Origin of the sequence: Marinomonas sp. MED121 (assembly GCF_000153025.1) — a bacterium.
GTDB lineage: Bacteria > Pseudomonadota > Gammaproteobacteria > Pseudomonadales > Marinomonadaceae > Marinomonas.
Genome location: NZ_CH672434.1, coordinates 119,003 through 174,816, shown reverse-complemented (window position 1 = coordinate 174,816; position 55,814 = coordinate 119,003). Strand labels below are relative to the sequence as shown.

General features: G+C 39.4%; 70 protein-coding genes and 1 riboswitch (1 of these 71 cut by a window edge). Of the genes, 19 read left to right on the top strand and 51 right to left on the bottom strand.

What is annotated here, in order from left to right; translation table 11 throughout:
* Positions 1-356, top strand: partial view of a S66 peptidase family protein gene (locus MED121_RS21910; RefSeq protein WP_009835872.1) — the 3' portion only. Its footprint begins 334 nt before the window's first position; only the last 356 of its 690 coding nucleotides appear in the window; its start codon lies off the left edge, out of view; the stop codon is at positions 354-356.
* A complete protein-coding gene (locus MED121_RS24565) occupies positions 357-692 on the top strand; it encodes a microcin immunity protein MccF (RefSeq protein ID WP_009835871.1) in 336 nt (111 codons plus the stop codon).
* A 60-nt stretch (positions 693-752) separates the two neighbouring features.
* On the opposite strand, the gene MED121_RS21905 is transcribed toward MED121_RS24565, so the two are convergent.
* Both MED121_RS21905 and MED121_RS21900 read right to left on the bottom strand, forming a co-directional pair.
* Positions 753-1,967: a CaiB/BaiF CoA-transferase family protein gene (locus MED121_RS21905; RefSeq protein ID WP_009835870.1), complete on the bottom strand. Its 1,215-nt coding sequence runs from the start codon at positions 1,965-1,967 to the stop codon at positions 753-755.
* On the bottom strand, positions 1,967-3,148 hold the full coding sequence (locus MED121_RS21900; RefSeq protein ID WP_009835869.1) for an acyl-CoA dehydrogenase: 1,182 nt from the start codon (positions 3,146-3,148) through the stop codon (positions 1,967-1,969). The genes MED121_RS21905 and MED121_RS21900 overlap by 1 nt, the downstream gene beginning before the upstream one ends.
* A 135-nt stretch (positions 3,149-3,283) precedes the next feature.
* Here MED121_RS21900 and MED121_RS21895 point away from each other — a divergent pair, with 135 nt between their 5' ends.
* Positions 3,284-4,165 carry a LysR family transcriptional regulator gene (locus tag MED121_RS21895; RefSeq protein WP_009835868.1) on the top strand — a complete coding sequence of 294 codons (882 nt, stop codon included), beginning with the start codon at positions 3,284-3,286 and terminating at the stop codon, positions 4,163-4,165.
* A gap of 60 nt (positions 4,166-4,225) precedes the next feature.
* Here the strand turns inward: MED121_RS21895 and yeiP are convergent, their stop codons facing one another.
* From yeiP to MED121_RS21880, 3 genes are all read right to left on the bottom strand, one after another.
* Positions 4,226-4,801 (bottom strand): elongation factor P-like protein YeiP, encoded by a 576-nt coding sequence (yeiP, locus tag MED121_RS21890; protein WP_009835867.1) that lies wholly within the window; start codon positions 4,799-4,801, stop codon positions 4,226-4,228.
* Positions 4,802-5,555: 754 nt separating this feature from the next.
* On the bottom strand, positions 5,556-6,116 hold the full coding sequence (locus MED121_RS21885) for a TIGR00730 family Rossman fold protein (protein ID WP_009835866.1): 561 nt from the start codon (positions 6,114-6,116) through the stop codon (positions 5,556-5,558).
* A gap of 52 nt (positions 6,117-6,168) precedes the next feature.
* A complete protein-coding gene (locus tag MED121_RS21880; RefSeq protein WP_036181529.1) occupies positions 6,169-6,537 on the bottom strand; it encodes an MmcQ/YjbR family DNA-binding protein in 369 nt (122 codons plus the stop codon).
* Between the two features lie 124 nt (positions 6,538-6,661).
* Positions 6,662-6,761, top strand: a riboswitch (purine riboswitch).
* 80 nt (positions 6,762-6,841) lie between these two features.
* Between MED121_RS21880 and MED121_RS21875 the strand changes: the two genes are divergently transcribed.
* Entirely contained in the window at positions 6,842-7,852 is a 1,011-nt protein-coding gene (locus MED121_RS21875) for an adenosine deaminase (protein WP_009835864.1), read from the top strand.
* 36 nt (positions 7,853-7,888) lie between these two features.
* Here MED121_RS21875 and MED121_RS21870 read toward each other — a convergent pair whose 3' ends face one another.
* The 4 genes from MED121_RS21870 to MED121_RS21855 all read right to left on the bottom strand — a co-directional run bounded on the left by MED121_RS21870 (position 7,889) and on the right by MED121_RS21855 (position 10,731).
* Positions 7,889-8,920 carry an alpha/beta hydrolase gene (locus tag MED121_RS21870; RefSeq protein ID WP_009835863.1) on the bottom strand — a complete coding sequence of 344 codons (1,032 nt, stop codon included), beginning with the start codon at positions 8,918-8,920 and terminating at the stop codon, positions 7,889-7,891.
* A 108-nt stretch (positions 8,921-9,028) separates the two neighbouring features.
* Complete coding sequence (locus tag MED121_RS21865) at positions 9,029-9,529, bottom strand: GNAT family N-acetyltransferase (RefSeq protein WP_009835861.1); 501 nt, start codon at positions 9,527-9,529, stop codon at positions 9,029-9,031.
* 103 nt (positions 9,530-9,632) lie between these two features.
* Positions 9,633-10,226 carry a class I SAM-dependent methyltransferase gene (locus tag MED121_RS21860; protein WP_009835860.1) on the bottom strand — a complete coding sequence of 198 codons (594 nt, stop codon included), beginning with the start codon at positions 10,224-10,226 and terminating at the stop codon, positions 9,633-9,635.
* Positions 10,227-10,260: 34 nt separating this feature from the next.
* Positions 10,261-10,731 (bottom strand): GNAT family N-acetyltransferase, encoded by a 471-nt coding sequence (locus MED121_RS21855; RefSeq protein ID WP_165474637.1) that lies wholly within the window; start codon positions 10,729-10,731, stop codon positions 10,261-10,263.
* A gap of 370 nt (positions 10,732-11,101) precedes the next feature.
* On the opposite strand from MED121_RS21855, the gene MED121_RS21850 reads away from it, so the two are divergent.
* A complete protein-coding gene (locus MED121_RS21850) occupies positions 11,102-11,932 on the top strand; it encodes a mechanosensitive ion channel domain-containing protein (protein ID WP_009835858.1) in 831 nt (276 codons plus the stop codon).
* A 94-nt stretch (positions 11,933-12,026) separates the two neighbouring features.
* Here MED121_RS21850 and MED121_RS21845 read toward each other — a convergent pair whose 3' ends face one another.
* The 11 genes from MED121_RS21845 to MED121_RS21795 all read right to left on the bottom strand — a co-directional run bounded on the left by MED121_RS21845 (position 12,027) and on the right by MED121_RS21795 (position 18,271).
* A complete protein-coding gene (locus tag MED121_RS21845; RefSeq protein WP_009835857.1) occupies positions 12,027-12,242 on the bottom strand; it encodes a TIGR02450 family Trp-rich protein in 216 nt (71 codons plus the stop codon).
* A gap of 58 nt (positions 12,243-12,300) precedes the next feature.
* A complete protein-coding gene (locus MED121_RS21840) occupies positions 12,301-12,519 on the bottom strand; it encodes a DUF6500 family protein (protein ID WP_009835856.1) in 219 nt (72 codons plus the stop codon).
* Positions 12,520-12,556: 37 nt separating this feature from the next.
* The gene (locus MED121_RS21835; protein ID WP_009835855.1) at positions 12,557-13,822 is read right to left on the bottom strand and encodes a crosslink repair DNA glycosylase YcaQ family protein; all 1,266 of its coding nucleotides are present in this window, start codon (positions 13,820-13,822) and stop codon (positions 12,557-12,559) included.
* Between the two features lie 74 nt (positions 13,823-13,896).
* Entirely contained in the window at positions 13,897-14,406 is a 510-nt protein-coding gene (locus MED121_RS21830; RefSeq protein WP_009835854.1) for an N-acetyltransferase, read from the bottom strand.
* 57 nt (positions 14,407-14,463) lie between these two features.
* The gene (locus tag MED121_RS21825; protein ID WP_009835853.1) at positions 14,464-15,189 is read right to left on the bottom strand and encodes a hypothetical protein; all 726 of its coding nucleotides are present in this window, start codon (positions 15,187-15,189) and stop codon (positions 14,464-14,466) included.
* Positions 15,190-15,324: 135 nt separating this feature from the next.
* Positions 15,325-16,041 (bottom strand): hypothetical protein, encoded by a 717-nt coding sequence (locus MED121_RS21820; RefSeq protein ID WP_009835852.1) that lies wholly within the window; start codon positions 16,039-16,041, stop codon positions 15,325-15,327.
* 169 nt (positions 16,042-16,210) lie between these two features.
* Entirely contained in the window at positions 16,211-16,393 is a 183-nt protein-coding gene (locus tag MED121_RS21815; RefSeq protein WP_036181526.1) for a glyoxalase/bleomycin resistance/dioxygenase family protein, read from the bottom strand.
* Positions 16,394-16,609, bottom strand: coding sequence for a VOC family protein (locus tag MED121_RS21810; protein ID WP_009835850.1), 216 nt, complete (start codon positions 16,607-16,609; stop codon positions 16,394-16,396).
* On the bottom strand, positions 16,606-17,121 hold the full coding sequence (locus MED121_RS21805; protein ID WP_009835849.1) for a GNAT family N-acetyltransferase: 516 nt from the start codon (positions 17,119-17,121) through the stop codon (positions 16,606-16,608). Before MED121_RS21805 ends, MED121_RS21810 begins: the two co-directional genes overlap by 4 nt.
* Before the next feature lie 52 nt (positions 17,122-17,173).
* Entirely contained in the window at positions 17,174-17,620 is a 447-nt protein-coding gene (locus MED121_RS21800; protein WP_009835848.1) for an isoprenylcysteine carboxylmethyltransferase family protein, read from the bottom strand.
* Positions 17,621-17,680: 60 nt separating this feature from the next.
* Positions 17,681-18,271, bottom strand: a complete 591-nt coding sequence (locus MED121_RS21795) for a Crp/Fnr family transcriptional regulator (protein ID WP_009835847.1) — start codon at positions 18,269-18,271, stop codon at positions 17,681-17,683.
* A 170-nt stretch (positions 18,272-18,441) separates the two neighbouring features.
* On the opposite strand from MED121_RS21795, the gene MED121_RS21790 reads away from it, so the two are divergent.
* The 3 genes from MED121_RS21790 to MED121_RS21780 all read left to right on the top strand — a co-directional run bounded on the left by MED121_RS21790 (position 18,442) and on the right by MED121_RS21780 (position 19,671).
* Positions 18,442-19,092 carry a TetR family transcriptional regulator gene (locus tag MED121_RS21790; RefSeq protein ID WP_009835846.1) on the top strand — a complete coding sequence of 217 codons (651 nt, stop codon included), beginning with the start codon at positions 18,442-18,444 and terminating at the stop codon, positions 19,090-19,092.
* A gap of 72 nt (positions 19,093-19,164) precedes the next feature.
* Positions 19,165-19,461 (top strand): SRPBCC family protein, encoded by a 297-nt coding sequence (locus MED121_RS21785; RefSeq protein ID WP_009835845.1) that lies wholly within the window; start codon positions 19,165-19,167, stop codon positions 19,459-19,461.
* A gap of 21 nt (positions 19,462-19,482) precedes the next feature.
* Positions 19,483-19,671, top strand: a complete 189-nt coding sequence (locus MED121_RS21780) for a hypothetical protein (RefSeq protein ID WP_009835844.1) — start codon at positions 19,483-19,485, stop codon at positions 19,669-19,671.
* 102 nt (positions 19,672-19,773) lie between these two features.
* On the opposite strand, the gene MED121_RS21775 is transcribed toward MED121_RS21780, so the two are convergent.
* Both MED121_RS21775 and MED121_RS21770 read right to left on the bottom strand, forming a co-directional pair.
* The gene (locus MED121_RS21775) at positions 19,774-20,358 is read right to left on the bottom strand and encodes an HD domain-containing protein (protein WP_009835843.1); all 585 of its coding nucleotides are present in this window, start codon (positions 20,356-20,358) and stop codon (positions 19,774-19,776) included.
* Between the two features lie 120 nt (positions 20,359-20,478).
* Entirely contained in the window at positions 20,479-21,252 is a 774-nt protein-coding gene (locus tag MED121_RS21770; protein ID WP_009835842.1) for an IclR family transcriptional regulator C-terminal domain-containing protein, read from the bottom strand.
* A 251-nt stretch (positions 21,253-21,503) separates the two neighbouring features.
* Here MED121_RS21770 and MED121_RS21765 point away from each other — a divergent pair, with 251 nt between their 5' ends.
* The 5 genes from MED121_RS21765 to MED121_RS24660 all read left to right on the top strand — a co-directional run bounded on the left by MED121_RS21765 (position 21,504) and on the right by MED121_RS24660 (position 28,863).
* Positions 21,504-23,084 carry a gamma-glutamyltransferase gene (locus tag MED121_RS21765; protein ID WP_009835841.1) on the top strand — a complete coding sequence of 527 codons (1,581 nt, stop codon included), beginning with the start codon at positions 21,504-21,506 and terminating at the stop codon, positions 23,082-23,084.
* 161 nt (positions 23,085-23,245) lie between these two features.
* Positions 23,246-24,793, top strand: coding sequence for an ABC transporter substrate-binding protein (locus tag MED121_RS21760; protein WP_009835840.1), 1,548 nt, complete (start codon positions 23,246-23,248; stop codon positions 24,791-24,793).
* A gap of 105 nt (positions 24,794-24,898) precedes the next feature.
* On the top strand, positions 24,899-25,816 hold the full coding sequence (locus tag MED121_RS21755) for an ABC transporter permease (RefSeq protein WP_116371688.1): 918 nt from the start codon (positions 24,899-24,901) through the stop codon (positions 25,814-25,816).
* A 3-nt stretch (positions 25,817-25,819) separates the two neighbouring features.
* A complete protein-coding gene (locus MED121_RS21750) occupies positions 25,820-26,779 on the top strand; it encodes an ABC transporter permease (protein WP_009835837.1) in 960 nt (319 codons plus the stop codon).
* 68 nt (positions 26,780-26,847) lie between these two features.
* A complete protein-coding gene (locus MED121_RS24660; RefSeq protein WP_116371687.1) occupies positions 26,848-28,863 on the top strand; it encodes an ABC transporter ATP-binding protein in 2,016 nt (671 codons plus the stop codon).
* A 578-nt stretch (positions 28,864-29,441) separates the two neighbouring features.
* On the opposite strand, the gene MED121_RS21740 is transcribed toward MED121_RS24660, so the two are convergent.
* From MED121_RS21740 to MED121_RS21715, 6 genes are all read right to left on the bottom strand, one after another.
* Complete coding sequence (locus MED121_RS21740) at positions 29,442-30,257, bottom strand: fatty acid desaturase (RefSeq protein ID WP_009835835.1); 816 nt, start codon at positions 30,255-30,257, stop codon at positions 29,442-29,444.
* Positions 30,258-30,693: 436 nt separating this feature from the next.
* Entirely contained in the window at positions 30,694-31,098 is a 405-nt protein-coding gene (locus MED121_RS21735; protein ID WP_009835834.1) for a GNAT family N-acetyltransferase, read from the bottom strand.
* Between the two features lie 66 nt (positions 31,099-31,164).
* Entirely contained in the window at positions 31,165-31,935 is a 771-nt protein-coding gene (locus tag MED121_RS21730; protein WP_009835833.1) for a hypothetical protein, read from the bottom strand.
* 130 nt (positions 31,936-32,065) lie between these two features.
* Complete coding sequence (locus tag MED121_RS21725) at positions 32,066-33,358, bottom strand: DUF2252 family protein (protein WP_009835832.1); 1,293 nt, start codon at positions 33,356-33,358, stop codon at positions 32,066-32,068.
* A gap of 143 nt (positions 33,359-33,501) precedes the next feature.
* The gene (locus MED121_RS21720; protein ID WP_036181523.1) at positions 33,502-34,065 is read right to left on the bottom strand and encodes a flavodoxin family protein; all 564 of its coding nucleotides are present in this window, start codon (positions 34,063-34,065) and stop codon (positions 33,502-33,504) included.
* A 66-nt stretch (positions 34,066-34,131) separates the two neighbouring features.
* Entirely contained in the window at positions 34,132-35,019 is an 888-nt protein-coding gene (locus MED121_RS21715) for a LysR family transcriptional regulator (protein WP_009835830.1), read from the bottom strand.
* 140 nt (positions 35,020-35,159) lie between these two features.
* On the opposite strand from MED121_RS21715, the gene MED121_RS21710 reads away from it, so the two are divergent.
* Positions 35,160-36,386 (top strand): MFS transporter, encoded by a 1,227-nt coding sequence (locus tag MED121_RS21710; protein WP_036181520.1) that lies wholly within the window; start codon positions 35,160-35,162, stop codon positions 36,384-36,386.
* A 35-nt stretch (positions 36,387-36,421) separates the two neighbouring features.
* Here the strand turns inward: MED121_RS21710 and MED121_RS21705 are convergent, their stop codons facing one another.
* A complete protein-coding gene (locus MED121_RS21705) occupies positions 36,422-37,600 on the bottom strand; it encodes an FAD-dependent monooxygenase (protein ID WP_009835828.1) in 1,179 nt (392 codons plus the stop codon).
* A 130-nt stretch (positions 37,601-37,730) separates the two neighbouring features.
* Here MED121_RS21705 and MED121_RS21700 point away from each other — a divergent pair, with 130 nt between their 5' ends.
* Entirely contained in the window at positions 37,731-38,615 is an 885-nt protein-coding gene (locus tag MED121_RS21700; RefSeq protein ID WP_009835827.1) for a LysR family transcriptional regulator, read from the top strand.
* Here MED121_RS21700 and MED121_RS24495 read toward each other — a convergent pair whose 3' ends face one another.
* Positions 38,616-38,786, bottom strand: a complete 171-nt coding sequence (locus tag MED121_RS24495; protein WP_165474636.1) for a hypothetical protein — start codon at positions 38,784-38,786, stop codon at positions 38,616-38,618.
* 201 nt (positions 38,787-38,987) lie between these two features.
* Between MED121_RS24495 and MED121_RS21695 the strand changes: the two genes are divergently transcribed.
* Entirely contained in the window at positions 38,988-39,917 is a 930-nt protein-coding gene (locus tag MED121_RS21695) for a pseudouridine synthase (protein WP_036181517.1), read from the top strand.
* Positions 39,918-39,939: 22 nt separating this feature from the next.
* On the opposite strand, the gene MED121_RS21690 is transcribed toward MED121_RS21695, so the two are convergent.
* From MED121_RS21690 to MED121_RS21680, 3 genes are all read right to left on the bottom strand, one after another.
* Entirely contained in the window at positions 39,940-40,455 is a 516-nt protein-coding gene (locus MED121_RS21690) for an adenylate kinase (protein WP_036181516.1), read from the bottom strand.
* Positions 40,456-40,686: 231 nt separating this feature from the next.
* Positions 40,687-41,169 (bottom strand): tetratricopeptide repeat protein, encoded by a 483-nt coding sequence (locus MED121_RS21685; protein ID WP_009835823.1) that lies wholly within the window; start codon positions 41,167-41,169, stop codon positions 40,687-40,689.
* A 176-nt stretch (positions 41,170-41,345) separates the two neighbouring features.
* Entirely contained in the window at positions 41,346-41,927 is a 582-nt protein-coding gene (locus MED121_RS21680; RefSeq protein WP_009835822.1) for an Ada metal-binding domain-containing protein, read from the bottom strand.
* 124 nt (positions 41,928-42,051) lie between these two features.
* Here MED121_RS21680 and MED121_RS21675 point away from each other — a divergent pair, with 124 nt between their 5' ends.
* On the top strand, positions 42,052-42,957 hold the full coding sequence (locus tag MED121_RS21675; protein WP_009835821.1) for a DMT family transporter: 906 nt from the start codon (positions 42,052-42,054) through the stop codon (positions 42,955-42,957).
* An 80-nt stretch (positions 42,958-43,037) separates the two neighbouring features.
* On the opposite strand, the gene MED121_RS21670 is transcribed toward MED121_RS21675, so the two are convergent.
* From MED121_RS21670 to MED121_RS21655, 4 genes are all read right to left on the bottom strand, one after another.
* Positions 43,038-43,460 (bottom strand): hypothetical protein, encoded by a 423-nt coding sequence (locus MED121_RS21670; protein ID WP_009835820.1) that lies wholly within the window; start codon positions 43,458-43,460, stop codon positions 43,038-43,040.
* 38 nt (positions 43,461-43,498) lie between these two features.
* Complete coding sequence (locus tag MED121_RS21665; protein ID WP_009835819.1) at positions 43,499-43,915, bottom strand: cytidine deaminase; 417 nt, start codon at positions 43,913-43,915, stop codon at positions 43,499-43,501.
* Between the two features lie 85 nt (positions 43,916-44,000).
* The gene (gene yiaA, locus MED121_RS21660; protein ID WP_036181508.1) at positions 44,001-44,474 is read right to left on the bottom strand and encodes an inner membrane protein YiaA; all 474 of its coding nucleotides are present in this window, start codon (positions 44,472-44,474) and stop codon (positions 44,001-44,003) included.
* 142 nt (positions 44,475-44,616) lie between these two features.
* Positions 44,617-45,012, bottom strand: a complete 396-nt coding sequence (locus MED121_RS21655; RefSeq protein WP_242603242.1) for a VOC family protein — start codon at positions 45,010-45,012, stop codon at positions 44,617-44,619.
* A gap of 227 nt (positions 45,013-45,239) precedes the next feature.
* On the opposite strand from MED121_RS21655, the gene MED121_RS21650 reads away from it, so the two are divergent.
* On the top strand, positions 45,240-45,494 hold the full coding sequence (locus MED121_RS21650) for a type B 50S ribosomal protein L31 (protein ID WP_009835816.1): 255 nt from the start codon (positions 45,240-45,242) through the stop codon (positions 45,492-45,494).
* Positions 45,491-45,634 (top strand): type B 50S ribosomal protein L36, encoded by a 144-nt coding sequence (ykgO, locus tag MED121_RS24160; RefSeq protein ID WP_009835815.1) that lies wholly within the window; start codon positions 45,491-45,493, stop codon positions 45,632-45,634. Before MED121_RS21650 ends, ykgO begins: the two co-directional genes overlap by 4 nt.
* Positions 45,635-45,743: 109 nt before the next feature.
* Here the strand turns inward: ykgO and MED121_RS21645 are convergent, their stop codons facing one another.
* The 14 genes from MED121_RS21645 to MED121_RS23945 all read right to left on the bottom strand — a co-directional run.
* A complete protein-coding gene (locus tag MED121_RS21645) occupies positions 45,744-46,217 on the bottom strand; it encodes a GNAT family N-acetyltransferase (protein ID WP_009835814.1) in 474 nt (157 codons plus the stop codon).
* 109 nt (positions 46,218-46,326) lie between these two features.
* Positions 46,327-46,788, bottom strand: coding sequence for a hypothetical protein (locus tag MED121_RS21640; RefSeq protein ID WP_009835813.1), 462 nt, complete (start codon positions 46,786-46,788; stop codon positions 46,327-46,329).
* Between the two features lie 43 nt (positions 46,789-46,831).
* A complete protein-coding gene (locus MED121_RS21635) occupies positions 46,832-47,203 on the bottom strand; it encodes a VOC family protein (protein WP_009835812.1) in 372 nt (123 codons plus the stop codon).
* A gap of 53 nt (positions 47,204-47,256) precedes the next feature.
* Positions 47,257-47,475, bottom strand: a complete 219-nt coding sequence (locus MED121_RS21630; RefSeq protein ID WP_009835811.1) for a hypothetical protein — start codon at positions 47,473-47,475, stop codon at positions 47,257-47,259.
* A gap of 175 nt (positions 47,476-47,650) precedes the next feature.
* Complete coding sequence (locus MED121_RS21625) at positions 47,651-49,489, bottom strand: protein adenylyltransferase SelO family protein (protein WP_009835810.1); 1,839 nt, start codon at positions 49,487-49,489, stop codon at positions 47,651-47,653.
* Between the two features lie 178 nt (positions 49,490-49,667).
* Positions 49,668-50,084, bottom strand: a complete 417-nt coding sequence (locus MED121_RS21620) for a GNAT family N-acetyltransferase (RefSeq protein WP_009835809.1) — start codon at positions 50,082-50,084, stop codon at positions 49,668-49,670.
* Positions 50,085-50,197: 113 nt separating this feature from the next.
* The gene (locus tag MED121_RS21615) at positions 50,198-50,626 is read right to left on the bottom strand and encodes a GNAT family N-acetyltransferase (RefSeq protein ID WP_036181503.1); all 429 of its coding nucleotides are present in this window, start codon (positions 50,624-50,626) and stop codon (positions 50,198-50,200) included.
* Positions 50,627-50,763: 137 nt separating this feature from the next.
* Complete coding sequence (locus MED121_RS21610; protein WP_036181501.1) at positions 50,764-51,267, bottom strand: hypothetical protein; 504 nt, start codon at positions 51,265-51,267, stop codon at positions 50,764-50,766.
* A gap of 532 nt (positions 51,268-51,799) precedes the next feature.
* Positions 51,800-52,066 (bottom strand): GNAT family N-acetyltransferase, encoded by a 267-nt coding sequence (locus MED121_RS21605; protein ID WP_009835806.1) that lies wholly within the window; start codon positions 52,064-52,066, stop codon positions 51,800-51,802.
* Positions 52,067-52,442: 376 nt separating this feature from the next.
* Positions 52,443-52,793, bottom strand: coding sequence for a hypothetical protein (locus MED121_RS21600; protein ID WP_009835805.1), 351 nt, complete (start codon positions 52,791-52,793; stop codon positions 52,443-52,445).
* Between the two features lie 170 nt (positions 52,794-52,963).
* Positions 52,964-53,347: a hypothetical protein gene (locus MED121_RS21595; protein ID WP_009835804.1), complete on the bottom strand. Its 384-nt coding sequence runs from the start codon at positions 53,345-53,347 to the stop codon at positions 52,964-52,966.
* Between the two features lie 165 nt (positions 53,348-53,512).
* The gene (locus tag MED121_RS21590) at positions 53,513-53,857 is read right to left on the bottom strand and encodes a hypothetical protein (protein WP_009835803.1); all 345 of its coding nucleotides are present in this window, start codon (positions 53,855-53,857) and stop codon (positions 53,513-53,515) included.
* A 348-nt stretch (positions 53,858-54,205) separates the two neighbouring features.
* Complete coding sequence (locus MED121_RS21585) at positions 54,206-54,874, bottom strand: hypothetical protein (RefSeq protein ID WP_207382855.1); 669 nt, start codon at positions 54,872-54,874, stop codon at positions 54,206-54,208.
* A 363-nt stretch (positions 54,875-55,237) separates the two neighbouring features.
* The coding region (locus MED121_RS23945) for a class I SAM-dependent methyltransferase (protein ID WP_009835800.1) at positions 55,238-55,814 on the bottom strand (577 nt) is incomplete at its 5' end.

Sequence of the window (55,814 nt, the reverse complement as noted above, 5' to 3'; positions counted from 1 at the left end):
ACCCTAAAATAATAATGGGGTATTCTGACGTTACGGCACTCTTATTAGGCATTTATGAAAAAACCGGTTTGGTGACGTTTTATGGGCCCGCTTTGGTCGCATCCTTTGGTGAGTTCCCACCCTTAGTCGATGAAACCTTTAATTCATTTGATGAAATATTATGTCAGCCACCGAAATTACCTTATCACTATAAGATGCCGACTAGATGGACAGATAGCTTTATTGACTGGGAGTCTCAAACCAAAGCAAAGGCGCTCAATTTAAATAATTGGTACTTTCTTGGTAAAGGCAAATATAGAGGTAGGCTAATTGGCGGTAACCTTAATACGTTATCGGGCATTTGGGGCAGCCCTTAAATGCCAGAGATAAAGCAAGGGGATATTCTTCTCATTGAAGATGCATTATTGTCTAGCCCACAAATAGAAAGGTCATTTAACCATTTAAAACTGTGTGGCGTATTCGATAAGGTGAAAGCAATTATTTTAGGCAAACATGAACTTTTTGATGATAAGGGCAGCAAAAAACAACCTATTGATCACCTTTTAGAAGTCTTAGGAGATAAGCCTTTACCGATTCTTTATGACTTTGATGCTTGTCATACTCACCCTATGTTAATCATGCCAATAGGCACTCAGGTCGAAATAGACTTCGATACTAAAAGCATAAATATCGTTAGCCCTTGGTTAAGCTAGTTTTGGGCTATGACTAGCTTTTAAACTCACACCTTAAAGGCTAGCCAGATGTTTTTTGAATTAACTCACTGCGCCAGATTCAAACAGAGCTTGAACCTCATCCTGCTCTAAACCCAAAGTGTGTTGCAAAATTTTCTTACTATCTTGCCCTAAATCTGGCGGTGCACTTTTATAACTAAGGGGCGTTGATGACAGATTAATAGGCGATACGATACTGGCAAACTTTTCCCCTTTTTTATCAGGAAGTTCTCTGACCATTTTTCGATGTTTTAACTGAGGGTGATCAAAGACCTTATCAAGGGTATTCACCGCACCACAGGGCACAGCAACCTGCTCTAAGGATTCAATCCAGAAAGACATTGTTTCTTCAGCTAATCTGGCAGCAATAATAGGAATGAGTTTATCCCTGTGCATTACCCTTTGTTCATTGGTTTTAAACCTATCATTGTCGAGTAGAGAACCTAGCTTAGCTTGAGTGCAAAACTTGGCAAATTGTTCATCATTGCCTATGGCTAAAATCACATTACCATCCTGTGTTGCAAAGGTTTGATAAGGAACAATATTAGGGTGACCATTACCCTGTCGTTTAGGGTTTTCGCCACTAGCAAGATAGTTCATGCCTTGATTCGCTAATGTCGCCATTTGTACATCTAACAAAGCAATATCTAAATGCTGGCCCAATTGGGTAGTATGACGCGCCATTAGCGCTGCGAGTATTCCATTTGAAGCGTAGAGGCCCGTCATCACATCCACTAGAGCAACGCCAACTTTCATTGGTTCACCATTTGGTTCACCTGTCAGACTCATTAAACCACCCTCTCCTTGTATCATGGCATCGTAACCTGCTTTATGAGCACTGGGGCCACTTTGGCCAAACCCAGTGATAGAGCAATAAACCAGTCTAGGATTGAGCTGATGAACAGTCTCATAATCTAACCCATATTGAGCCAGCCCACCGACTTTAAAATTTTCAATCAGAACATCAGAACAGGCAATCAAAGACTTAATAACGTCTTGACCTTGTTTAGTACGGATATCAATGGCGATCGACTCTTTATTACGATTTGCACAATGAAAGTACGCCGCTTGTGGCGGCTGATCAGCACTTGCCTCTTTAATAAAGGGAGGTCCCCAAAAGCGAGTATCATCACCCTTTTTAGGTCGCTCAACTTTAATAACATGCGCCCCCATATCAGCTAGCAATTGTGACGCCCAAGGGCCTGCCAATACTCGGCTCAAATCCAAAACTCGAATATGTTCTAATGGCGTTTTCATTAGCAAAATGCCTGTAAGCCTGTGATCGCACGCCCTAGAATTAATGCATGCACATCATGTGTCCCTTCATAGGTATTGACCGCCTCTAAGTTCATCACATGACGGATGACACCAAACTCATCACTGATACCGTTGCCGCCATGCATATCACGGGACACACGTGCTATATCTAGTGCTTTACCGCAATTATTTCGCTTCATGAGGGAAATGAGCTCTACGGGGCATTGCTCCTGATCCATCAAACGCCCCATCTGTAAACACCCTTGTAGCCCCAAACTAATATCAGTTTGCATATCTGCGAGCTTTTTCTGTATTAATTGGTTGGCTGCAAGTGGCCTGTTAAATTGTTTACGATCAAGGGTATAAGTGCGCGCTGCGTCAAAGCAAAATTCAGCCGCGCCCATCGCTCCCCAAGCAATACCAAACCTTGCCTTATTCAAACATCCAAAGGGTCCTGCTAAACCTTTAATATCAGGAAAGATATTTTCTTGCGGTACAAACACATCATCCATCACAATTTCACCGGTAATTGAAGCTCGTAGAGAAAATTTACCCTCTATCTTTGGCGCAGATAAACCAGACATACCTTTATCAAGAATAAAGCCACGAATCACGCCCTCAAGTTTGGCCCAAACGACAAAGACATCTGCAATGGGTGAGTTAGTAATCCACATTTTATTACCTGTTAGACGATAACCACCTTCCACTTGAATAGCTCTTGTACTCATAGAAGCAGGATCACTACCAGAGTCTGGCTCAGTTAGACCAAAGCAACCCACCCATTCTCCGCTTGCTAGCTTAGGTAAGTACTTTTGTCGCTGCACTTCGCTACCATAGCTATAAATAGGATGCATGACTAAAGAAGATTGCACGCTCATCGCACTACGGTAGCCGCTATCAACTCGTTCAACTTCTCTTGCGATCAAACCATAACTAACATAGTTAATGCCGCTGCCTCCATACTCTTCTGGTAATGTTGCGCCTAATAAACCTAACTCACCTAGCTCATTCATGATTTCACGATCAAAGCGTTCGTTCCGATTTGCCTCTAGCACTCTTGGCAAGAGTTTTTCTTGGCAATAATCATGAGCACTATCTCGAATCATTCTCTCTTCTTCTGTCAGTTGTGCCTCTAGCATCATGGGGTCTTGCCAGTTAAAAGGTGTCAGTGATTTGCTCATAATTAATTCCTGAATTAGACATGTTATCTTTATTTAGTTTGAGTCTACCGACTTACAAAAAATAAATATAATATATAGTTTATATATATTTAATAAATTTATTATATTGAAATTTAATCTACTTAGGCCCTATTCATGAACTTAAAGCGTCTTGATTACTTCTGCCAGCTGGCTCAATTGGGTAACTTCACTCGCACAGCCAAAAAAATAGGCATAGCCCAGCCCGCGTTAAGCATTGCTATGCAAAAACTAGAGCAAGAAGTCGGCTTAAAACTCATAAATCGAGCTGAAAAAAATGCCCTTCTTACGGCGGATGGCAAGGTGTTTTATCAATATGCAAGCGCCCTATTAGACCAATCTCAACAGATGAGTTTGGCGCTAGAAGAACTTAAAGGTGGCATGAAAGGCGAGGTATCGCTTGGCGTATCCGCCATGATGGGTTCTTACTTCTTTCCTGAGCTACTGACGCTATTTAAAAAGAGATATCCAGATATAAAGATACGCCTTATTGATCAAGGTACAGCAGCGCTTGAAACCATGCTAATCAATGGCGAGCTCGATTTAGCACTGGTTAGATGTGACCACGAAAATGATCAATTACGTTATACAGCAAGAATGGAAGAAGAAGTCGTTGCCGCAATGGCAATCAGTCACCCTCTTGCTCAAAACACTCATACGCATTTAGCTGAGTTTTGTCGTTACCCTCTTGTCTTATTCCACGAAGGTTACTTTCTTCGAGAGTCTGTCAGCCACTTCTCTAAGCAAAATCAAATTAAGTTAGATATTCGTATGGAGACGAACTTAATCGAATTACAAAAAAACTTAGTTAAAAATGATGTCGGCATCACAACTTGCTTAGCAAGAACGCTAGTTAATGAACATGAGATAAAAGCAATGCCTTTCATCCCAAAAATGAGTTTTAAGCTCGGATTAGCTTGGAAAAAAAGCCATTACCTTTCTAAAGCAAGTCAGGTATTTATTCAGTTTTTTGAGGATAGGATACGAGATGGGGGATAATAACGCTAAGATAAAGAGCAGTTTTATTACAAACTGCTCTTTAATATGTGAATAATAAAATTATTTGGCGTCTACACGACCAACAAATTTACGCTCTTCCACATTAATTTTTATTCTATCGCCTGTCGAAATATGCTCAGGCACTTGAACAATAAGGCCTGTGGTTAATTCAGCAGGTTTTGTTCTCGCTGTTGCTGAGCCACCTTTTATAGATGGGTCAGTCTGCTCAATCGTTAGCTCAACATTAATAGGTAACTCAAGGCCAACAGGCGAATCATTTACCATAATGACTTGAATGCCAGCTGTCTCTTCTGTGATAAACAATAATTCATCTTCGATTGCATCTTTATCTAAGCTGTATGAAGAGTAATCTTCGTTATCCATGAAGACATACTCATTACCATCAGAGTATGAGAAAGCAGAAGCTCGTCTTACTAAATCGGCTAAATTGATCATATCTGAATCTTTAAAAGACTCATCGATTTTGTGGTTGTTAACCACATTGTACATACGCATACGATAAATGCTTCCGCCGGCACGTCCCTGAGGTACAGAGCGTTCAATATCTCTTACAATATAAACTTCACCGTTATATTCAACTGCTGTATTTTTTTTGATCTCACTGGCTTTTGGCATAATTTTTAGCTCTAGAATCAGTTAGTTAGAAAATTTTAAATAAGTCAGATTATTCTAAAGGAAGGTGAGTTGAGAAGCTAGAGAGCTGGTGTGCCCCTCAATAGACACTTCAAAATTAATGCGAATAAAAAGACAATTCAAAGCATTGAGCAGAAAACACAAAAAAATACATATAAAAATCACAAAACCGAACACTGATTCACGTCAATATTGAAATTATCTTGTGAAAACTTCACAAAAACTCAACATTTCAAAGATAAAACCAAGTAAACCTCATGATATCCTCATCATAATCTCAATAAAAAAACCTTAGAGTTACATTAAGATACACAAAGTCAGTCTGATAACAAATTTTATTATTCTTAGGTGGTTACTATGTAATAAATTGCTAAAAAAACCTTTAATAATAAAAGTTTTTTTGTTTTTATATTAGAATTACCTATATTAATTAAATAAATTTAAATTTCTCGTTTTATATAAAACACTTCAAGAGATAAAATCATGTACAAAAATTATGCTGTTTTTTCTAAAAACTTCCCAATAATTCACTATTTTGTGCTTATGGTCGTTTTTAGCATTATGTTTTACAGCATTTATCAGTTTGTAGAGCACGATAAGAATATTTATTGCTTAGGAATAGTCTTTGGTTTAGCTTGCAGCGTGCTTTTTTCAAGATCCTCAAAGTACAGAAGTCAATATTTACTTTAAAGGCTTATTAGGTAAAATTTGACTTAGAGCAAAACCATATAAATCGTTAATGCCACTTTTTTTGTGGTGCTTGATAAGTCTTAATCGAATTAACCAATGTTTCGGCATCAGAACAGTGTATTAGCATGTCAGCATAATGAGGCTTAACAAAGCCTGAAGCACTCATCTTATTAATCATTTCTTTCAAAAGATCATAAAAACCATTTACGTTATAAAAAGCACACGGTTTAGTGTGATGGCCTAATTGAGCCCAGGTCCAAGCCTCAAAAATTTCTTCTAAGGTACCAGCACCACCGGGAAGCGCAACAAACGCATCGGCCATATCTGCCATCATGGCTTTTCTTTCATGCATATCAGCAACCACTCTTAGCTCAGTTAGCCCTTTATGAGCGATTTCACGTTGTTTCAGATGCTCTGGTATGACGCCGTAGACTCTACCACCATGAGCTAACACTGAGTCTGCAATAGCACCCATTAAGCCAACCTTCCCTCCCCCATAAACCAAATCTATATCTTGTTCTACAAAGTAGCGTCCTAGCGCTTGTGCCGCTTTAACATATTCAGGATTATTACCATTACTTGAGCCACAAAAAACTGCTATTTTCATTATTAATCCTTTAGCTACCACTAATTAAATAAAACATAAGCTATTAAAGATACTATTCCAGATTCTGATTCAGACCTAACTCTTTTTGTTTTGCTTTAGTTAACTTCAAAGACACTAAGCGGTAAGACTCTGATAAGTAATAACTTAAGTCATCATCATTATCTGTTGTGCTATTGATGATTTGAATCCACTTCATACCACGGTTTGCAAAATAAGGCGCGGGCTGATAATCAGGGTGCTGACCTAGAAAATCAAAATTAACATCAGACGTTTTAAAAGTAATGGCCATTTTATTCTCTTTATTCCAACCAACGGCGAATACTTTTCCTCCGACTTTCCACACATCAGCATTTCCCCATTGCACAACATGGCTTGTTCCTGAAAGCTTTTGGCAAAAATGATTAAACATCTCGTTTGTCATCATGAGTCCTTGTCATTTATTATCTTTATCAGAATACCAATAAAAGTAGAAACATCTATAGCAATACGAATTAAACCTGAGGATATTGACTGTTCAACTGAATCAAGGGATAGTTAAAAGGCTTAAGTTACCGCTTAAGCCCTCTCGTATAACCCCACTAATATGGTTTGGGGGTCTCTACCAGGAACCGATAATTTCTGATTACGAAGAGTATTGCGTTATGCGCTTTTCTCTTTGTAACCATAAAGTCTCAATTTACTAAGAAGATAAGTGCTTAATAAATTAATTTATTAAGGATTCTGTCATGAAAAATTTCATTGAAAATCTACCTAAGGTTGAACTTCATCTGCACATAGAAGGCACATTAGAGCCTGACCTCATGTTTCAACTTGCAACACGTAACAAAGTTAGCCTCCCATTTAAGAGTATTGAAGAGGTTAAAGACGCCTACCAATTTCATAATCTACAGTCTTTTTTAGATATTTATTATCAAGGAGCGAATGTACTCATCCAAGAAGAAGATTTTTTTGACCTCACTTGGGCATACCTACTGCGCTGTAAAGAAGATAATGTTATTCATACTGAAATTTTCTTTGATCCTCAAACACACACTCAAAGAGGAGTTCATTTTGATGTCGTGGTTAATGGCATACATAGAGCATTAGAAAAAGGTAAAACTCATCTTGGTATCAGCAGTAAACTCATAATGTGTTTTATACGCCATCTTGATGAAGCCTCTGCCTTTGAAACACTCAGCTCGGCACTCATTCATAAAGACAAAATCATTGGTGTCGGTCTGGATTCATCTGAACTAGGCAACCCACCAGAGAAGTTTGAAAGAGTATTTAATCAAGCGATTGCAGAAGGTTTCCTGACAGTTGCCCATGCAGGTGAAGAAGGTCCATCAAATTGGATCACAAACGCGTTGGATTTACTTAAGATCACCCGCATAGATCATGGCGTTCGCTGTACCGATGATGAGGAATTGGTGAAAACCTTAGCCAAAGCACGAATCCCTCTTACCGTCTGCCCTTTATCAAATACAAAACTCAAAGTGTTTGAAAAAATGCAAGACCACAACATCATAGAGCTTATGCGTAAAGGTTTATGTGTCACCATTAACTCTGATGATCCAGCCTACTTCGGTGGCTATATGACAGATAATTTTCTTGCGGTGGCCAACGCCCATCCAATAAGTAAAGAAGAAGTCACGCAATTTACCCTTAATGCTATTGAAGCCAGTTTTATCAGTGAAGATGAAAAAGCGAGTTTGTCTAAAAAAACAAGAGACTATTTACAGTCCTTTTTAACTTGATAATCACTAGTTAATAAATGAATAAGGCCAAACAGATTAATGTTCGGCCTTATGATTAACGTTTTGTTTATCAACTTCTAATCTATCTAATTTAAATCTGCCTACTTCTAACCATTGAACTAGTTCTGGTAAAAAATCATGAGCGAGGGAGTCTTCTTCATACCACATCATTTTCAACCACTGGGTTAACCCAAAGGTTTGAGTATTAAAAACTGTCGAATCTAACATGCCATGACTTGCGTTTGGAATAAGGCTCAAGGTTAACCATGTGTTTTCTACATCCCCTAAGAGCTCAAATTCATGCTTAGCATCAACATTTAAATCATCCTCCCCCCACATGAATAAGCTAGGGATAGAGACTTTACTGTATTCCTTTGATGCATCAGCGTTCATGTTTTTTAAGACAAATTGATATCTTTCAGGAGACATAGTCTGCTTGTCATCGCCTTTAACATATTCATCATAGCTAGGCTGAGTCTTTAAAAAGCTAAAGTCTTGTTCATAATTAGCTAATTCCGATTCAATTTCTGTAGATGTCTTATTCGCAAGTGTGTGTTTAACTTTTGAATAATACCGACCTTGCTGTTTCCAGTTAGTAGCAAAACCTATCCCTATCATAAATCCAATGTCATTGGACTGTGCAGCAATTGCAGGTAGAACCCACCCAGCCTGGCTAAAACCCAACAGCCCTGTAGTTTCCTTGGTATAACCATATTTACTTTGGATAAATTGAATTGCGGTATTCACTTCTGATTGCCTATCTAGCATAGATTGATTAAGCCAATTACCAGAAGAGCTGCCGACACCAGCTTTATCCCAACTAAATATTGCATACCCTAATTGTCTTAAGGATTGCCAAACAAACTCATAATAACCCTCAGCATCATATGCAAGAGGGCCATCACCATGAACAAACAAAATCACTGCTTTTGCTTCATCATGATTTAATTGGGGTAAATAAACACCAGCCAATGAGGCTTCCTGATGCTCAAATACTATTCTTTCTTCGGCATTTAGACTTAATGACAGAAAAAGGAGAAAGTTGATTATCAAAAAGTGACGCACCATTTTTTATCCTTAGGCTAAACCTACTGTTGCAGAAACAATCAGCTTTTTATCAAAATAAACACTATCACCAGTCACTTGCTTTGGACCTATTACACATTTCAAAATCAATTACAAAAACTTCTCAATTAAGATTTCATCAATGTACTCGCCACGTATTTTTGCGTGCTTTTTAGCAAGCCCTATTTGCTCAAAGCCTTGTTTTAAATAAGTCGCAAGTGCCCTTTTATTGTCTTGTCTGACATAAGCAAATAATTTTTCATAACCCATTGTTTTCGCTATTTCGAAACTTGCTAGAAATAAACTTGATGCAATACCTTGTCGCATAAATCCAGAATCAACAAAACTACCAATGACTCCTACATGATCAAAGGCATGGGTGTAGGTTGCAAAGGGTTCTATCACTTGAAAACCCACTACCTTCTGAGTTTCTGGATGGATCGCTAAATTAAAAATGCCATTTACAGGGAAGTTTTCGATAAATGCCACCTCCTCTTCCAAAGAAAAAGGGATGTCTAAGATGGTATATTTAGCCTCTTCAATAATAGGGTTAAGTATATTAATCACCCCTTGAGCATCGTCAGAGGTTGCAGGTCTAATGATCCAGTTCACTTTTTGTTTCCACTTTGGTTTTTAATGTTATTTCTGTATTTTATTTCTTATTAGGTCGACATTATTTGCTTTTTAAAATTAGATTTGGAGTAGCGCTAAGCTCTTATCTTTTTTTCGCAATAACAGAATAAGTATGCCAATGCTTACTTTTACCGATTTGAGTTTGCCCAAGCTCATCCCGTTCATGAAAAGCAATAAGATCAAACCCTTCAAATAAGGCCATCACACTAGCTTTAGTTAGAGAGGTAATTGGAATGGTATGAGAGATAGCCCAATCATCTTTTATCCCCATAAAATCACCTGCAAAAACACCACCAGAGACCAGACTTCCTTCAAGGTTTGTCCAAATTTCATCAAAACTTTCTGGTTTTGCAAAGAAAAGACTCGCATTAGCAAGAATCAAACTCGATTCTGGAAATTGAAAGTTTTCAAAACTTGCCTGAGTTACCTCTACAGCAGATATATCTTCAAAGCGTTTGTGACAGATATCAAAAGCGTCATTACTCTGATCAAAGCCAAATACCTGATAACCCTTTTCTGCTAAAAAAACCATATCAGCACCCGCCCCACAACCACAATCGACAGCCCTTTTAAGGGCAGTATTATCTATTGAAATTGCCTTTTCAGTTCGAGGATGATGTTTACGTTCCAAGGTTTTTTTATAGAACTGCTCCCAAACTTCCGTGTTTGTATTCATTTAATCTTTACACCCTTTCAAATCAAGATAATTTCTATTTCAAAGGTTTCACCAATTTCGTTGAGAAGTCACCATAACCCAAAGACAAATAAAAATTTATGGCAGATTGATTAAATTGCATCACTTCTAACAGCTCTTCAGACGCGCCGTTCTCGTGAGCATGCTCCTCCACCGCACGAATCAGCTTTTTACCTAAACCTTGACGCCTTGCAAAAGAAGCAACAACAATAGTCGTCAAATGACAGGTTTTCTTATCTTTCAGAAAAGAGGGTTTGAGACTTGTTGGAATCGACACAGCGGCCATTCCAACTATTTCATCGCGCCTTTCAATGATTAGAATATCGCTTTCTTCTCTTGCCATATGAGCGAGCCAAAAATCAGCATCACGTACTATTTCACCTAATGCAGAAAAGGTGTTTGGCATAGCTTCATGGTGCTCGGCATTTATTTCATTTGATAAAAAACAAATGGCTTTTATATCATCTTTATTGGCTTTTCTAATCATTTGCATCCCTGCTTGTAAATTAATAACTTAGATTAACATTCCATGTTACCTTTATGCTTTCCCCGAATTTAGGCCTTCATTGAGAAAACGAATCGAATCTAACGAGTATTAAACCACTTATCTAATTCAAAAAAGCTAATTTTAAATGTCTTTTCAATATCCTGACTAACAAATCATTTAAATGAGTGTTTTTCACCCACCTTATTTTTCGAACGGCTTAATTTAAAGTTTTATCGGCTTTAGTTAACTTAAAGATAACAATAATTGATTGTTTGCTAACAAACTTAGTGAAGACTATTTCACGTATAAGCCTTACTATTCAAACCAATTCACCAATCATTATTAATTCTAGGAATTGAGGTTTAAAAGTATGAAGGACATAGAGGACTTATTTGATCAAAGCGCTCAGTGGATGCCACTCATCACAGAATGGGCAACTAATTTAGTCATTGGCCTTGTCATCTTCTTTATAGGTAAATTTGTTGCAGCAAAATTAGCAAAATGGTGCGAGCACCTCATGCTAAAATCTTCCGTTGATAAAGCAGTAGTAGGCTTTTCTACCAGTATTATCTATGCACTTCTATTTGCTGCCGTTATTTTAATGGCGTTAGATCAAGTTGGTGTTGAAACGACCTCCTTTATCGCTATTTTAGGTGCGGCTGGCTTAGCCATTGGTTTGGCTTTACAAGGCTCCTTATCTAACTTTGCCTCTGGTGTACTTATTATCTTATTACGACCATTTAAAAGCGGCGATTATATTGAAGGTGGTGGTGAGTCAGGTTCAGTGGATAAAATCGAGCTATTCCATACCTACCTTAAAACACCCGATAATCGCGTTGTTATCATACCTAATGCTTCCATGATGAATGGTTCTATTATCAACTACTCCCGTGAAAAGACACGTCGTCTAGACCTTGTTGTAGGGATTAGCTATGACGCAGATATTCGTCAAGCAAAACAGATTATGGAAGAAATTGTTGCTGCTGATGAGCGTATTTTAAAAGATCCTGAGTGCATTATTGCTGTCGCTGAGCTTGCTGATAACTCAGTAAACTTTAACCTAAGACCTTGGGTTAAATCAGAAGATTATTGGAATGTAAGAGCAGATCTGCTTGAAACCGTTAAATACGCTTTTGATAAAAATAGCATTGGCATTCCTTACCCACAAATGGATGTCCATTTACACAAAGAAGACTCTTAAGACTTCTCTTTAAATAAGCTAAATACAGGCGGCTTAAGCTGCCTGTATCTAGTTTTAATCTAGCTGTATTTAATTGATATAAGGTAAAGGACTTCTAACACCAGCCCTGCTGCCAAACCTGACTATCTCTTAAGTCTTGCCAATTAATGTCAAACAAACGCTTTGTCATAATCGCTTCAAGCTGGCATCTAATTACATTGCCCTCTTCGTCAAACTCAACATCTGATACAAGAAAGTGTTTTTCTTTATTTTGTGGCTGAATCGCAGTCCATTTAGTATGGCGTAGCTTTTTAGCATTCACTTTATTCATTTCGTTCCAACTTGATTTCTTTCTAAGCCAATTTCGTTCAAGGCCTATTTAATAGAAGCTAATCACCTTTTTCGACCATGCTTTTTATTTTAGTCGCCTTCTCGAAATGGTCTAGTTTATGGGTTTGAATCCACCATGTAGCCGCTTCCATTAGCAAATCAGAATCATCATTTTTATTCTTGAAAAAGGCATAAAACGATAAGCCAACATTGTCGCCTTTACTCTCTATTTTTTGATTACATACTTGGATAATTTTATCCCTAAATGTATCTCGCATTTCAGCTAGTCCTTTTGACTTATTTTAATGAATACTGTTATTTACAGACTTCATGATTCCCATTAAGCATTTCTAGCGCCTTAACAAAATCATTATGCAGGTGCACTGGCTGCATTTTAGTAAGAGAAGCACTATCACACTTTTGAATATGGCTAAATGCTTGAATCGCTTCTGCGAAACTAGAGACCACGAATTCAGCTTCATAACCTTTTTTTTGTTTTGACACTTTATCCATAAAAGAGTCTTCAAAGTGTAAAAACTTAATCTCAAAATGTTTATCTTTACGATGTGCTTTACAGTCTATTCGACCGACAAATTCATCTTGATACAAAAGAGGTAAACTAAAATAGCCATATTGACGCTTTGCTTCTGGCACATAGCATTCGATTTGATATTGAAAACCAAAAATACTTTTCAGCCTCTCTCTTTGTATAAGGCTATTATCGAAAGGCGATAATATTTTAAATCGTTTTGGTAATCTTGGAAGCTTACTTTCTAAAGCCCCCTTTTCGATCACATAAATCTCACCATCAAGCAATTGTATTTGCTCTAAAAGGCCTTGATCTAATCTTACGGATAACAAGACTTTCATTGCTTTACGCAAACCAGTATTGCGTCTTAAATAAGTGAGCCCTTTAAGAGACACAAAACCATGACACCTTAATTGCTGTGACAATAAATGCTCAGCAAACTCTTCAAGACTAGGAAAGCTCGTATTTACATAGTCAGGTAAAACACGTTCAGTTAAGTCGTAGGTTTTCTGGAATCCTTCACGGCTACTCACCATCAAATCGCCTTGCATATAAAGCTGCTCTAAAGCCTTTTTTGCCGGCTTCCAATCCCACCAGCCTGCTTGTTTCTTAGTTTGTGTCTCAATATCACGAGAACGTAGCGGCCCATCAGAGCGAACACGTGCTAAGAGTTCTGCCATATAAGCGGTATCAGGGTCTTTATACCAGTGGATCTGGCCTGATTTAATTGCTTCTTTATAAGGTAATGAATAACGAAAATCAGACATAGGTAAGAAAGCAGCAGCATGGGACCAATACTCAAAAATGTCACCATTAAGCATTAGTTCATTTGTCATTTCTGCTTTGAACTTGGGTACCCGAGAATGCAAAACGTGGTGATGTGCTCTTTCCACCACAGAAATAGTGTCAATTTGCACGTAACCAAGATGATTGATGGCATTACAAGCGCCTAACTTACCACTTCCAAATGGTTGGGCTTGTAATAAACCTTGAGCAGATAAAGCTAAACGACGAAGTCGCGTTATATCTTTGGAAGATTTAATTTCAATCATCTTAGTTACTCATAAAATACAGACGAGTAAAAAATACTGTTTATATAAACAGTAGTCAAGATAATCAAATTAGATTAAACATTGAATGCTTGATGATAACTTACTTCACCCATTGGTAAAGGTGATGAGGTTAACGCCTTAACGAGAAAGTATTGAGCAGGTACACCAGCTAAAGTCAGCTCACTTTCTGCCTTGAAGCCAAAACGCGCGTAATATTCTGGCTCTCCTAATAAAACAACGCCTTGTGCTCCCTGAGAGGCTAACTCATTTAAACCATTTAAGATTAACTGGCTACCAACCCCTTTACCTTGATACTCAGGCTTAACAGATACGGGTCCTAATCCAAACCATGAACTCGCTTCACCTGCAATTTTTACAGGTGAGAATGCAATATGCCCTATTATGCCGCGTTCATTTTCAGCCACCAATGAAAGCGTCAAAGCACCGCTATTCCTTAAACCATTAACAATAAGGTGTTCGCTCGGTTTGGCACCAGGTTCGTGATGTGGGTGATTTTCAAACGCTTGATAAGTAATAGCTTCAATCGCTTTATAATCAGCTGCATTTTCAAAACGTATTTTCATCGTTTAAATTTTTCTCTCAAATATTATAAAAATGAAGATTTACACTAGCATGCATATTTATAAGCCCTTCACGCAAACATAAACAGAGTTTGTCGCTACGCCACCTTGGAACGGATTATCAAATTTCACAACATGTGATTCAACCTTATCAAACACCGTTTTTAACAAGGTTTCAAAGCTTTCTTCAGGCAGGTTTTGTGACCACATGGCAAACACACCTTGTGGTTTAAGTTGCTCTGCCATCAATGCTAGTTTCTCAGTACAATAAAATGAGGCATTAGTGGCGGCAAGGAACTCAGTTGGCGAATGGTCGATATCTAACAAGATAGCATCAAACTTTTTACCTGGCGCTTCAGGGTCAAAGCCGTTGTCAGGATCAATTGCTAAATCAAAGAAACTGCCATGAATATAACGATTGCGTGGATCTGCATTTAATATTTTACCAAGAGGGACTAATTCATCTTTGTGCCAACCAATCACAGTATCAAGAAAATCAACAACGAGCTGTTCCCTAATACGTGAATCTTTAAGCGCGGTGACGGCGGTATAACCGAGCCCTAATCCACCCACAACGACACTTAAATCATCGCCTTGTACTGCTGCAAGCCCAAGTTCTGATAACGCCTCTTCGGCGTCCACAAACATACTCGACATTAAAAACTCTTCACCAAGCTTCACCTCATAAATATCCCGTTCTCCAAGCGCAGGAATACGTCGCCTGCGCAATGAGATTTCACCGATAGGTGATGCTTGGCTATCAATTTCTTTAAAAAGTAGAGACATATTGACTGTTTTCCTGTCGGTTTATCCTAAAAATTTATTAATACTCAAATCAAAGCGCTTATAACCATCATACTGGCTATAAGCAGAGTAATCTTTAATTAGAAAGTAAGGCCTTGATGAGAAGCTAATCTCTAATTAATAGCCAAGCATAAAGGAATGCACTCGATACTGATATTTTAACGAGATATTGTTTTCTAAGTATTGATACTCAGAGTTTGAAGGCGATGTTGCGATAAGATCACCATTAAACATAATATGATGACGTTTATAACTGGCTTCTAAATAGATACCTGCGGATAAACTGACGCCAGAGTAGTTCACCTTTTCTGTCTGTCCAAAATTAGTATGATCAGAATTAGAGACAACAAAACTGCCTTCATGATCCTGGTAACCTATTCCCATGCCTACACCCGCCCTATATTGCCAAGTATCGGGTGTTTCACGAGCAAACTGGTAATAGAGGATGGGCGTTAAATAGATGGATAATCCTTCTATTTCTGTACCTAAATTATTTAAATTTGAAGACGCTGAACCCTCTGTTTGTACTTGTTTGTCGAGTTTTGACGAGACAAAGTTCGCGGAAAAAGTATAGGACCAATTCTTATCGTCCCAGATATATTGAGGTTTGGTACGAAGTGAAATACTGGGTACGAGCTCAATACCATCCGTTGTGAATTTAGCCGCTTCCTCAGAGCTATCTTTATCAGTGATAGTGATACTTCTATCACTGAATGAAGGCCCTAAAAGTACATCAAACCTTGTGTCGGTCGCAGAACCTACTTCAGAGAAGCTCTCATCTGCATGGCTATTCAAACATGGCATTAAGACTAAAATTAAGAGAAAACGGGGCATAATACATCCATATAAAAACCCAAAAATGAGGCATTCAAAATATAAAGCATAAGTTGTGATGCGCGCATTATATAAGGCGGTACTGATATTAAAAATCTATTTTTTATTAACTCAAATGAAAATCAGACTAAAAGCTTATTTTAGCTAATTATGAATCATGCTTAATAAGCTAAATATTGTGCACTAATTCGATTTCTTCTCCATCCGGTCCTTGAATAAAAACAACACGTCTTGCAATTGTTTGCCCATCTTGCCCCTTAATATCAAAAGGCCCCCTAAGAATGGGAGCGCCTTTAGATTCAAGAAACACCATAGCAGTCTTCAAACATCTGACATTCAGGGCAAAGTGCACTCAAGCACCTTGGTTGCGCGCCTGATACATTTCAAAAGGGAATAACTCAATATAGGTGCCAGCACCTATCGCGATTTTTATATTTCCTTTATGACGACCAAGAGATTCATTCACCTCAAGGCCTAACACCTGTGTATAAAACCTAATCGATCTTTCTAAATCGGTGCAACTAATCGCAACATGACTTAAAGAAGCTTGGCCCAGTGAAATACTCATAAGTTAGCTGCAACGATATTTGCTGCTGAAGCTTTCTCGCTGACCGTTAACACCATCACAGTTTTTCTAACATCGTTATTCCCAACCCTATCCATTTCTGTCTTAACAGAGACAAATCCATACTTTTCATACAGTGCGATATTATGGTCTTCACACCGCAAATATAACGATTGAACCTTTAAGTGTTTTGCTTTTGCAATGGCCTCAAGAATCAATTTGCTAGAAACGCCTTTACCTCTCTGTTCACTCGGTACATACACGCCATCTAACCAATGATGCCAATTAGGGTATTGTTCTAATTCGCGATATTTAAGCTCAGCAACACCGACTAACGCTTGATCAATATGTGCCAGAATAGTCATAGGGAAAGCGTCTTTATTAACACCTAGTAAAACCTTCTCAGTTAACGTCGTTTTAACTGTTTCTGGCATGCTATGCCCCCATTCTGTTAAATACCATTTAGCAATAAGGGGTGCATCTTGTTGATGGTCCGCAAGCAATGAAATATCCATATTCTCTCCATTAATTCCATTTTGTATAAGTAAAAATTCGAATAAAACTCTTTTATATCCAGCGCCTTACCCTTTTACAGTAATCTTCATATTCCTGACCGAAGGTCTCTACCATCACCTTCTCTTCAAACGCGATGTACCACGCATTGGTAATAATAACGAATAAGACTACCCATAAGAACGAGCTAAAGGCAGCACCACTTACTAGTGCAACACCAATCAAGGCGATTACAAAACCAAGGTACATAGGATTTCGACTAAAACGATAAAGCCCTTCTGTCACCAGCTTATCTGGCTGCTCAAATGTCATGATGTTGGTATCTAGTTTTTTAAATAGTTTTTTTCCTTTTATCGCCATCAAGTAGCCAATCAAGATCCAAGGTATGCCTAGCAAACTGTAGGGGAAAGCTAAATTATGACGCGAACCTAATAACCAGCAGCTAGCTAATATCAAAACAATAAAAAATAAAAATAATATAGGTGGCAATAGTTTTTTCATTTCCGTTCTCCAATAAAGTTTTCAGTTACTTTACTGGGAAACATTTGGCTTCACCTTTACCTATGTTAAGTCCATCTCTTTTCTAATCCGAGATAAGCTCACATCTGTAATACCAAGGTACATAGCCACATGCCTTAAGGGGATCAAATGGCTTTCATCTTCAAATTCCTTTAAAAATATTTGATAACGCTCTCTTGCCGACAGAAGTAAAAAACTGGCTTCTCTCTTCTCTTTCTTTAACACAAGGCGTTCAAAAAGCTGTAGTAGAAAAGCCATTATATTTGGGTGTACTTGTGCAAGTTTTACGAGAGAAGCATAATCTATTGCCGCAACCCGACATGGGGTTATAGCTTGGGTATAAAAAGGACTTGAGCTGTTTTCTACTAAGGTACTAATACTGGCGAACGCTCCACCAGTCCTTACTAAAGATTTATTCCGTTCTTTTCCTTCTTGATCAATATAAAAATATCGTCCAATCCCCTCAATCACAAAATAAATTTTGTTCGGTTTATCATTGAAAGAAAATATAAAATCTTTTGGCTGGTAAACCTCAAAAGTCATTTCCGCTAACAACTTATCCCAGTCATCTTGCGTCAAGTTTACTCTTTCGGAGAAAACCCTCACTAATTGATTTACCATTTCTGCTTTCATTTCACTCTCTGCCTTTCCATAGACGCTCTTAGAAACATGATACCAAGATTACAAGGCTAATCTTACCTAAAACAGCCTGAAACAAAGCCTGTAAGACGAAGAAACCGACACCCCCCATAATAAAAATCATAAATTTTGGATTAAATATTTCAAGTCAGGATAAACACCTTATGAATTGGCAAAGAGCGAGAACAGACGACAAAAAAAGTGAAAGGAAAGAGGCCACCTATCAGGCTGCTTTCACACTTTTTAAAGAAAAAGGTTATGAGGGTGTAAGTTTTAACGGCATTGCAGCTCAATCAGGCTTTACCAAGTCCAAAATGTACCGTTATTTCACCTCTAAAGAAGAAGTCTTTTTAAACGTGTTTGGGGATTTATTTGAAAACTGGTTTAACAATTGTATTAACCAGTTAAAGGATTTTGATCAAGAAGAAGATAGTCTCAAGTTTGCACAAGCCTGGGTTGAGATCTTATTAAAACACCCAGAGTTTTTAGATCTGACTCCCCTTATATTTATTGCACTGGAAGCAAATTCATCCTATGAAGAGTTAATTGAGTTTAAACGAAAATCTAAAGGACTTTTATATCAATTAGCGCTTGAAATTAGCAGAATTTACCCCGCTCTTGAAGGTGAGAATGCATTTCAATTTCTCACATTAAGTTATGCAGCAACCGCCAACTATTGGGCAGGTAGCAGGCAAAACGATGCGCTTAATCAGGTCTATGCCATAGAAGAATTTCAAATGTTAAAGCCTGATTTCGAGCGTAACCTCATACGCTCTATTGTCATTATTAATGGCATAAAAGCAGAGCAAACCTAATAAAAACCTCATGTTTTAACGAAATAATGTACTTATTAAAAATTAAACTCACTTATAGAAAGGTAAATAACCATGGCACATCATGCAGAAAGCACAATAAAAGTTAACCTACCCGCAAAACAGATTTTGAACATACTTGATGACTATGCCAGTGTTGAGAAATTTGCGACCACTATTACCTCCTCCCCTATCATCAATGATATTCATCGAGGATTAGGTGCCAAACGTCGCTGCACTTTTAAAGACGGCTCTAGCCTAGTAGAAGAGATCATCGAATATCAAGAAGGCCAAGGTTATACCATGCGACTATCTGATCACTCACTCCCCCTTAAAAGCATGCAAGCTAAAATGAGCGTTAAGGCTATCTAAGCTAACTCCTGTGAGATTTTTATGTCGGCAGATTTCGTTGTAAAAGGTGGGCCGCTTGGCTTACTAATGGGAAGCCTTTTAATGCGCCCTATGATGAAAGGCGTATTTAAGAAAGTAATGACAGGCTTAGCTTATCATGCCGAAACTGGTGAGTTAATTGGCGAAAAATTACCACCTCAAAACACCTTATCTAAACTCATTTTGAATTGATAGTTTAAAACTGAAACTTATATTAAACATGGCGTTTCACTGAATCAAGGCAAGCTAAAAAGCCTTGATTCTTAACGGCTTGTTAGCCTAGCGCTAGTAATTTCAATCATCTACAAGCCAGCCCTTATTTACGGCAAACTCAACTTTTTTCAACATCCATTTATAAATTTCAGGGGATCTATAGGCAACCATTTGATTAATCTCTAACACCTGAGTTTTAGAAACACCTTGTTCCATCCATGTTTTCCCCTGAGTATTAATATTCATCATAAAGGGTAATAATCGATCAACAACCTTCACCCATTGACTCTCTCTAGTTTCTTGCGCTTCATACTCTTGCCATAAATCAAGGGTTTCAGTTGCAAACTTGATTTTATACCTATTAAGCTCAGAGAGATAAGCGGCTTCTTTCTCTGTTTGCTTTGCTCTATCAACATCGAATATAGATTTATCACCAGCACCAATTTCACAGATATCATGTACAAGTGTCATTTTGATCACTTTCAATAAATCAAACTCTAAGTGCATTTCATCTTTTAATGTCAATATAGCAATGGCCAAATGCCAGCTATGTTCAGCAGAGTTCTCATGTCGAAAGCCCTTATCTAAACCATCATGAACATAAGCACGCCGATATACTGATTTGAGTTGATCTACTTCCATTAAAAAATCAAATAAAGCGTCCATTTTAGTCCTTAAGACGATACATCCAGATCATTCAAAGTAATTTAGTCTTACTAACTCACTTGTCTTACTTTTTAATATCATAACAATCAAGTTAAAGATTATTGCCCTCATTATTTAATTTTAGATTGAGTTTGCTGTTTCAATTAAATGAGGTAGTAGCTCTTTTATCGCTTTTTCTTGATTCCATTCTGACGTAAGTAAGGATGAGTGAACAGCAGCAATTGGCTGCCCTCGACCATCTAGTATTGGAACAGATACATTAATCAGGCTATGGTTTCCCCCTCGCTGTTCTGAAAAACAGTATCCTTGTCGTCTTGCTTTTCGAATTTCTTCCAAAATTTCCGAGCGATCTGAAATCACATTTTGCGATAGGAACATGGGGTTAACGCCGTCCCATTCATCAATTATTTGGTTAATTTCATCATCTGTTTTATAGGATAAAATAATACGTCCACCCGTGGTTAATATGGCAGGCCGTCGCGAACCTAATAGCGTGGTTGCATGAGGTGCCTTACTATTAGGTACCCTGATAGAGTAAACGATATCGTTTCCATCTAACTGCGCAAGATTAACCGTAATATTAAACCTTCTCGATAGCTCAATTAACTTAGAGTTCGCAAGCCTCACAAGATTGTCTGAACTTAGATAACAGCTAGCAAAATCTAGGTATTTTAAGGTTGGACTATAGCGTTTAGTTTTCTCATTTTTTTTCAGCAAACCGAGAGTCGTTAATGTATGACAAAAGCGTTGTGCAGAGCTTTTGGTGATACCCGTTTCTTGAGATAACTCACCTAGCGTCATTTCCGGACTACTTTCTGTAAAGGCCTTTAATACAATCAAGCCTTTTTCTAGTGAATTAATAAATAGTGGGTCTTGCCGAGAATTTTCTTTCATTATTTTAGCAAACAGCCTTTTCTAATTTCTCTTTATAGAATCATAACTTAGCACGTATTACCTATTATACCCAAAATATAAAACAATAATTTTAACGCATATAACTTGACGAAATACCGCTTTACGATTAATTTTAATTATAAATCGATAAACAAGTATCGCATAGCGATAAAATATTTAAATTTTATGTTGAAATGTCGTTATTTGTCATCAGTCGTCAATGTGAACACTACTAAAAAGCGAATAGCTAAATGTCTAAATATTTGAATAAGTCACAAGTCATTAAAAAGCCCGCTGCCACTTGTACTAAAGGTATTATTTCCTCACAAAACCGCGCAGCGTCAGAAGTTGGTGCTCAAGTACTTGCAAATGGTGGTAATGCAGTGGATGCAGCAATTGCCACGTCTTTCACCCTTGGCGCAGTTGAACCTTGGATGAGTGGTATGGGTGGTGGTGGCTATATGATGATTCTGATGGCTGGGGAGACGTGTCCTAAAGTCATTGATTTTGGTATGCGCTCTTCAATTAACCTAAACCCTAAAGATTATCCACTCACTAGAGGGACAGCATCTGATCTTTTTCCTTGGCCAACAGTGTTAGACGACCGAAACATTTCAGGTCCTCTCTCGATTGCTATTCCAGGTTATGTGGATGGTATGCGATTAGCCCATGAGCATTTTGCGACAAAAGATTGGCAAGAATTAATCCAACCAGCGTATGAGCATGCTAAAAAAGGCCTTCATGTCGACTGGTATGCTCAAATGATTTTAGCTTCCGCTGCAAAAGATCTGGCTCGCTTTGATAAATCCAAAGATACTTTTTTAGAAGAAGGCCTGCCTAAATCGTCTTCATGGACCGCACTCTCCAATAAGTATTGTGATATGACAAGTCTTGCTAACACTCTCAAACGTTTAGCACTGGCTGGACCACGTGATTTTTATGAAGGAGAAACGGCAGCAAGTATTGTTAAGGATATCCAAGCAGAAGGCGGCGTAATCGCTATGGAAGACCTCGCTAACTATAAGGCAAGCATTTACGACGCTGATATGGTTGAGCATGAAAATGGTCAATTTTTTGTTACACCAAAACTTACTGCAGGCCCAACCTTTAAGCATGCTAGAGAACTGTTAAAAAGCGCCTATGGTCTAGAAAGCTCAATTGAAAAAAGCTACTTAAGCTACGCTAAAACATTACGTCATGCCTACCAAGATAGGCTCAATAAATTAGGTGATGAAGAGTCAGCTAAAGGTGCGTCTTGCACCACTAACTTTGCCGTTGTCGATGAAGCAGGCAATATGGTTGTCGTCACTCAGACGCTACTGTCAATTTTTGGGTCGCGATTAATGTTACCTAACTCAGGTATCTTGATGAACAACGGCATTATGTGGTTCGACCCTGAACCAGGTAAACCAAATTCACTAGGCCCTAATAAACGCTGCCTTTCAAACATGTGCCCTATCATGGGTAAACGCAATGATGGTTTTCAATTTGCATTAGGGGCCTCAGGTGGCCGAAAAATACTACCCGCCGTCTTACAACTGTCTTCATTTATGATGGATTTTAACTTAAATCTAGATCAAGCCTTTCATACACCTAGGATTGATGTCAGTGGTGGTAATCAGCCTGTCATCGCAGATGAAAGCCTTCCACAACATATTTTATCCGAGCTAGACAATGAAATGGGCTGTATCCCAGCCCCCAGAACCGTTTATCCCTATAACTTTGCCTGTCCTTCAGGAGTTTCAAGGCTCAAGCAAAACAATGCTGGCGCCACTGAAATCATGTCAGCTTGGAGCGATTCGGCAAAAGAATCAGATTTCAATAAGGAATAACTATGCATTGAAAGTAAACCCAATAAACATAGATCCACCTCAAATTGGCAGATGATAAAACGCAAGGATGCAACTAGTTTTGATACATCGGACTCATCATATCTGAGCCTAATATGACGCTATTAAAAAAATAAAACATGAAATCATAAGAGGAAAGCACCATGAAAATCCGGTCCTTATTAGTAAGCAGTCTGTTCGTAAGCCTTGCTTCTTTTTCTATCAATCCAGCCTATGCAGATAAGGCGAATGACACTTTAGTGGTATCATTTAATAAAGAAATTCAAACATTAGATGCACTGTATTCAACATCTCGCGAGAATATTATTTTAAATGAACTCACCTCTGACCAACTGGTTTCGATTGACCCAGCCACTAAAGAATACTTACCTGCCTTAGCCAAGAGCTTCAAATACCTAGATGAAAAATCCATCGAATTTACCTTAAGAGATGATATTAAGTTCCATGATGGCTCTGCTGTCACAGTCGAAGATATTATTTATTCCGTAAACTGGGTTGCAGCGAATGAAGCAAAAACTAAACGGGGTAGCTTTATTCGCCGTTGGTTAGAAGAGGTTAGAAAAACAGGGCCTAATACCCTAGTGATTGAAGCGAAAAAGCCTTATCCGTTGATGTTACGCGATATTGCCATGTTCGTTCTCACCCGCAAAAATCAAACCTACCATGCTAATGGCAGTGCAAACCCTAATGCTCAAACAGAAAGCCTAATAGGCACAGGTCCTTATAAGATAGTGAGCTTTGACTCAGGCAGTGGCGTTAAATTAGAGCGTTTTGAAGACTATTATGCCAATAGCCCAAAAGGCAAAGCTCAGATTAAACATATGACGCTTCGTTCCATTCCTGACTGGAGTACCGTCATAGCTGAGATGATGTCTAATGGCGTCGATTGGACCTATAACGTGCCAGATGAAATTGCTGAAAACCTAAGCCGCACGCCACTTGTTGATCGTATTGAAGGACCGTCTACTCGGATTGCTTATCTCACCTTGGATGCCGCTGGGGTTTCGACCCAAGTTAATGGTCAAGATAACCCTTTCACTAAGTTAAAAGTACGCCAAGCGCTTAACCATGCCATCAATAATCAGCTGATTGTAGATTTCTTAGTAAAAGGCACGTCAAGAATTATTTCTGGCCCTTGTTTCCCCGGTATGTTTGCTTGCTCTGACTCTGTAACCACATATGACTATGACCCTAAAAAAGCTAAGGCTTTACTGGCTGAAGCGGGTTACCCAAATGGGTTTGAATTTGATCTTTGGGCTTATCGTGAAAAGGCCATTACCGAAGCGGTGGCAGCGGACTTAGCCAGAATCGGTATTAAAGCCAATGTTAAATACGTCAAACTGTCGGCCTTCTCAAAAGCCCGTAGTGCGGAAGAAATGATGGCCTACCACGGCACTTGGGGTTACTACGGTACCTTAGATATCGGCGCGATCTCAAACCACTTTGTCTCAGGCAGCAACCGTAACTTGAATAAAGACCCTAAGGTCGAGGGCTTGTTTAAGACGGCACTCGAAACCGTTGATGCGAACGAGCGCTTAGCCGCTTATCAAGAGGCGCAAACTATTATTGCTGATCAAGCATATTGGGTGCCTCTGTATCAATATAGTGTGAATTATGCGGCCTCTAAAGAGGTCAACTTTGAAGCCCCCGTTGATGGCTTGCCTCGTCTTTACAACATCAGCTGGAAATAAAAGTTAAGCGTCTTGCCTCCCTAGAGCAAGGCTTGGAGCATAAGGTTACGGCCTTATGCTTCCTTTTTAACCTGGATTTTGTTGTCAGCAACGAGGAGTTGATCCGTGTTTATATTTATTCTTAAACGGTTATTAATGGGCGCTTGCGTCGCCATTACCGTTTCCATTGCCGCTTTTTTATTGCTCAACCTCTCGGCCGACCCTGCCGCCATGATTGCAGGAGAGGATGCGGATCGTCAGACCATTGAAGAGTTACGTGCTCAGTATCAATTAGATAGGCCCTTATACATACGCTACGGTGTGTGGATTGGTGGTGTGGTGCAAGGTGATTTTGGTAACAGTTACTACTGGAAAAAGCCCGTACTCGATCTCTTTATTGAGCGGGCCCCTGTCACCTTAACCTTAGGTTTCTCTGCCCTTTTCATTGCCATTGTTGTGGGGTTGATTTTAGGGGTGCTGGCCGCCCTTAAACCCAATGGATGGCTCGACCGGTTTGCCTTAAGTTTTGGGACCGCCGCCCAAGCGGTGCCTAACTTTTGGCTAGGTTTGATGTTTATTATTTTCTTTGGGGTTATGTTCCCTATCTTTCCGGTTTCTGGTGATACCACCTGGAAGCATTTTGTCATGCCTTCTATCGTGTTGGGGATGAGCTCTGTGCCTCAGATTTTACGTTTAACCCGCGCCGGTATGATAGATGTGCTTGCTTCTGATTATATTCGAACCGCTCGGGCCAAGGGCTTTCGGTCCCCTGACATTTTACTCAAACATGCGTTGCGTAATGCGCTTTTACCTGTGGTCAGTGTGATTGCGATTCAGTTTGGCTATAAGTTCGCGGGCTCAGTGATTACCGAATCTGTCTTTGCCTTAAATGGGATTGGTCGCTTGGCCTATCAATCCATCTTGGGAGCCGATATTCCCACGGTGCAAATGCTGGTTTTCTTGTTCGCCATTATTTTTATTCTTATGACCATCTTAGGGGAAATCCTTAATGCATGGTTAGACCCACGAATTCGAGTGGAGTAGCCCATGTCTCATTCTCAATTAAGTAAGCAAGTTGATAACGCCCCATTAGATGGCAACGGATTAGACAATCAGGCACAGGACGCCTCTCAAACAGAGATTATCGATCTGACCCCAAAAGAACGATTGATCCTAAAAATGAAGGCCCATCGTGGTTTGCAATTTGGTGTTTTCGTGGTGGGGTTCATGGTGTTGATGGCCATTTTCGCCCCATTACTTGCGCCCCATGATCCTTATCTTCAAGACCTGACGCAGCGCCTCGTGCCACCTGTGTGGTCGGATCAAGGCAGTTGGAACCATATTCTAGGCACGGACAATTTAGGCCGTGACTATTTAAGTCGCCTTATCTATGGAGGGCAAGTCTCCTTAGCGGTGGGGTTTGGTGCCGCAGGGTTAGGTTGTTTTATCGGTGTATTAGTGGGTTTAAGTGCGGGCTATTTCGGTGGACGTGTGGATCAAGTGGCAAGCTTCATGCTCAATTGCCAGTTGGCGATTCCGTCTTTGTTATTAGCCATGGCCTTGGTGTTTTTCATCGGTGCGTCCGTGATCACCTTAGTCTTGGTTTTAGGCTGTTTGCATTGGAGTTATTACATGGTGGTAACTCGCACCATGACCAAGCAAATCCGTGCCCTTGAATATGTCATGGCCGCCAAAACCATTGGGAGTAGCAACCGTCAGATCCTGTTTTATGAAATCTTACCCAACCTGGTCAATCAAGTGATTGTGGTTTTCTCCCTCGAAGTGGCGGTGGTCATTATTGCAGAAGCCTCCATGTCCTTTTTAGGCGTGGGTGTGCAGCCTCCAACCGCGTCTTGGGGCTTGATGATAGCGGAAGGCAAAGCCGCCATGTACTTCAGCCCTTATCTGGTGGTGATTCCAGGTACCGCCTTATTTTTATTAGTGCTCGCCGTCAATTTATTGGGTGACGGTATTCGTGATGTCACGGCACCGGAAGGTCGCAACTAGCTTAGTTTACTTTAGCCGACCTTAATCTTAGGTGTTTTAACGAGCCTTTTATCATGTGGAGACAAGACATGTCAGAATTATTAGAAGTAGAAGGGTTGAGTGTTACCTTGCCGTTACCTGAGGGTAATTTAACCGCGGTCAGCGACATTTCCTTTAACATAAAACGCGGTGAAACCTTAGGCATAGTAGGTGAATCAGGCTCAGGTAAATCGATTTCCTCCATGGCCATTATGGGGTTATTGCCGAAAGGCACGATACGTGAAGCCAACACATTACGCTTTGATGGGCAAGATTTATTGGCTTTGGATGAAGGTCAAATGGCGGATCTTAGGGGCAACAAGATTGCCATGATCTTCCAAGAGCCCATGACCTCATTAAACCCTGTGTACACCATAGGCCATCAGATGACAGAGCTGATGATCTTGCATAAAAAAGTAAGCAAGGCTGAAGCCAATGACAGGGCCATCGCCTTATTGGAAAAAGTGGGGATTACCGCGGCGAAAAGCCGTTTAACCCAATACCCCCACCAGCTATCAGGGGGGCTTCGCCAACGTGTCATGATCGCCATGATGCTCATGTGTGAACCTGATTTGATCATTGCCGATGAGCCAACTACTGCCTTAGATGTGACCATACAAGCGCAAATCTTGCACCTGTTACGCGGTCTGCAAAAAGAGCTGAATATGGCCATGATCATCATCACCCATGACTTAGGGGTGGTCTCTAGCGTGTCAGATCATGTGGCGGTCATGTACGCCGGCCAAATTGTCGAGCGTGGCAAGGTGGATGAGGTGTTTGAGCGTCCAATCCACCCTTATACCCAAGGTTTATTAGAGAGTATTCCCGTCTCAGGCCAAATTGTACCGGGGGAAAAGCTGGGCTCGATTCCAGGCTTAGTGCCTTCGCTTAAAACCCGTTTTAAAGGCTGTCGTTTTGCTAACCGTTGTCATCGTCGTAAGCATGGCTGTGAAAACGGCAGCATTGCTTTAACGCCCCAAGGGGGCGGCCGAGAGTCGCGCTGTATTTTAAGTCCTAATGAAGCCTTAAAGGTATCCGCTCCCCCGCTCGAGACTGACACGCTTCTTAACGCTAAGCGCGCTTATGGTGCCGGTGTTGATCCCTTATCTAAACCCTTGATGCGCGTTACCCACGCCGAGTGTGAGTTTAAGATTAAGACCAGTCTTTTTGGGGCCGCCAAACCATTAAGAGCGGTAAATAATGTGTCACTAGAGCTGCGAAAAGGAGAAGTCGTTGCCATCGTTGGTGAATCTGGTTGTGGTAAAAGCACCCTGGCACGCATGCTATTAGGCTTACAAAAGCCAACGGCTGGGCAAGTGGTACTCAATGGCAAAGATATCATGGACATGTCTAACGAAGTGCGTTCACAACAGGTGCAATCCATCTTCCAAGACCCCTACTCCTCATTGAATCCAAGACGCACCATAGGAGAAATCATACGTCGACCTCTTGAACTGCACGGTATTGGGGAGAACAGCACAGAGCAAAAAACCATGGTAGAAAACATCATGGAAAAAGTCGGTATTCCAAAAAGGCTTTACTTCAACTACCCCAACCAATTATCGGGGGGACAAAGACAAAGGGTGGCCATTGCCAGAGCTTTAATCTTAAGGCCAGAGTTGATTATCTGTGATGAGCCCACTTCGGCCTTAGATGTGTCGGTACAGGCGCAGATTCTTAACCTCTTATTGGAGTTACGCCAAGAACTCAGACTCACTTATCTCTTAATTACCCATGATATGGCAGTGGTTGAACACATAGCGACCCGAGTGGTGGTCATGTATCTGGGTAAAGTGGTGGAAATGGCCGATGCCAGAACCCTCTTCAGTGATCCAAAACACCCTTATACCAAGGCCTTACTCGCGTCGGTATTAACCCCAAAATCCGGTGAAGCCGTACCAGAAATCAAATTGGGCACCAGTTACCCCAACCCGATCGACCCGCCTTCAGGTTGTAGTTTTCACCCAAGGTGCGAGTTTGCCACTGACCTGTGTAAAACCAGAGCACCTGAGTTAATAGCCATTAACGAGACCCAATCAAGTGCCTGTCATCTGATTCAAACCTAAGGTTTAATTATTAGAATTTTGATAAAGCCAATTAAATGACCTTTTCTCACAAACCTAATCCAATTTTTCTGGATTAGGTTTTTTTATATAAACGTTAAAGATTACTCATCGTTTCATTAAAAGAAACTCACTCATTTCATAGGCTTAAGTTCAATCAGGGAACCTGCGATTAAGTCACCTATTCTCAATCTGCTTTTAAAGGTAAATGGCAAAAAAGCGTCAAACAAGACGTCACTTTGCGCTTGTTTAATAGAAAGTTAGTTTAGACACCTTTCGAGAAGGGACAACGCTGGGTGTTACTTTTTCTGAAATGCTATCTAGGTATGCTTCAAAGGTTCAAAGGTTCAAAGGTTCAAAGGTTCAAAGGTTCAAAGGTTCAAAGGTTCAAAGGTTCAAAGGGAGTAGTCTAAATTAAAGCAAGGAAAGCACATAAACCCAGAGACTGTATGTGAGTATCAAATTAAAGGAGAGCAATTAAAGAAGTAAAGATGATAAGAGTTTAAATTGTAATTATATCAAACTCTTATCATCAAATAGATACTTTAGAAGTACTTAGCACGCAAAGCTTAAGCTATTCATTATCGATGGGAAAATAAGGATCTCATGTAAAGATGTTCAGGAATCTTGTCTGCAATGGTTGCATGCAGCGCAGGCAACTTAGACCAATGCACCCCTTGACGGTGATGGTGAGCAGTATGATAGCCCAAGTTACCGGTTAAAAAGTTGAATACACGATTCAAGTTATTATAAGAGGCTTCAAACTCATTCTCAGTACTAAGACCAGAATGATGATCATAGGTTACATAAGCGGTGAAAAGTAAACTGGTAATCATAGGCAGGGCAAATAGGAAAAAGCCTGCAACAGGGTTAAACCAAACAAGCAGCGCAACAATCAAGAATGTAGGTGCTAAGTAGGTCATAAATGGCTTAAGTTGTTTTGGAAAGCGTTTACCGACTGAGTAACCTCTAGGATAAGCTGTGACAGCCACCTCTAATGTATAGCCAATCACGCCCATTTTTGAACCATCTTTACGCTGCCAACGGCTCTCATCCTTTTCTTGATCTAGAAAGTTAACATGGTGCCCTAATACATGGTGCAAACGCCACAAGTTAGTCGTTACCCCAGTATGCAAGGCATAAAAGAACTCTAGTCCACGGTTTAACGCGTCAGAGCGAAAGGTAAACAAATGTTGATGATGATGGTTCCAAGCGCAAATAACGCCTTTAGGAATAATCATTAATAAGTAGTAGCCGATAAGCAAAGTCGTATTTTCAAGGGTGAAGTATAAAACAAAATCTAAAAGGGTAAGCATGAGGATGATAGTAACGGGCCAGCGATCTTCTTTGTGTTTAAAAATGCCGGTATGTTTTGTTGCTTTAGAATTATTTTTCATTTGAGTCCAATCTAACGATTAATCATGGTTACAGCGATCCCTGCTAGAAATTAATGATGTATATGATGAACAAGTCAGACAAAGGTATAGGTTTAAACCTACCTTGTTTGTTCTCCTACAAAGACTTGAGTTTTATAATTTTGATCTAGAATTTTATTTTTTCTCTAATCAATACGGGAATCATCCTCCAAAAATAAAAGTCTAAAAAAGGTCAGCCACTTTAGCGCGGGCTACTATAACTGCAAATACGACAAAGGTGTTAATTTTTTACGATTTGTAAAGGCTTAAGAAACCTATGATTAAGTTGCGGCTCTTGCCATAAATCTAGGGACTTTTATCCACACGCTGAGGCGGGAGGACTTATTCGCAGTTTCCTTAACTATCATGTTGAAACTAATTAGAATTAATAAGAAATACATTGAATAGATAAAACACCTTAAAAACGTATCTGCATTTTGCAGTAAGCTATGCCCGATTTATTAAATTCATCATTGTACTTTTCTAAGCCCAATGCTTCATAAAAACCTTGTGCACTGACCCTAGCATCACACCAAAAGCGTTTGATGCCATCACTTTTAAGCTGTTCAATAATATGCTTAATTAGCTTTGTGCCGATCCCCTGTCCTTGATAGCAAGCCAATGTGGCAAACTTTCTAAGCCTTGCCTCACGATTATCTTTATAGATAGAAGCAACACAGACTAACCTTTTGTCTAAAAACACCCCAAAGTGTTGAGCTTGAGCGTCCCCATCCACATGACAAAAACTCATTGGTTTATCTGGCCATAAAACCTTATGCCTGATGGTCAGGGTGTCTTGCCACTTTATGCTTCGTATTTCCATATAGGTTTCCGCGTTTAAATTGACAAGATACTATGATTAATCGGTGAGAAGGCAAACTAAAAGGCGCTAACGTCTCAGCCAAACTTGCCTAACAACATCAGGTTGAAAACCAATTCGTCGGCAATTTTTCTGACTCACACTGCCTGATAACACATCAGTTAAAACTCTTTCAGCCCCTAAATCTATGGCATCTTGCACCCGAGTTGTCAGAAGTTCCGTTTGACCCCCCTTACCTCTAACATGCTCTTGGGTAAAAGCATTCCCTAAAATGGCAAGATTATTTTCCAAGTACGATGTCGCCCAAGCGCAGGGGATGCCATCAAGATAAGCAACATAAACCCTAAATGACTCAGTACAATAGAAAGATTTTTTGCTTTTCCAAACCTGGTCAGAACAAGTTAACCCTGACGTTTTTAACAGCGCTAGAAAATCATCCGCTCTGGCTTCAGTCCAACGCTCAACATGCACATTACTTTGCGATACATGGCTCAAGTCAAGCCCAAAGCGGTTCAAGCTTAAAAATTCGTGCTGATGACTAGGCTGATAGCCCCTTTCATTAAGCCAATGCTTTAACTCTGGCGTCTCTAAGCCAGATTCAATTGCAATCTCGGGGAGTGCATCTAAATCAAAGAGTCCATACACACTATCGAGATAGGCTAAATCACAATGATGGTGAATTAAAATTTGATTATCATAACGACGAGTTTTATCTATGTATGCCTTTAAATTGAGTGACTCGATAATTGATAGTTCGCTTGGCAGCATGGTGGATAAGGTACGTTTGTTATTAAAACGAAAATAGGTGTTATAAGCATCACTGGCTCTTTTGTCTTGCATTGTTCCCTCAATGTTTAGGTTTTGATCAACTTTTAAATCAAGTACTTATCATACTCAGCGCGATATAAAGGGCTGATTAAGCCCTCACCACTAAGCAATAAATGTCAACTCTGCCCTTGCCTTAGAAGACTTAAATCTTAGTTTTAAGCCACTTCCAATCATCTGAAACTTGTTTTGCATAAGCGAGACTAGATGCTTTTATATCAGCAATACAACCGGGTAAAATGCGTGAAACACTCTTCTCAAAAGCAAAGGTGCGTCTATCACCACGGCTATGAGCCAACGCTAAAGTCTTGCCACAAGCAACGGCATAATCAACAAAACCCCCTTTTAGTGCGGCTTTTTTACCTAAGGCAATATCTTCAGGGTCCAAACCGACTTTAGCATGATGACGAGAACGTACTAGCCAATGCTCTTCATTCCATTCAACTTCGTCTAACACTAAATCAGGAAAGCGCTGCATTTTGCGTTGACACATAAGGGTTAAATGGGCTGGATTCAATCGATTATTCGGACTCATCTCAGGAAAAAAGTGGATTGGCGCAGCTTCTCTTTGCTTCTTAACCTCTACCAGATGACATAGGGCTAAATCTTCTGCACCTTTATAATCTCCGGGTCCAACCAAGAAATAATAGCGCGACATATTGACCGAGCCTGTACCCGCATTTTTGCGGGCAACTATATCCCAAACATAGTCATCCATATAAGGGCCAAATGTCACGTCTAACGCCTGATAAAGCTGTGGCTCTAAAGGTTGAAATTTTTCAGGTAAGTTCTTAAAAGATAAAGAAACATTTTCAAAATCGATCGCTTTTGCCAAAGTGCTTTTTTGATAAAATTGCTCTCCACCAACCGCCCTACGCTGAGCCTTTTTCAAAGGCTTTTTCAAGATAGAAAAATCTTCAAGAGCAACTCCATCCATGGCTTTTTGTAAATGATTCTGGTCTTTCAAGCCTTGCTCACATAGGGATAAATATCCATTTAGAAAGGATTCAATTGCTTGCTCTACTTGAGATTGTGTTACCACCTCATCAGTCGTTTCAGCCTCTAACCGGCAATGGTCTGCACACAACGCTAGGCTTGTACAAAATCTCAATAAGTCCCATTCAGGACGACCAATACAGGCATCATCAAAATCATTTGGCGAAAAGATCACATTGTCGCCATAGGAACCTTCTTCGGTTAAGAATCCAAAATTTGATACATGACAATCCCCCATCACACAGGTTAAAGGCAACTCTTTTAGTGCTTCAGGGATGGCTATCGTGCCAGAGGCAATATCCGCATAAAAAAGCTGAGCAGAGCCACGGTAGAAAACAAAAGGAGATAAAGCCATTTTCTGATATTTAGCTTCCTCTTTCGTGATCTCAACCCCATCGATACGTGTTAATTCATGGGTCAGCAACTCAGCTCTTAATGACATATTCTCTCCCCTTGTTTACCTTCTATTAATCAAATAGATAATTGCGTATAAAAACACCTAATTTAAGAGAAAGTGACCTTTTGATAGCAAAAAGTAAAGCTCTCTATTTAAGGAAGCTAAAGTTTGCTAATCCTTAAACGACTTCATTTTGATAGGCGCATCACAAGTTTAGACACTCTTCCCCCTAAATAACGAGCAGAGGCTATATCCATTTCGTTTGCCACTGTACCATCAGCTTGAGCCACTACGCCTAATTGACAACCTAAACGGTTCACACCATGATCTTTAAAACCATGTGCAGCATCTAACCCTACCCAATACATACCATGCTGACAGGCCAAAGTAATAAGGTATTGTAAGGTCGTTGATTGATCACCGTTTAATCCACTACCTGATGTAAAACCTGCTGCCACCTTATCCGCCCATTGTTGCTTACTCCAGAGTTCACTTGTGGCATCAGCAAACGCTTTGAACTGGGCTGAAACGCTTCCCATATAGGTTGGAGACCCCATAATAATGGCATCACAAGTCTGTAAAGCGTCAAACAAAGTGGGATTGACAAAACGCCCTTCTTTAATGTCTTTGCCAACAATTTGATACTCTAAAACAGACACATTTTTATTGTCATTAATGCCTGAAATAACGGCTTTTGCTAACTGGTTGGTCATCCCCGTTTGGGAAAAATATACGACTGCAATACGTGCCAATTTTCTGCTCCTTCATTTAATTTGGGAGCAGTATAAAACCTCAAGCCAAGTTGAGGTAAAGTGATATTATTGTTTAATTTCCAAACCAATTTCGTCTTCAAGAAAACTTAAAAAAGCATCTAATTTCGGCGAAAGAGCTCGCTTTTGATGATAAAACGCAAATCGATCAATATCCGGCTGTCGATAATTGGGTAAAAGCTGAATTAAGCGCCCTTCTTTCAAGGCCTCTTCCACATAAATCGAGTAGGTATTGAGAATCCCCAAGCCTTGCAAAGCCGCTTCGATAGAAACAGGGATATGATTGCTGATATAACGGCTACTCGCTTCAAAGGCAAATTCTCCCTTTTTTGAATGAAAGAATTTCCATTGATTAAACAAGCGATCTCCTCCTTTGTGAAGAATGGCAATGTGTGCCTTTAATTCATTCGGGTGAGCCGGTGTACCATGTTCTGCAAGATAGTCTGGACTTGCAACTAAAATGGGGAGTAAAGGTTTAATTGGAAGGCAATACAAACCCAAGTCAGCCCCTGGTTTTTTAGATCGTATGGCCACATCATAGCCATCCCGTTTTAAATCTCGCCAATGGTTTGAGAGATCTATCTCCACTTCGAGTTCAGGGTAACGTTTCATAAACTTAGGCATCAAAGGCGCAAGCAAATGCTGCCCTAACGAGACAGGTGAGGTTACCATGAGTTTCCCTTTAGGCGTCCCTTGTGCTTGTTTAGTGTCGTTTTCTAATTCATCCAGTTCATTTAAAATAAAGTCGGCTTTTTCGTAATATTTTTGCCCTGTTTCTGTCAAAGACATGGTACGCGTACTTCTTACAACCAGCTGAGTATGTAATTCCTTTTCTAACAATTGTATCGCTTTACTCACCGTCGGACTTTTTATTTGCAAACGCTCAGCCGCCTTCGCAAAAGAGCCTGCTTTAACCAAGGTAACGAATATTCGCATCCGCTGAAACTTATCTCCATGTCGTGACATATGCCTTTATTAGTTCCTTAAAGCTAATAGTGAATTAGATATTGAGTGTATTACACTATTTTAAGTTATCAAATAGACTTGCCAACCTTATTTATAGCAAGGATTAGCGAGTGAATATCTATTTGTACCTTAATCGTTTTATGACGGCTTTAGCAGACTATGGCCTGATGTTTTTGATCCCCTTATTTGTTTTTCAAACCACACAAAGCGCCCAGTTAGCCGGTCTAGCATTTACCATTGAGTACTTGGTTAAGGTATTTTTTAGCCCTGTAGCCAGTCTATTAATCGATAGATATCCATTAATCAAACTAATGAGCCTAGTTAATATCATAAGAGCATTGGTGAGTATTTTAGTCGCGACAGGATTATTCTTACTTGATGGGCAAAATAACCAGATAATTTTTGCCCTTGTTGTACTCTTATCTGTGTTTAATGGCTTAGGTTTTGCCATCAACTTTATGGCGCAGGAGACCTTATTAACCCAATTAATAGAAGCGAAATATTTTGCTAAGGTACAAGCTCAGGTGCAAAGTTTAGAGCAAACCGCCTTGGTAACTGCCCCCATTCTATTTGCCGCTGCATTAAGTGTTGCCGAATTTCATTGGGTCTTAACCAGCCTGGTTTTGATTTTTATTATCGCTAACATCAGCTTATTAAAAGGCACAAAACAAACGCTAGTTGATGAACCTTCAGATCGCTTACTCTCATTAAAGCATCGCCTTGCTGCCAACTTTAGCATAGGCAAGAGTTATCTATTCCACTCTAAGCCCTTACAGCGCATTGTACTGTCCACCTTCTTATTAAACCTTATCTATGGCACCTTATTGGCCATTGGTGCACCTGCAGTCATTGGCTATTTTGAAAAAGATGCAGCAAGCTTTGCCAGCTTACAAACCGCTGGAGCCCTTGCCTCTATCCTAGTGCTCGTCATGATTGTCAAGCTATCGGATCGTGCGACACCTACCCAGCTTGGCATTATTGCCTTTATCTGTGTCAGTTTAGGTGGTTTTATCTCAGGCTTTGCTAACAGCTTTGAACTCTTTGTCATTGGCGCCATGCTCGTACTTGGTTTTGATGGCATGTTTAATGTCTACATACGAACTCGCAGAATGGAGATCATCGCTCGAAAAGATTACAGCAAGGTTATGGGCTTATTAATGATAGTGAACAATGTCAGCAAACCCTTATCAGGCTTCATTGTCTTTAGCCTGGGTCATTGGTTCTCAGTACTCGAAATACTCATTTTTGCTACCGCATTTGCAAGTATTCTCACCTTTGCACTCAAGCTATTCCAGACTTCAAAGGACGAAAACACTTTCCTCGAAAGCACGGAATAACTTAAAAAAAAGCGACGGGAGAGTTTATGGGCTGACTAGCTTGGTAGGCCTTGCATCCAAAACTCTCTTAACTGTTTTGCAGAGACTCTTGCCCCTAACTGAGATGGCTCAGGTTTTGAGCTAGCACTTGTGTCACCTGATGCTGCAAAAATACTGCGAGCAAGCTGACGTCCGACATTTTGAGCGGCAGTCGTTTTATCTATACGCTTTTGATAAAACCGATTTAAGACCTCTTGCAAATTATTAGTCTTACCTGCTTGCTCACTCTCTGGTGAGTTATGCTCATTGAGAAGATTCACTAAATACCAAACATCTTCTAAAGCCTGACAGGCACCTTGACCAGACGTGGGTAAAGGCGCATGGGCTGCATCGCCAACAATAATCACATTATCTTTATGCCAATAAGGTAAAGGCGCTAAATCGTGAACAAGAATACGATTAAGTGACGCTGGCTCATAATGATTCAATATGGCTTTAACTCTCTCTGGCCAAGCTTTAAAGCGCTCATGCATCTCTTCATACCAGCTCGTCACTGGCCTTTCTTTATCAAGCTGAGTCGTCCAAGCGGCAGCCCAATAGCAATGCCCTCCTTTTACAGAAACGATGCCAAAGCGCGCTGCATCACCACGATAATCCTGAATCACGTTTGCTAACGCATTACCCTCTAACTGAGCTGTACCTATGATATTCACAAAGCCTTGGTATCTAGGACTTACAGCGTCGTCAAACAAATACTCTCTCACCACTGACCTCATACGACCATCCGCACCAACAACTAAATCAACATCTTTCGCTATTGCTTCAATATCTTGCGCTTTGATCATTGATGAAAACTGTATTTTCCCGCCTAATGCCACCAGCTGATTTTCTAAGATAGCCATCAAGTCACGACGCAAAATACTGACCGAGCTGTACCCACAAAGTGTATTAAGCTCTTTGATATCAAGCTCTGCTTTTAGCTGCCCTTCGTTATCGTATTGCTGCATAAAAGCAGGTAAACCGCCCTTTTTCAGGACGGCTTTATCAAGGCCTAATTCCTTCAATACAAACATGGCATTTGGCCATAAGGTAATGCCAGCACCCATGGTTGAAATACCTGCATTAGCTTCATACACGCTTACTCGATATCCTTTTTTAATCGCCAGAATAGCTAGGGCTAAACCCGCGACACCAGCACCAATAATGGCGATGTGCTGTACTGATTTTATCTTCATATTGATTACCACTTCTTTATCTCAAGATTAAACGCAAAATAAAGTGTGACAAACTCATTAATTAGGATAAATTAGCAGAAATGAAATAGTTAATCCCATTAAATGAGAGAATTAATCATTGAGAAAATAAATGATTGAAAAAATAGAAACCCAATGGCTACTCAGTTTTAAGAGTGTCTATGAGCAATTAAGTTTTAAATTAGCGGCAGAGCAACTTCAAATACCGAGCTCTAATGTGAGCCGTCATGTGTCTCTCTTAGAAAAGTCGCTAAATTCGCGTTTATTGGAGCGAACAACCCGAAAAATGCAGGCAACGGCCGCAGGAACAAAACTTTATCACTCACTTATCCCCTTAATGCAAGCGATGGATGATGCATTAGAGGAAGTCTCGTTACATGGAGAATCAGTGTCTGGACACCTTAAAATGATCACGCCAGACCTCCCCTTCATGGGAGAAGTCATAGCGGACTTTTGCCTACAACACCCTCAGATCCAATTAAGTTGTGACACTCAATTAAACCCAAATGAAGGCTTGATGGATGGTTTTGATTTGATATTAAGCTTTGGTCGTGGGCCACTAGACGATTCTGGCTGGGTAGCAAAAGAAATACTACGCTGGCCAAGTTGTGTGGTTGCAGCGCCAGAACAATTCGAAAAACACTCAAGCCCAACCACTTTAGATGAGCTTAGCAAAGTACCCTGTATCACGAGCTTATCTGTTTTACAGGGCACACCTTGGCGCTTTAAGAACCAAGAAAAACTGCAAGTACAATCCAGCTATAAAGTGAATAGCGGCAACCTTGCCAAGGCAGCAGCGCTGAAAGGTTTAGGTTTTGCTATATTGCCATTGCATGCTTGCCAAGCAGAAATAGCCAGCGGGGATTTAATCGAGCTCAAGCTTGATCAAGAACCAGAAGACTTGGTGTTACACGCTTTTTACTCAGGGCGAAAATACCCTCTTCAGAAGGTTAAAGCCTTTTTGACGCATCTCACATCGAGCCTAGGGAACCTGTGATTAATCTTTCTTATCTATGCTAATAGCAATATTTTTACTCGAGCCTGCAAACCACTTTTGTACATAAATAGAACCCACAATGGGTGCCTTACCTTCTTCAGGTACTTCTTTGTAACGGACACTATTTTTGGTTTCTTTTTCAAATTCAAAATTAACAATGACATTAGACATTTCACTTCCCTTATTGATGCTAGGCAGAGGTTTCTGCTCAATTAATATTGCTATCATATTCAATAGCAAATACATGAAGCAAGTGACTAGATGAGAAAGATAAGTATTTGACTCTTATAAGAAAAGTAACAATAACACCAAACCTATTATTTGTTTAAAATACACTAATCAGCTTAAACATATTTAAAGATGGATTACTCAATGTCAATATCTAAACAGCCTTCAAAACTCAGCTTACCGCAGGTTAACCCTGGTGTGACGACTGTTTTAGACTATCTGATTATTAAATTCCCCTTTATAGATGCCGTAGTGTGGCAACAACGCATGGCCGATGGAAAGGTACATTGGCACGATGGTTCACTCATAACGGCGCAGTCTAAGTTCCTACCGCAACAGCGAGTATATTATTACCGAGAAGTCGAAAACGAACCTGTCATTCCCTTCAATGAAATAATCTTGTTTCAAGACCAAGATATTTTAGTGGCTTATAAACCCCACTTTTTACCTGTGACACCTGGAGGGATTTATGTGAATGAGTGTTTGCAAACTCGACTAAGGCGCAGCACTGGTATTGAGAGTTTACAAGCCTTGCACCGCTTAGACAGAGTCACCGCAGGGTTAGTTATTTTCTCGGTTAACCCTGAAACGAGCCAGTGTTATCATGAGTTATTCGAAACAAGGCAGATAGATAAGACCTATCAAGCCATTGCTAAAGTAGCTGAAAATGAAAACCTCATAGACCAAGAATGGCAGGTAAAAAACCGAATTGCGAAAGGCAAACCTAGCTTTCGCATGCAAATTTTAGAAGCTAGTGATAACAGCATACAGGCTAATAGCCTTTCTATTATTCGTTGTACTCAACAAGTTGATGAACTGGCTTTATTCGAATTAAAGCCCGTCACAGGTAAAACCCATCAATTACGCCTTCACATGCAGTCATTAGGCTTGCCTATCCTCAATGACAAATACTACCCAGAATTAGCACCTCAAACGGCCGATAACTATCAAGCCCCATTGCAACTTCTTGCAAAAGAGCTTGAGTTTATCGACCCCATATCGAAGCAGCCAAGGCACTTTATTTATGAGGGAAACCTATCAATAAATCATCCTGATGTTCTGATTAGAAATTAATTCAAAATGGGCTGAAGCTCAATTAAGTTACATTCTCTTCAATAAAAGTATTCAGCTCAGATACGGTTTTGATGACATACACGGTTTGATGACTAGACCTTGCCTTAAGCGCCTCTAACAAATCATTATTCCAAAATTTTGGACACAAGCGTAATGTCTTATAGCTCTGTATTGAGCCCTTTATGACTGAGCTACCCTCGGGCCAACCTTCAGGTTTCACCACAACACCTTTGATCATGCGCTTGGTCACAAACCAGTAACTCAAAAAATAAGGGAGATCGATATAGACCAAGGTATCTGCCGCATCTAAACGCTGATTAAATGCACCCATAGGGCCAAAGCCATCTATTATCCAAGTTTTAGCTGAGAGTATCTCCTCATGGGTTTGATCAAAGACTTCACGGGCAATCATGTCACCGTTTTTTTGGTAGAGGATTGAATCTAGTTGATACAAAGGGATGCCCGTTACTAAGGCCAAAGATTTGCTTAAACGGGATTTACCACTCCCTGGTTTTCCAAACACGGCTATTTTTTTCATGTTAATTCCTACAAAAGAGATTAATCCCATGAGGTAGAAACAAAAAACCCACCTCATGAGGTGGGTTTGATAAGTTATATGCATCAAGTGTCCACCATTCCTAAGGAATGGTAATAATTCGTACCTGTGGCATATCAAGATGTAATGTCATAACTAGATACTTATATATTAGAAACGTCTTGTCAACAGAGCTTATACCATCCGTTTAAACGCAATTCATTATTTAATAAGCTACCAGGTTTTATCCAAGTCTTTTGCATAGAGCAAAATAGCCTTTTGGTAATCTTTGATTGAATCTTCGTTTGTCGTATTGACTAAAAGCTCAAGTAATAATGAAACAGCCTCTTTATGACGTCCAATATTATAAAGACACATGGCATAAAAAGGTTTGGCTTCTATAGATTGAGGGTACTCAGCGAGGGTTTGATCAAAATAACTAAGGGCAGTGTCATACTCCCCCAAACTACGATAAGTAGAGGCCAAACCAAACAAGGCATCAAAACGTTCATCAGCAGAAATAGGACCCATTAATGCCAACTTATAATGTTCTATGGCATCACTTTCCTTACCTTCATTGTCATATGACCAAGCTATTTGCAAATGCGCTTTTGCCGCTAATTTTTTGTCATTAACTAGTTTATGAAGTAAAGAGCGTGACTCGTCATACCTTCCCTGCTGACGTAACTTAATAGATTGCTCGAAAAGAGTTTCCATACTGTCCTTTTAAATGATTAGGCCTTTAATAATACTAAATTTTTATTACTTTCGAATTCTACTTTATCAATGTAAAAATAATCAAAGCAAGAATATTTAAAGACAGTCATTGTAAAAACGTATTATTGCAATATCGCCTAAACACCGCTCTCTTCGTTAAATCAATTACTCCCTAGCTATGCTTTTTTTTGATTATTATTGCCATACTTTTTACGGTACTGTGAAGGTGACTGGCGATACTTTTCAAGAAAGGAATCGTTAAATTGTCGAATACTGCCATAACCTGCTTTGAAAGCTATATTTGACATTTTTAGCTCACTGTTATCCAGCAAGCGCTTCGCCTTTTGCAAGCGCTTTGTTCTGGCAACTTGTATAGGGCTGGCACCAATGTGTTTATTAAATAAACGCGATAGATGCCGACTACCTATACCCAAACGCTCTGCCAATGCTTGGATATTTCCGCTATCAAGTGCACCCTCATCTATTAAGCGCAGTGCTCTTTTTACCGTGGTTAAGGTGCCATTCCAAGCATGAGAATCAGGGGCGGCTTCTGGACGACATCTCAAACAAGGCCGATACCCATCGGCCTCTGCAGCAGAGGCAGTGGGATAATAGGTCACATTTTTACGCAGAGGCTGACGAACAGGGCAAATGGTTCGACAATATATTTTCGAGGTGATAACGGCGACAAAAAATGAACCATCATATAGTGGGTCTCTATCAAGTCTAGCCTTATCACAAATATCAAAATCTAGCATTTGAATAGCTTACTGATTGACTATTTCTATGTCCATGCTTGTTCTATTTAAAGGTCCGAAAACCGCCAGAAGTTCTGGCTAAATCCATTTAGGATTTAATCCAAACAAATTCTAGGTAATTTTGATGCATACATTTCATAATCACAATTTAGCAGCCACACTTGTCGCCATTTCAGGGCTTGTATGGGGCCTTCTTTGGATCCCCTTACGAGCACTAGATGATGCTGGCATTAATGGATTATGGACAGTGGTAACCTTTTATACTTTGCCCATGATGATGCTAACCCCTTTTTATCTTTTACGTTGGCGAGTCATTATTAAAGGCGGGATTTCTCTTCACCTACCCTGCCTCTTAGCAGGACTTGGGCTAGTGCTTTATGCCGGCGCTTTGCTTTATACTCAAGTCATAAACGCAATGCTTTTATATTATCTAACCCCTCTTTGGAGCACCCTACTTGCAAGATACATATTAGGGGAAAGAATATTTTTTGATCGCTGGATTAGCATGCTGTTAGCCTTTGTAGGTATGTTGGTCATATTTAAAATAGACGCAGGATTACCATTACCAAAACACATAGGAGACTGGATGGGGTTTGCCTCAGGCATAGTCTGGGCTTTTGCTGCTGTTTATATGAAAAAGGGGCAAGAGCAGAATACTATGGATGTTACCCTATGCTACTTTTTATGGGGCAGCCTTTTCGCATTCATCATGGCTCAACTCCCTATTATAGCCGTGCAAAAGCTGCCCACATTTGCGCAGCTTTATAAAACCTTACCTTGGTTGATCCCCGTGATCATTTTATTAATTATTCCACCAGCAATGGCCGTATTATGGGGAGCCAAAGTGTTGAGCCCAGGGTTACTGGGCATTTTGTTTATGACTGAAATCAGCACCGGCTCTTTAAGTACAGCACTTTGGGCTAATGAGCCATTCGGACTTCGCGAAATACTTGGCATTACGCTGATTTCTTTGGCTGGGCTATGGGAACCCCTGCGAAATTGGAAAGAGCTTAAACCAAAACCCCCCTAATCTTTGATTGCTGAAAATGCACTTACGTCAATTTAACTGTCCTTTGGCATGTGTTAATCAAACGTCATTTTGCAATCTCTCTAAGCCCATTTAGCTGAATCAGGTAAGCTGTGTCCAAGCCCATAAATATGGCGAATTAGCTGACCTTCATGCATAGTTTCATGTTCAAGTAAGCTTACTAAAAGCTCATCTCTGGACTGTGTCCAATTATCAAGGCTTTTTACAGCTTGCTCGAATTGCATCTTAGAGGCATTTAATGCATTAATAATCTCTTCTAGATTATCATCACTACCTAAAGAACAAGAAAAACCATCCCACTCACCTTTTATCAAAGCACGAGAATAGCTTTCTCTCGCCCCGACAATACACCACATATGCTCGCCAACTGATTTGCTTTTAGCAATGTCTAACTGCTGAGTAAGCAAGACAGGCTCCATCGTTTTAACTATGTCTAACATTGACTCAAAACGCGATTCAATATTCTTTATAACGGTATTTCGCATCGTCCTTGATTCCTTATTTTTTTAGTTTTAATTTCCATTTAAGTATTGAACTCCTCAATAATATTCCCCCAATAATAAGGTTGCACTTGATCTAGGGTTTTAACCTGCCAGAGATTAGGGTTGCTCGGGTCAGGTACTGCGACTTCAACGAAGCGGCCCCAAATGGCAAGTCGCTCTTGGCAAATACCACACGGAGTTAAAATGATGAATTCATCTTCAGGTGTTGAGCGTGACACGCAAACAGAAGCAGTCACCTTAAGGTTAAGACGATTAGCCTCACAATAAGCCCCTGCTTCGTGGCATAAATTGGCGATTTCATTATGTGTGTCAAAACAGACACTTGTTAATATTTGGCCATCTTCAGTATAAACAGCCCCAGCCCCAGCATAACCAGTAGGAAAACGAGCTAAGGCTTGATTGATTGCCGCATCAACCAATTTTTGATCTAGTTTCATTATTTACACCAAAGCCTCTTAAAGGAGGCTATATAGTATTTAATTAAAGGACGGAGATTGTATCTATTCTGTGTTGCCTTCTTACCTAGTCAGCAAGAACTTCATTTGCTTCTATAGGCGTATTGGTGACTTGATTAATACCAGAAGAGATTTCAACTTTATTACCTAAATCTCGTACATTTTTTTGAACAGTCACAATAGAGAATAAGCTGAGGATAAAAGCCATTACATAAAAACCTTTTTCACTTAGCGCCATTTCAGCATTAAAAAGACCGATACCTAATAAAGCAATTGAGCTAAAGAAAGCAGCCCAGCACATGCCAACAAAAACTTTAGTCGCTGGAAGCCCTTCTTGTTTATCTCTCACTGTCTTTTGCAAGGTAACAGACGAGAACAAAGCTAAAATAAAAATGGCAAAGTAATAACCTTTTTCATTCAACATTATGTCTGCATTCCATAAACCAAGAAGGTAGCCACACACTCCTATTGCAAGAGCCGCCCAAGTGGCTGAAAGATAAGCTGGAGTTGGTCGAGATACTTGATTTGAGATTGTTTGCATTTCCACATGATCCTTATGTAAATAGTATTCTTTCCACTCATCTTGAGTGCAAGAACTCGGGGAACACATATTAAAAGATTTTAAGTAGAACATCTCCTGAACATGGCTCACTTCGAGCGTAATCCATTACCAGTCTTTATTACTATTTATTTAAATAGCACACCGCCTGTAGTTTATTGCCATCAGGGTCTCGAACATAAGCCGCATAATAGTCAGGGCCGTACGCCTCTCTTATGCCTGGGGCACCCTCATCACAACCACCGTTGGCTAAAGCGGCATGATAAAAAGCATCAACAGCGTCTTTTGAGGCAGCTTGAAATGCCACATGAGTTCCATTACCCCAAGTAGCCGGTTGACCATCATAAGGCTTGTACAAATATAAGTGTGGCATTGCCCCATTAACGCTATAAAGAGGCGGTTTACCCGCTGGTTTAGGAACACGACTGAAACCTAAGGGGCTTAGAGCTGCATCATAAAATACAATGGCTCTGTCATAATCATTCGTACCCAATGTAATGTGACTGATGATTGACTCCAAAATACTCTCCTTTACCTTTTTTCTTGCTAGCATAGCACTGGTTTTACGTCTGCTTCATATGATGACGAATTATCATAATCAATTATCCGATCAAGCCTTGAGCAATTCATTTCTTATTAACCTATTAGTATGCAATTCAGCAAAAACCTAAATAGAAACAATTATCATTTGCACCTTTGAGACAAAAATGGGAACATGATGTTATAACATAACATTGAGAGATAAAGATGAAGCCGAATATCCATCCTAAATATCAAAAAGTCGTTTTTCATGACACAGTTGCAGATACCTATTTTGTCATTGGCTCAACCATAAAAACTGAACGAACCATTGAATATCAAGGCAGCACATACCCTTATGTCACGATAGATGTTTCCAGCGTTTCTCACCCTTTTTATACCGGTGAACAACGCACTTCACAAAAAGATGGTCGAATCTCTAGGTTCAAAAGCCGCTTTGGTAATATCAGAGGTAGATCATGAAAGTATTAAGCTCTTTAAAGAGTGCAAAGAAACGCCATCCAGACTGCCAAGTCGTTAAACGTCGTGGCCGTACATTTGTAATATGTAAATCAAATCCTAGATTTAAGGCAGTACAAGGGACAAGTAAGAAAAAGCGCTAATCACATTGGTAATTAACACCGAGAATAAGTGCCTCAATGTTAGGGCACTTATTCTGCATTTTTGACATAGAGACAAGCTTAATTAACCGCAAGAATAACACTGATAATGTTATTGGTTGAGTTTCCCCACCATAATATACTGAGGCCCTGCTTCACCGCCTAAATATTGTTCCCCTGTATCTTCAAAGCCCCCTTTTAGATAGCACATCTTTGCACCAGGGTTCTTACAATTTACAGTGAGATATATGAGGTCAAAACCTGAATAGCGTTGTTTTAAATAAGTAAATAATGCTTTTACAGCGCCAGTACCTATCCCCTTCCCTTGCTGGTTCACATCGATAACAAAAGCTCTTAGACCCAATGCATTTTGTTGGCAAAAGGTGTAACTATCAGAATAAGCTGTATCTATTTTAAAAAAGCCAACAAGCACACCATCATGTTTAATGACATGTAAATGAATGAAGTCACTGCCATCTTCAAGAAACTCTTCTGCCGTACCGGCAAATTTTACTTGCTCATCCGCCAAGCTCACCTGTCTGACATCTTCAAGGTGCGATTCATTTAGCCTTTCTATTGTTATCATTCTGTTTCCTTACTATTTAAATGGGTATAGCGACTTATTTTTAAAGGTAATTATTTCAAATCTCTATTGGTCGATTGGGCTTAATCACTCTCTATGATGCCCTTCTCTATTAAGCCCTTCTTAAATATAACTTAGCGGTAATAAATGCTGCGACCATGGTTTCAACTAACGCCAGTGGTAACACAACAAGTAGATAACTCCAGCTTGAAAGATTCATATTTGCTAAACCAACCCAAAAGAGTAAAAAGAAAAAACACCAAGACATAAAACCACTGATTAAAATGGACCTGGTATTATTTCCAAAGGCGTTAGCGCACAGCCAAAAGAGAAAGACGTATAAAGCGGTGAGCAAGGTATCCCATACCCCCCAAATAGCAAATATTGCCCAGTTCATGTCCGCCACATTAGGCACAAGAGATAAATAATCATGCATCTCCGGCCTTACCAGTACAAAGTATCTAAAGACTTCCGAGGCATTCACCCAGACACTCACGATTATTGTGATAAGGATAAAATCTTTGATATTAAAATGTTTTTCAATTTGGCGTTTTTGCATTAGACGTTTTTTCATTAAAGAGAAAGCCTATTCATATACCTATTGTTTGCATAAGATCCTACTCGACCTCATCTTCATGACACACCATTTCAATATTGTGTCCATCAGGACCAATCACAAAAGCCGCATAATACTGACCGCTATAGTTAGGCCGTAGACCAGGCGCGCCATTATCTTGAGCACCCGCTTCTAATGCTAAACGATGAAACTCATCAACTTGATTTCGGTTCACAGCGACAAACGCCAAGTGTAAGTGCGAAGGTACCTCTTCTGCTAGGCGAATACATAATGAAGACTTACCATCTGTACTGATTTCAATACCCAGCGGCCCTTCAGAAATATACTCTAACCCAATAGGCTCTAATACCTTGAGAAAGAAGCCTTTACTTGCTTCATAATTACTCGCACTGATGACAAGATGGTCAAACATATAGCCTCTTAAAAGCCCTTAGATTTTTGACAGGTATTCATTTGTTTTGGCTATCAATCATCGTCTTGCATGGCAATGACATGCTGACCAGAATCAAGACCTGCTAACCTTTGTGCAATACTCATCTCTTCTTCACTGGATAAAGAAACTGATTCATCAAGGGGACAAAAAAAATGCTTATCTGTTGAGGCATCAAATTTTATCTTGCCAAGAATGTCTCCACTGGCATTAATACAATCAAGCTCTTGCTGGATTGGCCAAAAAAGCACCATGTAAAACCTCTTTTAAAACGTGTCTTAAAGTACAAATAATCCCAGATAATATTCGACTCTAAGATACAATACAATTTATCAAGATTGACGTTATTATTAGTTATAACTATTTATATATGTTTGTTCTAACTCGTTTTTACAAATAATCTACAATAGATTATTAACAAAATCGCAATTAAGACGAACAACTTAGATGAGATACACCGCCCATCGCAAAAAACTCACGAGGTTTCAATCGATAGTATTTATCCTCTATTTCTTGCGATTGCTCTGCATAAGGTTGCGTCATGACTTCCTGTAACTCTTGAATCAGAGTGTAATCCCCTTTTGCAGCTTGCTGATAAGCAGGCACAACTAGCCACTCTCTCAAAATGTATTTAGGGTTAACCAACTTCATTTGCACAGAGATGGCTTCAAGAGAATCCGATTGCCCAGTATTAGCCTCAAGAGTGTTATTAAGCAGCGCTTTCCATTTAGCTAGCCATGCGCTCCAACGCTGATCCATCTCTATGCTTTCTTTATCTTGCGTAGCGCCAGTGTAAAAGCTCTTCTTAAGTGGGCCAATATCCTCTGGGATAGATGAAAGCTCGCGGAAGAAAAGAGTGTAATCAACCGGCGTTTGCATCATAAGAATCTGCACCTCGTTAAGCACGTCTCTAAACTCTTTTTTAAGCTCTTCTTTAAACTCATCATTAGCTTCTTCTTTGAGCTCTATCGAAAGAGACCCAAGACCCAGTTTAGTCGCCCACATTCTTTCCATCTGGCTTTGTATTGCTTTTGGAAAGCTAGCCTCAATCTCATTAAGGGATTGCAAAAATTCAGGATGTGATTCAAGCAAGGGGCTTAATGCCGAGCAAAAAGAGCCAAAGTTTTTTTGAGCTGCATTAGTTTGATTCATAAATGAAAAGTGCTGGCCGCCCCCAGTCCAAGGTTGGTAATAAGGATGAAACACATCACAAAAACCAAAAGGACCATAATCAAGGGTAAATCCACCCGCAGCGCAATTATCGCTGTTAAAATTACCCTGACAAAAGCCAACACGAATCCAATTTGCGATCAAAGACATTAGACGTGAACGAAACTCACGGGCAAGTATGACTACTTTTTCAGGGGTTGAGACTTGCTCGTCAATAACATCCGCGTACTCACGGTCAATCAAATGTAATACAATTTTTTCAAGCTCTTCAAACGCTTGGGAATGCTCGTTGGCACGAACACGGCGAGCGAAGAGCTCTAATTGACCCACACGTAAAAATGAAGGTGCAACGCGAGTTGAAATCGCAACCGCTTCAGAGACAAGTCTATCTGGGTCTTCTGAGCGAGAACCTTCTGAATACCAAGGCCTATCAACCGTTTCTGATTTAGAGACATAAAAGCTTAAAGAGCGTGATGTCGGCACACCCAAAGCATGCATGTTTTCTTGCGCTAAAAACTCACGCACACTAGAACGTAAAACCGCTCGCCCATCTGCCCCACGACAATAGGGTGTCGGGCCACCACCCTTTAACTGCATTTCCCAACGCTTGCCATTAATCACGCCTTCAAGTACAGATACTGCTCTGCCATCACCATAGCCATTACCAGTACGAAACGGGCACTGCTGAGTGTATTCAGTGCCATAAATAGAAAGCGCATAGCCAGTCGCCCAACCGAACTTTTTCATCGGTTCAGGCACCTGAGACATATCGCCAGAAAACATAGCAATAAAGCCTGGGTCATGGGCTAAATTATCGGCAAAACCAAGTTCTGAGAAAAACTGCTTACTGTGCCCTATGTATTCTGGGTCTTGAATGGGTGTCGGTTTTACCGGCACATAATGCCCTGAAAAGACTTGGCGCGGATAATGATCATCCCCTGTTTCAGTTGCTTCTGGGTCACAATTAAGTGAATCCATCAGGGAATAATCTGCTAACTTGGCAAGGTCCCCAAGGGTTGAAATAGGTGTAGAGGAAGCAAGTTTTGAATCAGCTGCTGTGTTAGCTGAAGAGTGTGTTTGAGGCTGTCGGTTTGTCATAGTGTTGATACCAAGGCTTTTATACTAGGGAACCTAACGTTTAAGATAATAAAGTTTTATAGCAAGTATATTACCTTGTTATTGGTATCAATTTTTAGTTTTGTGCGTTTATTTTCTTTCTGTCAGCCATCCCCTATTAAGATGGAATAAGCAGCGAAAAAGTGTTCAGAAATATTTCTTATAAATGTTTTTGGTAGAATATCTTATCGATGCCCGCTTTGGGGTAATCTGTAAATCGACCAACTTCTTGATATCCAGCCGATTCATAAAACTCAGGCGCTTGAAACGTATAGGTGTCTAAAAACATATTAATCGCACCTCGCTTTATCGCTTCTTGCTCCATCAACTTAAGCACATGTGTGCCATAGCCTAAACCACGTAGAGATTCAGGTAACCAAAAATAATTTAGATGAAAAGCAGTAAAAATAAGCTTACCAACTGCACCTCCTAATACACCTCCATCCTCATTTCGATAAAAGTAACCTAACGAGGTTTCATCAAGATCAGGAAAATAAGGTTCGTTGAATGCTGATAAGCCGTTATAAATATCAGAAATCTCCTTATCAGAAGGCGATAGGATCAAATCTATCTTCATTTATTCTCACACTAATACAGGATATGCTTTTAGAAAAATGGATACTTATTGCTCACATAAGGCGTCAGTATCATTCATAGTCATTATGCGGGTCACACCGCTTGAACAAAGAGTCAGGCCGACTCATACACTTTAGGCTGATGTAACTCCATAAAGGTATCTGGCGATGCTAATGCTTTAAAACCAAATTGTTCATACAAACCATGGGCATCACGTGTGGCTAAGGCCATACGGCGTAAGCCTTGTAGTTGAGGATGCGCTAAAATCTGCTGCATTAAGCGCTTACTCAAGCCCTTACCTCGATGCTCATCTAAAATAAACACGTCCGCCAAATAGGCAAAAGTAGCGGAATCCGTCACCATTCTAGCAAAGCCGATTTGATCCCCAGACTCAGTAAACACACCAAAACACAGTGAATTTTGCACTGCCTTTTTCATCGTTTCTAAAGGAATGTTTTTAGCCCAATAGGAGTTTGCAATATATGTATGAATAACGGATAAGTCCATATCTGTATATTCGCTGCTGATTCTATAACCTTCCACAACCTGCTTCCTTCATTCAAATTGAGATTCTAATAATAGCGCTACTCTACATTCATTATTAAATGGTTCAAACTGGGCATGAAAGAAATAAAAAACTCGTTATTCTGTAATATTATTAATGAGGGATTAATTAACAATCACACACAACCTTCAATGTATTTTATTGCTGAATCAGTCCCTAATCTAAAAGATGTAACGACGTCATCTAAGGTTTCAAAAATGATCCCATTTCCATTAGATAAACTCACCTCAATATATTCACCTCTTTCAAAGTCATAAGGATGAGCACTAATCTTTGGATTTTTATAAGCGGACAATATGTCTTTTTTAGATGACCCGACGGTAACACCTCTTTGTGTAAGCACTAAATTTGATCGAACCTCAATTCTGACAACAACCTCAAATAAAATCATAAATTGAGGAAGGTCAGCATTTTGCGTCGGGTATAGGTAATAACAGTCAATGTCTTCAGTTTCAAATTCTAGTTGGTATCCGATTTTATTAGACTCATAGTCCTTAAGCGTATGAATAGCCTCAGCAACCGGCATTCCAATATTTACCCCGCCAAAAGAATCATCAGATAAAGACACAGCATGAGAAATATTACTGATTAAAAACATTGTTATTAGAAACTTACGCATAGTTTTCCTTGTAAATTTTACCTATTAGCACTCTTCACTATGGAGCCCTTCTTAATGATGGCCTCTTTACCAATCCGCGGTGATGTAACATTGGGGTAAACCTAGCTGATAGACACAAGCTAAGGCGTTTATCCTGACAGAACCTTGCTTGAGCAATGCGATGATTCTATCCATATTCGCTCTCTCATTGCAGCTATTTCTTTGTAGCTATCTCATCTAAAGACAAACTGTTTAGTAAGACTCTGCTTACAGGTTAGTAATGACAAAAAAGATTTAATAATAAAGGCCAACCACTTATTAAGTTTATTTTATAAGTGGTTTGCAGAGTAGAAAACAAGGATATATTGATCAATAAAATCAGGTTTATTCTCGAAAGACTCTATAGTTTCATTTGCAATAAACCTTGTTATAAGTTGCCTTGCTCTAAAAAGTGTTACTGAATCAGTTAATCCAGTAACACTGTGTATTAGGAACATACTAGTTCACTCATACACCTCAGGCTGATGTAACTCCATAAAGGTATCTGGCGATGCTAATGCTTTAAAACCAAATGTTCATACAAACCATGGGCATCACGCGTTGCTAAAGCCATACGACGTAAGCCTTGTAGCTGAGGATGCGCTAAAATCTGTTTTATTAAGCGCTTACCCAAGCCCTTACCTCGATGCTCATCTAAAATACATACGTCCGCCAAATAGGCAAAAGTAGCAGAATCCGTCACCATCCTAGCAAAGCCGATTTGATCCCCTGACTCAGTAAACACACCAAAACACAGGGAGTTTTGTACTGCCTTTTTCATCGTTTCAAAAGGGATATTTTAGCCCAATAGGAGTTTGCAATATATTCATGAATAACGGATAAGTCCATTTCAGTATATTCGCTGCTGATTCTATAACCTTTCATGAATCGATTCCTTTGATAAGCCAGCCATTTTTGTAAGATTTTAACTTTCTAAACATGTCCAGATTACGAGTAGCAGGCTTATATCCTATATAATTAAAGTGATATAAATAGCGTTATTCAATCAGATAGCATATGAATCTGCAATTATAAATAGCCTTCAATCTAAACTAAAGCGGCTCAGCTAACAATAATAAAAGGTGTAATAGCCTTACTTTTAATTTGAAAGATATAACATCATCACTATAAACTTTTATCTCAAGGTGTTTATTATCTTAATGAATTTTTATCCCACCAATTCTGGGGTAATATTGATTACCAAGCTTTATACAACTCCATTCATATAAGGATACGTCTTTATATGTAGTATATGCGGTTAATAAAGCACTATAAATTTCTTCTGCTCCATCTATATTCGAACGTAATATCCATGTTTTTCCACCACAGTTACTAGACGTAATATTGGTAACTACAATAGTAGGCTTTCCACCTTCATCAGTTTCCCTGAAAATTTCAGATTGAATAGAGGATATTTTACCTTCTCCAAGCCATTCCCCTGCTACACTGGATAGAGGTAAAGTTAAAATCATAACTAAAGCAATCTGTTTAGTACTTATAAACTTCATAAAAATCCTATCTCAATTTGGAGAGCGAAATAGCTTCCTCCTTATAATTAATAAACTGCATGTAAAAAAACACTATAAAAGAAATCGAAGCTAGTATTAGATTACATAAGATCCATCACTTTCATTTTTTAGAGTGTTATGATTGAAAAATATCTGCTAAAAAATTAAGACTAACTGCAAAATGCTGTATCACAGAGGTATACATGAGTTATTTTTGGATATGTTTTAGATCCTACGGAATGACTGTCTGTAATTTGTAAGGATAGCTTTGTTTTTGCCGCATTTGCGCTAAGAATTCCAGAATAAAGTAATTTACTGCTGTCTGCAGTCGTATCTAGAACATACCAGCTTTGATGCGGGCAATTTTCTAAAGATTTCATATTTTGCAATTTAACTCTAACGAAGTTTTCACCAATAGATACTCCTTTAACGATTGAAACTTCAGAATAACTCGCCGAAAATGCTGCCCCTGAAACTAAGAATGCTAGTATCCCTAAATATTTCAATTTCACCCTCACTCGTTTAATAAATTGATAATCAGATAAATCTTTCATAAATAGTTTATGATTAAAAATTCGTTCTCTTTAAAATCCATAATCAAAATCAATTACTTCTCAATAAAAATCTCATATTCCAAAAACCAGACCATTCATAAAATATTTACTAGTTTTGAATGTTCAGGTTTTAATATTAAATAGTGACATAGTTCATAATTAAATCTATTGTGATTCAAGCTCAATTCTAGTTAATGTCTCTATTCCATGATAAGTAAGACAATCACCACTACCTATGATGCGTACTTTTTTACCAGACATATATGCACTTAATAAAAATGACGTCATCACTCCTTTTTGTATCTCTTCAGATTGTGGCATTACAAATTGCCAGGTCAGATTATCTGAACATGTAGGATGATTAACTTCATTGCCAAGCACTCTTACAAATACCATATTTCCATGACTAGTTGAGACCATCATTTTATCAATAATACCTTGCTGAGTTTCACCAGCACTCAAAACTGAGCTCACTAAAAAAAATAAAACACCGATAAAGCCACTTCTCATACATACTACCTTTTTACAATTTTTATTACATAACAGATTTATCAAGAAAGAGATTGAATAGTGCATCTCGCATTCAAATCAAGATATTACTCTATTTCGCACTCTCGACTAAATTATTTTACCTAAAGACAAACTGTTTAGTAAGACCCTGCTTACAGGTTAGTAATGACAAAAAGATTTACTAATAAAGGCCAAATCACTTATTAAGTTTATTTTATAAGTGGTTTGAAGAATAACTTTATAAAAGGAACTAGGGCACCAAACAATGCCCTATTTAAAGGTAAGTTATGTCTTTAAGCTGTATCAAAGCGGTGAAAACTTTCACACATATGAGCAACAAGACGCATATTAATTTAAAGCAGAGACAGCATCACCACCATCCAACCAAGGCGTGCCTTCTAACTTAGGGTACCCTTCAATAAATGAAACTTGAGCGCCAGTATCATTTTTTATTTGACGAACAATGTCTAGAAAAGTTTTTTCTGTCCACTCTTCCGGTGTGCCAACCATAGCACTAGAAGCCATACGACTTAACTCCATAAAACCACCCTCTTTTTTGGTAAAAGTGGCATACAAATCTAAATGGTAACCCTCTTGATATGGAAAGAGGCAGGCTGTAAGTTTTAATTCAGATTGACCAGAAATAGATCGAGTTGCATTAGCAGTCCAAGACGCTTTATCACAGGTCGCAATTTTGAAGCCGAGCTGTCCACCGCCACCTGACATAAGCGCGCCAAGTTTAGAGCCCTCAAAAGGATTTACCAAAGCAAACCGATCTGCTTTAACTGGCAGCTCAGATGATGTTGGTATCGGCCTAGCTTCGGTTGCATCATGAACATTACGGCCAAGGCCATTACTAGCTGATTCAGCAATAGTATATCTGTCTGCCTGCGTTTTAATGTCAAAAATACGGTAATATTCTATCGTTTTAGTTTTTTCAACCAATGCATTATTCATGGTTCCACAACCTGTTAATGCTAATACAGCAAACGATAAAACCAAGGGTTTCTTCATCATTACTTCTCTCCTTGAGGTATTAATATTTCTTTGAAGAATATTTTGGACGGCCATTCTAAAAGAAATTTAGCGCAACATCTCCTGAATAAGGCTCACTTCGTCAAAATATGAAAAGTATATAGAAGCACAGCAAAGGAAGCGTATTATTTAGACAAAATTTGAAGAGTTAAAAGAGGTTTCTCATTACAAAAAAAGTAAGCTAACTCACTCATGAGTGAGCTCAATACAAAGTGATGATAAGAAGAACAAAATAAATGATTAAAAGGCCAAAGTGACTTCATTCTTCTCTTTAGTGTCCAAACATTAATGAAACTTTATTAATGAAACATCAGTAATGCAACAATACTTAATAACAAGCCAAACTCAGTCCTTTAGTTTTGATAAAACCACATACTCACCATGATGTAGCAGTTGATTAAGTGGCTGTTTTATAAATTCGTCAACCATCTTGTTCGTATCTGAAATAGAAATTAATTCAGCATTTACCGATGCAAGAAAAGAGCTCATGTCCTGGCTTCCAAGGGTAAAATTAAGTGGCTCCCCTACTGCTTTTAAATAAAACGAAAGCAGGCGTCGCATATTATTTTTATCTGATTGAGGTGGCTCCAGACTGGTAAAACAAAACAAGCACGCTTGCTGCGTTAATTTTGCCATAGACTCAAACAACACACGTATGTCATTTTCACTTAGATACATGAGAACCCCTTCGGCAATGAAGAGTGTATTGAGCTTAGGGTTAAAGCCTGAGTATTGGTTCAGCTCCGTTTGCAAATTCTGATGGCTAAAATCCACTTCCAGAAAATGAAAGTTATCTGAATCAACCGTATTTACTAATGCTGATTGCTTATATTGACTGGTGGTTGGGTGGTCTATCTCGATAAAGTTAATCTGTTTATATTTGCTGTGCAACTGCCACAATAAACAGTCAAAGCCAGCACCT

Bases quoted from the DNA above. Each gene is read 5' to 3' on its own strand.
- MED121_RS24565 (WP_009835871.1), top strand. From the start codon at position 357: ATGCCAGAGATAAAGCAAGGGGATATTCTTCTCATTGAAGATGCATTA.
- MED121_RS21905 (WP_009835870.1), bottom strand. From the start codon at position 1,967: ATGAAAACGCCATTAGAACATATTCGAGTTTTGGATTTGAGCCGAGTA.
- MED121_RS21900 (WP_009835869.1), bottom strand. From the start codon at position 3,148: ATGAGCAAATCACTGACACCTTTTAACTGGCAAGACCCCATGATGCTA.
- MED121_RS21895 (WP_009835868.1), top strand. From the start codon at position 3,284: ATGAACTTAAAGCGTCTTGATTACTTCTGCCAGCTGGCTCAATTGGGT.
- yeiP (WP_009835867.1), bottom strand. From the start codon at position 4,801: ATGCCAAAAGCCAGTGAGATCAAAAAAAATACAGCAGTTGAATATAAC.
- MED121_RS21885 (WP_009835866.1), bottom strand. From the start codon at position 6,116: ATGAAAATAGCAGTTTTTTGTGGCTCAAGTAATGGTAATAATCCTGAA.
- MED121_RS21880 (WP_036181529.1), bottom strand. From the start codon at position 6,537: ATGACAAACGAGATGTTTAATCATTTTTGCCAAAAGCTTTCAGGAACA.
- MED121_RS21875 (WP_009835864.1), top strand. From the start codon at position 6,842: ATGAAAAATTTCATTGAAAATCTACCTAAGGTTGAACTTCATCTGCAC.
- MED121_RS21870 (WP_009835863.1), bottom strand. From the start codon at position 8,920: ATGGTGCGTCACTTTTTGATAATCAACTTTCTCCTTTTTCTGTCATTA.
- MED121_RS21860 (WP_009835860.1), bottom strand. From the start codon at position 10,226: ATGAATACAAACACGGAAGTTTGGGAGCAGTTCTATAAAAAAACCTTG.
- MED121_RS21855 (WP_165474637.1), bottom strand. From the start codon at position 10,731: ATGATTAGAAAAGCCAATAAAGATGATATAAAAGCCATTTGTTTTTTA.
- MED121_RS21850 (WP_009835858.1), top strand. From the start codon at position 11,102: ATGAAGGACATAGAGGACTTATTTGATCAAAGCGCTCAGTGGATGCCA.
- MED121_RS21845 (WP_009835857.1), bottom strand. From the start codon at position 12,242: ATGAATAAAGTGAATGCTAAAAAGCTACGCCATACTAAATGGACTGCG.
- MED121_RS21840 (WP_009835856.1), bottom strand. From the start codon at position 12,519: ATGCGAGATACATTTAGGGATAAAATTATCCAAGTATGTAATCAAAAA.
- MED121_RS21835 (WP_009835855.1), bottom strand. From the start codon at position 13,822: ATGATTGAAATTAAATCTTCCAAAGATATAACGCGACTTCGTCGTTTA.
- MED121_RS21830 (WP_009835854.1), bottom strand. From the start codon at position 14,406: ATGAAAATACGTTTTGAAAATGCAGCTGATTATAAAGCGATTGAAGCT.
- MED121_RS21825 (WP_009835853.1), bottom strand. From the start codon at position 15,189: ATGTCTCTACTTTTTAAAGAAATTGATAGCCAAGCATCACCTATCGGT.
- MED121_RS21820 (WP_009835852.1), bottom strand. From the start codon at position 16,041: ATGCCCCGTTTTCTCTTAATTTTAGTCTTAATGCCATGTTTGAATAGC.
- MED121_RS21810 (WP_009835850.1), bottom strand. From the start codon at position 16,609: ATGAGTATTTCACTGGGCCAAGCTTCTTTAAGTCATGTTGCGATTAGT.
- MED121_RS21805 (WP_009835849.1), bottom strand. From the start codon at position 17,121: ATGGATATTTCATTGCTTGCGGACCATCAACAAGATGCACCCCTTATT.
- MED121_RS21800 (WP_009835848.1), bottom strand. From the start codon at position 17,620: ATGAAAAAACTATTGCCACCTATATTATTTTTATTTTTTATTGTTTTG.
- MED121_RS21795 (WP_009835847.1), bottom strand. From the start codon at position 18,271: ATGAAAGCAGAAATGGTAAATCAATTAGTGAGGGTTTTCTCCGAAAGA.
- MED121_RS21790 (WP_009835846.1), top strand. From the start codon at position 18,442: ATGAATTGGCAAAGAGCGAGAACAGACGACAAAAAAAGTGAAAGGAAA.
- MED121_RS21785 (WP_009835845.1), top strand. From the start codon at position 19,165: ATGGCACATCATGCAGAAAGCACAATAAAAGTTAACCTACCCGCAAAA.
- MED121_RS21780 (WP_009835844.1), top strand. From the start codon at position 19,483: ATGTCGGCAGATTTCGTTGTAAAAGGTGGGCCGCTTGGCTTACTAATG.
- MED121_RS21775 (WP_009835843.1), bottom strand. From the start codon at position 20,358: ATGGACGCTTTATTTGATTTTTTAATGGAAGTAGATCAACTCAAATCA.
- MED121_RS21770 (WP_009835842.1), bottom strand. From the start codon at position 21,252: ATGAAAGAAAATTCTCGGCAAGACCCACTATTTATTAATTCACTAGAA.
- MED121_RS21765 (WP_009835841.1), top strand. From the start codon at position 21,504: ATGTCTAAATATTTGAATAAGTCACAAGTCATTAAAAAGCCCGCTGCC.
- MED121_RS21760 (WP_009835840.1), top strand. From the start codon at position 23,246: ATGAAAATCCGGTCCTTATTAGTAAGCAGTCTGTTCGTAAGCCTTGCT.
- MED121_RS21750 (WP_009835837.1), top strand. From the start codon at position 25,820: ATGTCTCATTCTCAATTAAGTAAGCAAGTTGATAACGCCCCATTAGAT.
- MED121_RS24660 (WP_116371687.1), top strand. From the start codon at position 26,848: ATGTCAGAATTATTAGAAGTAGAAGGGTTGAGTGTTACCTTGCCGTTA.
- MED121_RS21740 (WP_009835835.1), bottom strand. From the start codon at position 30,257: ATGAAAAATAATTCTAAAGCAACAAAACATACCGGCATTTTTAAACAC.
- MED121_RS21735 (WP_009835834.1), bottom strand. From the start codon at position 31,098: ATGGAAATACGAAGCATAAAGTGGCAAGACACCCTGACCATCAGGCAT.
- MED121_RS21730 (WP_009835833.1), bottom strand. From the start codon at position 31,935: ATGCAAGACAAAAGAGCCAGTGATGCTTATAACACCTATTTTCGTTTT.
- MED121_RS21725 (WP_009835832.1), bottom strand. From the start codon at position 33,358: ATGTCATTAAGAGCTGAGTTGCTGACCCATGAATTAACACGTATCGAT.
- MED121_RS21715 (WP_009835830.1), bottom strand. From the start codon at position 35,019: ATGCGAATATTCGTTACCTTGGTTAAAGCAGGCTCTTTTGCGAAGGCG.
- MED121_RS21705 (WP_009835828.1), bottom strand. From the start codon at position 37,600: ATGAAGATAAAATCAGTACAGCACATCGCCATTATTGGTGCTGGTGTC.
- MED121_RS21700 (WP_009835827.1), top strand. From the start codon at position 37,731: ATGATTGAAAAAATAGAAACCCAATGGCTACTCAGTTTTAAGAGTGTC.
- MED121_RS24495 (WP_165474636.1), bottom strand. From the start codon at position 38,786: ATGTCTAATGTCATTGTTAATTTTGAATTTGAAAAAGAAACCAAAAAT.
- MED121_RS21695 (WP_036181517.1), top strand. From the start codon at position 38,988: ATGTCAATATCTAAACAGCCTTCAAAACTCAGCTTACCGCAGGTTAAC.
- MED121_RS21690 (WP_036181516.1), bottom strand. From the start codon at position 40,455: ATGAAAAAAATAGCCGTGTTTGGAAAACCAGGGAGTGGTAAATCCCGT.
- MED121_RS21685 (WP_009835823.1), bottom strand. From the start codon at position 41,169: ATGGAAACTCTTTTCGAGCAATCTATTAAGTTACGTCAGCAGGGAAGG.
- MED121_RS21680 (WP_009835822.1), bottom strand. From the start codon at position 41,927: ATGCTAGATTTTGATATTTGTGATAAGGCTAGACTTGATAGAGACCCA.
- MED121_RS21675 (WP_009835821.1), top strand. From the start codon at position 42,052: ATGCATACATTTCATAATCACAATTTAGCAGCCACACTTGTCGCCATT.
- MED121_RS21670 (WP_009835820.1), bottom strand. From the start codon at position 43,460: ATGCGAAATACCGTTATAAAGAATATTGAATCGCGTTTTGAGTCAATG.
- MED121_RS21665 (WP_009835819.1), bottom strand. From the start codon at position 43,915: ATGAAACTAGATCAAAAATTGGTTGATGCGGCAATCAATCAAGCCTTA.
- yiaA (WP_036181508.1), bottom strand. From the start codon at position 44,474: ATGCAAACAATCTCAAATCAAGTATCTCGACCAACTCCAGCTTATCTT.
- MED121_RS21650 (WP_009835816.1), top strand. From the start codon at position 45,240: ATGAAGCCGAATATCCATCCTAAATATCAAAAAGTCGTTTTTCATGAC.
- ykgO (WP_009835815.1), top strand. From the start codon at position 45,491: ATGAAAGTATTAAGCTCTTTAAAGAGTGCAAAGAAACGCCATCCAGAC.
- MED121_RS21645 (WP_009835814.1), bottom strand. From the start codon at position 46,217: ATGATAACAATAGAAAGGCTAAATGAATCGCACCTTGAAGATGTCAGA.
- MED121_RS21640 (WP_009835813.1), bottom strand. From the start codon at position 46,788: ATGAAAAAACGTCTAATGCAAAAACGCCAAATTGAAAAACATTTTAAT.
- MED121_RS21635 (WP_009835812.1), bottom strand. From the start codon at position 47,203: ATGTTTGACCATCTTGTCATCAGTGCGAGTAATTATGAAGCAAGTAAA.
- MED121_RS21630 (WP_009835811.1), bottom strand. From the start codon at position 47,475: ATGGTGCTTTTTTGGCCAATCCAGCAAGAGCTTGATTGTATTAATGCC.
- MED121_RS21625 (WP_009835810.1), bottom strand. From the start codon at position 49,489: ATGACAAACCGACAGCCTCAAACACACTCTTCAGCTAACACAGCAGCT.
- MED121_RS21620 (WP_009835809.1), bottom strand. From the start codon at position 50,084: ATGAAGATAGATTTGATCCTATCGCCTTCTGATAAGGAGATTTCTGAT.
- MED121_RS21610 (WP_036181501.1), bottom strand. From the start codon at position 51,267: ATGCGTAAGTTTCTAATAACAATGTTTTTAATCAGTAATATTTCTCAT.
- MED121_RS21605 (WP_009835806.1), bottom strand. From the start codon at position 52,066: ATGAAAAAGGCAGTACAAAACTCCCTGTGTTTTGGTGTGTTTACTGAG.
- MED121_RS21600 (WP_009835805.1), bottom strand. From the start codon at position 52,793: ATGAAGTTTATAAGTACTAAACAGATTGCTTTAGTTATGATTTTAACT.
- MED121_RS21595 (WP_009835804.1), bottom strand. From the start codon at position 53,347: ATGAAAGATTTATCTGATTATCAATTTATTAAACGAGTGAGGGTGAAA.
- MED121_RS21590 (WP_009835803.1), bottom strand. From the start codon at position 53,857: ATGAGAAGTGGCTTTATCGGTGTTTTATTTTTTTTAGTGAGCTCAGTT.
- MED121_RS21585 (WP_207382855.1), bottom strand. From the start codon at position 54,874: ATGATGAAGAAACCCTTGGTTTTATCGTTTGCTGTATTAGCATTAACA.